50 protein-coding genes (1 of these 50 cut by a window edge) are annotated in these 57671 nt (G+C 42.8%); 43 read left to right on the top strand and 7 right to left on the bottom strand.

Translation table 11 applies throughout. The annotated features are described in order from the left end of the window. The 8 genes from buk to ACZ42W_RS09880 form a co-directional block, all read left to right on the top strand. On the top strand, positions 1–521 hold the 3' end of the coding sequence (gene buk / locus ACZ42W_RS09845) for a butyrate kinase (RefSeq protein ID WP_464170379.1). The gene continues 544 nt to the left of window position 1, outside the view; the window shows 521 of its 1065 coding nt (coding positions 545–1065); its start codon lies beyond the left edge, outside the window; it ends in the stop codon at positions 519–521. A 40-nt stretch (positions 522–561) separates the two neighbouring features. After that, the gene (locus ACZ42W_RS09850) at positions 562–1479 is read left to right on the top strand and encodes a bifunctional enoyl-CoA hydratase/phosphate acetyltransferase (protein ID WP_464170381.1); all 918 of its coding nucleotides are present in this window, start codon (positions 562–564) and stop codon (positions 1477–1479) included. Between the two features lie 88 nt (positions 1480–1567). Beyond that, entirely contained in the window at positions 1568–1792 is a 225-nt protein-coding gene (locus tag ACZ42W_RS09855) for a 4Fe-4S binding protein (protein WP_464170383.1), read from the top strand. Positions 1793–1797: 5 nt separating this feature from the next. After that, on the top strand, positions 1798–2868 hold the full coding sequence (gene vorB, locus ACZ42W_RS09860; protein WP_464170385.1) for a 3-methyl-2-oxobutanoate dehydrogenase subunit VorB: 1071 nt from the start codon (positions 1798–1800) through the stop codon (positions 2866–2868). A gap of 1 nt (position 2869) precedes the next feature. Continuing rightward, positions 2870–3712: a thiamine pyrophosphate-dependent enzyme gene (locus ACZ42W_RS09865; RefSeq protein WP_464170387.1), complete on the top strand. Its 843-nt coding sequence runs from the start codon at positions 2870–2872 to the stop codon at positions 3710–3712. Then, a complete protein-coding gene (locus tag ACZ42W_RS09870; protein ID WP_464170388.1) occupies positions 3705–4271 on the top strand; it encodes a 2-oxoacid:acceptor oxidoreductase family protein in 567 nt (188 codons plus the stop codon). The genes ACZ42W_RS09865 and ACZ42W_RS09870 overlap by 8 nt, the downstream gene beginning before the upstream one ends. 273 nt (positions 4272–4544) lie before the next feature. Beyond that, the gene (locus tag ACZ42W_RS09875; RefSeq protein ID WP_464170390.1) at positions 4545–5198 is read left to right on the top strand and encodes a heterodisulfide reductase-related iron-sulfur binding cluster; all 654 of its coding nucleotides are present in this window, start codon (positions 4545–4547) and stop codon (positions 5196–5198) included. A gap of 30 nt (positions 5199–5228) precedes the next feature. After that, positions 5229–5792: a DUF1697 domain-containing protein gene (locus ACZ42W_RS09880; RefSeq protein ID WP_464170392.1), complete on the top strand. Its 564-nt coding sequence runs from the start codon at positions 5229–5231 to the stop codon at positions 5790–5792. Positions 5793–5853: 61 nt separating this feature from the next. On the opposite strand, the gene ACZ42W_RS09885 is transcribed toward ACZ42W_RS09880, so the two are convergent. Further along, positions 5854–6159: a zinc-ribbon domain containing protein gene (locus ACZ42W_RS09885; RefSeq protein ID WP_464170394.1), complete on the bottom strand. Its 306-nt coding sequence runs from the start codon at positions 6157–6159 to the stop codon at positions 5854–5856. A gap of 420 nt (positions 6160–6579) precedes the next feature. Between ACZ42W_RS09885 and ACZ42W_RS09890 the strand changes: the two genes are divergently transcribed. From ACZ42W_RS09890 to ACZ42W_RS09905, 4 genes are all read left to right on the top strand, one after another. After that, positions 6580–7227, top strand: a complete 648-nt coding sequence (locus tag ACZ42W_RS09890) for an HAD family hydrolase (protein WP_464170395.1) — start codon at positions 6580–6582, stop codon at positions 7225–7227. Positions 7228–7254: 27 nt separating this feature from the next. Further along, a complete protein-coding gene (locus ACZ42W_RS09895) occupies positions 7255–7686 on the top strand; it encodes a GNAT family N-acetyltransferase (protein WP_464170940.1) in 432 nt (143 codons plus the stop codon). Positions 7687–7779: 93 nt separating this feature from the next. Continuing rightward, positions 7780–8334, top strand: a complete 555-nt coding sequence (thpR, locus tag ACZ42W_RS09900; RefSeq protein ID WP_464170396.1) for an RNA 2',3'-cyclic phosphodiesterase — start codon at positions 7780–7782, stop codon at positions 8332–8334. A 73-nt stretch (positions 8335–8407) separates the two neighbouring features. Further along, positions 8408–8914 (top strand): N-acetyltransferase family protein, encoded by a 507-nt coding sequence (locus ACZ42W_RS09905; protein ID WP_464170397.1) that lies wholly within the window; start codon positions 8408–8410, stop codon positions 8912–8914. A gap of 23 nt (positions 8915–8937) precedes the next feature. Here ACZ42W_RS09905 and ACZ42W_RS09910 read toward each other — a convergent pair whose 3' ends face one another. Both ACZ42W_RS09910 and ACZ42W_RS09915 read right to left on the bottom strand, forming a co-directional pair. Next, positions 8938–9471 (bottom strand): LysM peptidoglycan-binding domain-containing protein, encoded by a 534-nt coding sequence (locus ACZ42W_RS09910; protein WP_464170399.1) that lies wholly within the window; start codon positions 9469–9471, stop codon positions 8938–8940. 79 nt (positions 9472–9550) lie between these two features. Further along, entirely contained in the window at positions 9551–10003 is a 453-nt protein-coding gene (locus ACZ42W_RS09915; protein WP_464170400.1) for a demethoxyubiquinone hydroxylase family protein, read from the bottom strand. A 169-nt stretch (positions 10004–10172) separates the two neighbouring features. Here ACZ42W_RS09915 and ACZ42W_RS09920 point away from each other — a divergent pair, with 169 nt between their 5' ends. From ACZ42W_RS09920 to ACZ42W_RS09940, 5 genes are all read left to right on the top strand, one after another. Next, positions 10173–10769, top strand: coding sequence for a DNA-3-methyladenine glycosylase family protein (locus tag ACZ42W_RS09920; protein ID WP_464170402.1), 597 nt, complete (start codon positions 10173–10175; stop codon positions 10767–10769). A 22-nt stretch (positions 10770–10791) separates the two neighbouring features. Continuing rightward, a complete protein-coding gene (locus ACZ42W_RS09925) occupies positions 10792–11226 on the top strand; it encodes a hypothetical protein (RefSeq protein ID WP_464170404.1) in 435 nt (144 codons plus the stop codon). Between the two features lie 129 nt (positions 11227–11355). Then, positions 11356–11556 carry a hypothetical protein gene (locus ACZ42W_RS09930; RefSeq protein WP_464170406.1) on the top strand — a complete coding sequence of 67 codons (201 nt, stop codon included), beginning with the start codon at positions 11356–11358 and terminating at the stop codon, positions 11554–11556. 452 nt (positions 11557–12008) lie between these two features. Next, the gene (locus tag ACZ42W_RS09935) at positions 12009–13391 is read left to right on the top strand and encodes an aspartate kinase (RefSeq protein ID WP_464170407.1); all 1383 of its coding nucleotides are present in this window, start codon (positions 12009–12011) and stop codon (positions 13389–13391) included. 209 nt (positions 13392–13600) lie between these two features. Next, complete coding sequence (locus ACZ42W_RS09940) at positions 13601–14407, top strand: PhzF family phenazine biosynthesis protein (protein WP_464170409.1); 807 nt, start codon at positions 13601–13603, stop codon at positions 14405–14407. 110 nt (positions 14408–14517) lie between these two features. Here ACZ42W_RS09940 and ACZ42W_RS09945 read toward each other — a convergent pair whose 3' ends face one another. Beyond that, positions 14518–16140 (bottom strand): ABC-F family ATP-binding cassette domain-containing protein, encoded by a 1623-nt coding sequence (locus tag ACZ42W_RS09945; RefSeq protein WP_464170942.1) that lies wholly within the window; start codon positions 16138–16140, stop codon positions 14518–14520. 209 nt (positions 16141–16349) lie between these two features. On the opposite strand from ACZ42W_RS09945, the gene ACZ42W_RS09950 reads away from it, so the two are divergent. Then, positions 16350–16781 carry a DMT family transporter gene (locus tag ACZ42W_RS09950; protein WP_464170410.1) on the top strand — a complete coding sequence of 144 codons (432 nt, stop codon included), beginning with the start codon at positions 16350–16352 and terminating at the stop codon, positions 16779–16781. Between the two features lie 20 nt (positions 16782–16801). Here the strand turns inward: ACZ42W_RS09950 and ACZ42W_RS09955 are convergent, their stop codons facing one another. Beyond that, entirely contained in the window at positions 16802–17974 is a 1173-nt protein-coding gene (locus ACZ42W_RS09955; RefSeq protein WP_464170412.1) for a THUMP domain-containing class I SAM-dependent RNA methyltransferase, read from the bottom strand. A 147-nt stretch (positions 17975–18121) separates the two neighbouring features. After that, positions 18122–19039: a DMT family transporter gene (locus ACZ42W_RS09960; protein WP_464170413.1), complete on the bottom strand. Its 918-nt coding sequence runs from the start codon at positions 19037–19039 to the stop codon at positions 18122–18124. A gap of 486 nt (positions 19040–19525) precedes the next feature. On the opposite strand from ACZ42W_RS09960, the gene xdhA reads away from it, so the two are divergent. The 18 genes from xdhA to ACZ42W_RS10050 all read left to right on the top strand — a co-directional run bounded on the left by xdhA (position 19526) and on the right by ACZ42W_RS10050 (position 45725). Beyond that, a complete protein-coding gene (gene xdhA / locus ACZ42W_RS09965) occupies positions 19526–21817 on the top strand; it encodes a xanthine dehydrogenase molybdenum-binding subunit XdhA (RefSeq protein ID WP_464170414.1) in 2292 nt (763 codons plus the stop codon). A gap of 15 nt (positions 21818–21832) precedes the next feature. Beyond that, complete coding sequence (gene xdhB, locus ACZ42W_RS09970) at positions 21833–22726, top strand: xanthine dehydrogenase subunit XdhB (protein WP_464170415.1); 894 nt, start codon at positions 21833–21835, stop codon at positions 22724–22726. Next, positions 22710–23204 carry a xanthine dehydrogenase subunit XdhC gene (gene xdhC, locus ACZ42W_RS09975; RefSeq protein ID WP_464170417.1) on the top strand — a complete coding sequence of 165 codons (495 nt, stop codon included), beginning with the start codon at positions 22710–22712 and terminating at the stop codon, positions 23202–23204. The genes xdhB and xdhC overlap by 17 nt, the downstream gene beginning before the upstream one ends. A 58-nt stretch (positions 23205–23262) precedes the next feature. Then, a complete protein-coding gene (gene ygfK, locus ACZ42W_RS09980; RefSeq protein ID WP_464170419.1) occupies positions 23263–26343 on the top strand; it encodes a putative selenate reductase subunit YgfK in 3081 nt (1026 codons plus the stop codon). 108 nt (positions 26344–26451) lie between these two features. Continuing rightward, complete coding sequence (locus ACZ42W_RS09985) at positions 26452–28224, top strand: sigma-54 interaction domain-containing protein (protein WP_464170420.1); 1773 nt, start codon at positions 26452–26454, stop codon at positions 28222–28224. A gap of 487 nt (positions 28225–28711) precedes the next feature. Then, the gene (locus tag ACZ42W_RS09990; protein ID WP_464170422.1) at positions 28712–30058 is read left to right on the top strand and encodes a nucleobase:cation symporter-2 family protein; all 1347 of its coding nucleotides are present in this window, start codon (positions 28712–28714) and stop codon (positions 30056–30058) included. A 90-nt stretch (positions 30059–30148) separates the two neighbouring features. Continuing rightward, positions 30149–31360 carry an NAD-dependent dihydropyrimidine dehydrogenase subunit PreA gene (gene preA, locus ACZ42W_RS09995; protein ID WP_464170423.1) on the top strand — a complete coding sequence of 404 codons (1212 nt, stop codon included), beginning with the start codon at positions 30149–30151 and terminating at the stop codon, positions 31358–31360. 43 nt (positions 31361–31403) lie between these two features. Continuing rightward, positions 31404–32732 (top strand): putative aminohydrolase SsnA, encoded by a 1329-nt coding sequence (ssnA, locus tag ACZ42W_RS10000; protein ID WP_464170424.1) that lies wholly within the window; start codon positions 31404–31406, stop codon positions 32730–32732. Positions 32733–32822: 90 nt separating this feature from the next. Continuing rightward, positions 32823–34085: a threonine synthase gene (gene thrC / locus ACZ42W_RS10005; RefSeq protein WP_464170425.1), complete on the top strand. Its 1263-nt coding sequence runs from the start codon at positions 32823–32825 to the stop codon at positions 34083–34085. Positions 34086–34225: 140 nt separating this feature from the next. After that, a complete protein-coding gene (locus ACZ42W_RS10010) occupies positions 34226–35599 on the top strand; it encodes a PLP-dependent cysteine synthase family protein (protein ID WP_464170426.1) in 1374 nt (457 codons plus the stop codon). Positions 35600–35765: 166 nt separating this feature from the next. After that, positions 35766–36965: a YgeY family selenium metabolism-linked hydrolase gene (locus ACZ42W_RS10015; RefSeq protein ID WP_464170944.1), complete on the top strand. Its 1200-nt coding sequence runs from the start codon at positions 35766–35768 to the stop codon at positions 36963–36965. 15 nt (positions 36966–36980) lie between these two features. Next, positions 36981–37985: an ornithine carbamoyltransferase gene (locus ACZ42W_RS10020; protein ID WP_464170427.1), complete on the top strand. Its 1005-nt coding sequence runs from the start codon at positions 36981–36983 to the stop codon at positions 37983–37985. A 2-nt stretch (positions 37986–37987) separates the two neighbouring features. Next, a complete protein-coding gene (gene arcC, locus ACZ42W_RS10025) occupies positions 37988–38941 on the top strand; it encodes a carbamate kinase (RefSeq protein ID WP_464170428.1) in 954 nt (317 codons plus the stop codon). A 48-nt stretch (positions 38942–38989) separates the two neighbouring features. Next, positions 38990–40372, top strand: coding sequence for a dihydropyrimidinase (hydA, locus tag ACZ42W_RS10030; protein WP_464170429.1), 1383 nt, complete (start codon positions 38990–38992; stop codon positions 40370–40372). 28 nt (positions 40373–40400) lie between these two features. Next, positions 40401–43019 carry a selenium-dependent xanthine dehydrogenase gene (xdh, locus tag ACZ42W_RS10035; RefSeq protein ID WP_464170430.1) on the top strand — a complete coding sequence of 873 codons (2619 nt, stop codon included), beginning with the start codon at positions 40401–40403 and terminating at the stop codon, positions 43017–43019. 176 nt (positions 43020–43195) lie between these two features. Next, positions 43196–44527 carry a 5'-deoxyadenosine deaminase gene (locus tag ACZ42W_RS10040; protein ID WP_464170431.1) on the top strand — a complete coding sequence of 444 codons (1332 nt, stop codon included), beginning with the start codon at positions 43196–43198 and terminating at the stop codon, positions 44525–44527. A gap of 130 nt (positions 44528–44657) precedes the next feature. Beyond that, a complete protein-coding gene (locus ACZ42W_RS10045) occupies positions 44658–45299 on the top strand; it encodes a lysostaphin resistance A-like protein (protein WP_464170433.1) in 642 nt (213 codons plus the stop codon). 132 nt (positions 45300–45431) lie between these two features. Further along, on the top strand, positions 45432–45725 hold the full coding sequence (locus ACZ42W_RS10050; protein WP_464170434.1) for a hypothetical protein: 294 nt from the start codon (positions 45432–45434) through the stop codon (positions 45723–45725). 88 nt (positions 45726–45813) lie between these two features. Here ACZ42W_RS10050 and ACZ42W_RS10055 read toward each other — a convergent pair whose 3' ends face one another. Continuing rightward, positions 45814–45996 carry a DUF1540 domain-containing protein gene (locus tag ACZ42W_RS10055; RefSeq protein ID WP_464170435.1) on the bottom strand — a complete coding sequence of 61 codons (183 nt, stop codon included), beginning with the start codon at positions 45994–45996 and terminating at the stop codon, positions 45814–45816. 224 nt (positions 45997–46220) lie between these two features. Between ACZ42W_RS10055 and ACZ42W_RS10060 the strand changes: the two genes are divergently transcribed. From ACZ42W_RS10060 to ACZ42W_RS10090, 7 genes are all read left to right on the top strand, one after another. Beyond that, on the top strand, positions 46221–48674 hold the full coding sequence (locus ACZ42W_RS10060) for a type IA DNA topoisomerase (RefSeq protein ID WP_464170437.1): 2454 nt from the start codon (positions 46221–46223) through the stop codon (positions 48672–48674). A 186-nt stretch (positions 48675–48860) separates the two neighbouring features. Further along, positions 48861–50216, top strand: coding sequence for an amino acid permease (locus ACZ42W_RS10065; RefSeq protein ID WP_464170438.1), 1356 nt, complete (start codon positions 48861–48863; stop codon positions 50214–50216). Positions 50217–50387: 171 nt separating this feature from the next. Beyond that, positions 50388–51092, top strand: coding sequence for a hypothetical protein (locus tag ACZ42W_RS10070; RefSeq protein ID WP_464170440.1), 705 nt, complete (start codon positions 50388–50390; stop codon positions 51090–51092). A gap of 138 nt (positions 51093–51230) precedes the next feature. Beyond that, on the top strand, positions 51231–51794 hold the full coding sequence (locus tag ACZ42W_RS10075) for a TetR/AcrR family transcriptional regulator (protein ID WP_464170442.1): 564 nt from the start codon (positions 51231–51233) through the stop codon (positions 51792–51794). A gap of 1 nt (position 51795) precedes the next feature. Then, positions 51796–52875 (top strand): efflux RND transporter periplasmic adaptor subunit, encoded by a 1080-nt coding sequence (locus ACZ42W_RS10080; protein WP_464170443.1) that lies wholly within the window; start codon positions 51796–51798, stop codon positions 52873–52875. Further along, positions 52872–55943 carry an efflux RND transporter permease subunit gene (locus ACZ42W_RS10085; RefSeq protein ID WP_464170444.1) on the top strand — a complete coding sequence of 1024 codons (3072 nt, stop codon included), beginning with the start codon at positions 52872–52874 and terminating at the stop codon, positions 55941–55943. The genes ACZ42W_RS10080 and ACZ42W_RS10085 overlap by 4 nt, the downstream gene beginning before the upstream one ends. Before the next feature lie 286 nt (positions 55944–56229). Next, positions 56230–57189 (top strand): phosphotransferase, encoded by a 960-nt coding sequence (locus ACZ42W_RS10090; protein WP_464170446.1) that lies wholly within the window; start codon positions 56230–56232, stop codon positions 57187–57189. Positions 57190–57671 lie beyond the last annotated feature (482 nt).

Raw genomic sequence — 57671 nt, forward strand, 5'->3', positions numbered from 1 at the left:
TGGGAACCGGGATATCAGTCTCTCCCCATAGGAAGGGACGTATGATTGACGTCAATAATGCGAATAACGAAGGACCCTTTGCTCCTGAACGGTGTGGAACGGTACCTGCTATCTCTCTGGTCAAGTTGTGTTTTTCGGGAAAATATACAGAGAAGGAGGTCATATCGCTCTTAAATCGTGAGGGGGGACTCTATGCCTATCTGGGTACCAAGGATGTCCGCGAAGTTGAGAAACGGATAAATGCTGGGGATGAGGAATCAAGATTAGTATTAGAAGCTCTTAGTTATCAAGTAGCAAAAGAAATAGGCGCGATGGCCACAGTACTTGCCGGTCAAGTCGATCGGATTGTACTAACGGGTGGTTTGGCTTATTCAAAATTTGTCACACAGGCGATAATTCAAAGAGTTCAATTTATTGCACCGATAGAAATTTTCCCGGGAGAAGTGGAGATGGAAGCACTTGCTTTAGGCGCTCTTCGAGTAATAAAAGGGGAAGAGCAGGCCCAAATCTATAGAGGTTAGATTTTACTAAATTTTTCACGAGTATAAAGGAGTGTTCCCTTTGCGCTATACCGGATTTGAAAATCTAATGGATCATGCGAGAAATTTGAATACGGTAAAGGTGGCTGTTGCTGCTGCTGCAGACAAAGACGTTCTCGAAGCGGTAAAACTTGCTCAAGAGGGTGGGTATATCGAACCCATATTAGTGGGCGATCGAGAAAAGGTCATTCTGTTAGCAGAAGAAATAGGTCTAGATTTAAATAAAAGTAAAATCATCCACGAAACCAATCTGGAACAAGCTGCAAATCTAGCGGTAGATCAAGTTGTTGATGGTGAGGCACAGTTTCTCATGAAGGGCCTAGTGAATACCGCAGATTTTCTGCGAGCAGTACTACGTCCAGAACGTGGGCTGAAGACTGGACGATTACTAAGCCATTTGGCAGCCTTCGAAATCCCAGGTTTTCCTCATTTATATTTCGTTACAGACGGTGGAATGAATATAGCCCCCAATATAGAACAAAAAAAGCAGATATTGACGAGTACGATTGATTATCTGAAATCCATTGGTATGGAGAAGATCAATATCGTAGCTTTAGCAGCGAATGAGATTCCTAGCTCGAAGATGCCAGCCTCAATGGATGCTAAGGCTTTGGCAGAGATGAGCAAAGCAGGGTGCTTTCCGGGAGCGATCCTCGAGGGTCCCCTTGCTTTGGATGGGGCCATGAGCTCAGCAGCCTTAAGGCACAAAGGAATAGAAAGTAAGATCAACGGAGATACGGATGTTTTTTTGGTCCCAACAATCGAAGTTGGAAATGTCCTTGCGAAATCCCTCGTTTATTTTGCAGGAGGAATGATGGCCGGTATCATCCTCGGTGCCCAAGTTCCTATTGTTTTAACCTCTCGAAATGACTCCCCTCGTAGTAAGGTGATGTCCATTATTATGGCAGCCTTGAGTCAGCAGGCAGTTCGTTCTATCTAAAAATTAGAATGATATTAAGTGAATATATTCAGTTTACTTGGTACAATGGCTAAAGAATAGGTATTTACCCCTTTAAGGAGGAATCGCAATGGCTGGACATTTACAAATTAACGTTGATCGTTGTAAGGGGTGCTCTCTCTGTGTTAGTGTATGCCCCCCAAAAATTCTGTCCATTGGACAAGTTGTTAACGCAAAAGGGCATTATGCTGTTCAAATGATAGAAGCTGATCGCTGTATAGGATGTGCTTTTTGCGCATTAGTCTGCCCTGATCTGGCCTTGGAAGTCTATCGAATCGATAATAAAGGAGAGTGAGTCCAGTGAGATTATTGATGAAGGGGAACGAAGCAATTGCCGAAGCAGCTCTCCGTTCAGATTGTCGATTGTTTTTTGGCTATCCTATTACCCCATCGACTGAGGTTCCAGAGTACATGGCTAAGAAAATGCGAGCTATAGGCGGGACTTATCTTCAAGCTGAAAGTGAAGTTGCTGCAATCAACATGGTTTATGGTGCTGCTGCGGCAGGGGAGCGAGTAATGACTGCGACATCGAGCCAAGGCTTCTCTCTTATGCAAGAAGGGGTTTCGTATTTGTTCGCCGGCGAACTACCGACTGTCATCGTCGATGTCATGAGACATGGTCCAGGCTTAGGGGGTTTAGGACCTACACAAGCTGATTATTTCCAATTAACAAAAGGGGGAGGACATGGAGATTATCACTCGATTGTGCTCGCTCCTGCCACAGTTCAAGAAATGGTGGACTTAACTCAAGATGCCTTTGATCTGGCTGATCAGTGGCGTAATCCTGTTATTATCGCTTTAGATGGAATTCTAGGCCAAATGATGGAGCCGGTAGAGTTTGTAGATCGTGAGAAAAGAGAACTCCCATCGAAAGATTGGGCTGCAAACGGTCTTCAAAGCCGTACGACAAAAACCAAGAATAATCTTGTGAGTTATACGCTTTCGAACGAAGTCGGCGAAGTGCATAGCTTACATTGGAATGCGAAAATTGATGCAATGCATAAAAGCGAACAACGTTATGTGGAGTACCTCATGCAAGATGCAGAGTATGCCTTTGTAGCGTTTGGAACCTGTTCAAGAATTACTGAGACAGCCATTGATATCCTCCGCGAAGAGGGATTCAAAGTTGGCTTGATCCGACCTATTACCTTATGGCCCTTCCCGGAGAAAGGGCTCCTCAATCGAGTCAATCAAATGAAGGGCTGGATGAGTATAGAACTCAGTGCGGGCCAAATGGTGGAAGATGTGCGTCTTGCAGTTAATGGAAAGGCACCTGTTGCTTTCTTTGGTCGTCATGGAGGAATGACTCCTGAACCGGAGGAAGTGGTCGCCGCTTGGAAAGACCGGTTCGTTGAAGGAGGGGTGAAGTAGTATGAAACTCGTTTTTAAAAAGACAGAAGGTTTAACGGATCGTCCCTTCCATTACTGCCCAGGCTGTACACACGGTATCATTCATCGTTTGATTGGGGAAGTGCTTGAGGAACTCGATCTGATTGACCAAACCATTGGAATTGCACCCGTTGGATGTGCGGGTTTCTGTGAAAATTACTTTGCCTGTGATATGATCGGAGCCGCCCATGGACGTGCAGTCGCCGTTGCCACAGGGGCGAAGCGAGCTCGCCCTGATCGTGTTGTGTTTACTTATCAGGGAGATGGTGATGGTGCTGCCATCGGCTTAGCTGAAACGATCTCTGCTGCAGCTCGCGGGGAGAAAATTACTTCAATCTTTGTTAACAATGCCATCTATGGTATGACTGGAGGTCAAATGGCCCCCACCACCCTCGTTGGTCAACGTACCTCTACCTCTCCATATGGACGAGATTCAGGACAAATGGGTTTTCCTCTGGATATGCCTAAGCTTTTAAATCAAGTCGACGGTGCAGCCTATGTGGCTTCGGTCTCTGTGGATACGCCTCAAGAGATTATGAAAGCAAAAAAAGCTATAAAAAAGGCTTTCCAGATTCAGCTTGATGGGCTAGGGTATTCTTTCGTTAGTATTCTTTCGACTTGTCCGACCAACTGGGGCGTAACACCAGTCGAAGCGTTAAGTTGGCTGCAGGAAAAAATGAAGCCTTATTTTACCTTAGGAGAACTGAAGGTGCCTCAAGCTGATATCACGGTAGACAGGGATTCGGCTCAGACCCTGGTGGAAAAGAATTCAGTCAGAATTCCGAATGCCTTGAATGGAAAAGAGGAGGAAGGCGGAGATGAGTAAAACGATGACCCGATTGATCCTTGCAGGATACGGAGGTCAAGGCGTGCTCTTCATGGGCAAGGTCCTTGCTCAAGCAGGAATGATTGCTGAAAGACAGGTCTCGTGGATTCCATCCTATGGACCGGAAATGCGCGGCGGAACAGCAAACTGCTCAGTGGTTATCTCCGATAAAAAAATCGGTTCGCCTACTGTAGGGAAGCCAGATATTGCCGTCGTTATGAATACAGCTTCCTTTGAACGATTTGTAGATGCAGTTGTTCCGGGCGGAACACTCTATGTGAACTCATCCATTGTCGTGGAAAATTCACAAATTTTAACCAGAGAAGATATTCAGATGATCTATGTTCCAGTGAATGAAATGGCACATGATCTAGGTAATGATCAAGTGGCGAATATTATTATGCTCGGTGCAATGCAAGCGATTACTCCAGTGGTTTCTGATGATGCGTTTAAGCAAGCTATGCGAGAATTAGCCGGCAAGAAGCCGGGATTAGCAGACCTAAACTCACAAGCACTTAAAGCAGGGGAAGATTTTGCACAGAGGTTAAATCTTGGGTGAGCTCGGACTCTATATTCCTGCCGAAGAGGATTTGCTCTAGGTCATCGCTGCCAAAGATAGCCAAGTTGGAGTGATATATGTTAATTTATTAGTATGCGGTGCTAAATTGCATACTTTTTTGTTTGATTGAGTTTAGTAATGTTCATCTGATGGCTAACCTCCATAACAAAAATGTCCGAAATAATAACTCGTAAAAACTTTAGGACTAATATAGATTAAAACGCCATAATGGTTTACGATATCTCTTAGAATATCTTTGTGGAGGATATATCAATGAAAAAAGTCTATGCACCGGGTTGTGCGCTAATGATTTATAAACCAGAGCTCGCTAAAAAAGTTTTAGAGTTCTTAAATAAGGATTATATTGATGTTACTGAACACCTGACGTGTTGCAGACATGATCCTAACCTTGACATTGGTACGCAAGTTATTAATACGTGTGCAGGCTGTGACCGGAGATACAGAGAACTTTATGAGGGGATTTCTACTGTATCACTTTGGGAGATATTAGCTGAAAGCCAAACCTTTCCGTTTCCTGACTATAACGGGATGGAAATGTCTATCCATGATGCCTGTCCCACACGAACCGAAGATAGGGTTCATTCTTCAATTAGAAAACTCCTTAAGAAGATGAATATTAACATCACTGAACCGAAAAATACTCGTACCAAAGCAATTTGCTGTGGGGATAGTTTTTACGGCAGTTTGCCTATGGAGCAGATCAAGGAGCAGATGATAAAACGCTCAAGCGAAATGCCTTGCGATAATGTAGTGGTTTACTGTGTCTCCTGCATCAAAGCAATGTACATAGGCAGTAAAAAGCCACGATATATTATAGATCTATTGTTTGGAGAACCTACAGGAATAGGTACATTTGAGCCTGAAGCCTGGCACAATGAATTACAAAAATTCATAGATGCACACTAACTGAGAAAAAACGAAGTAGAGGTTATCATAATGGCTATTTATATCGCACTATTACGGGGAATTAACGTAGGTGGTAAGAATATTATTAAGATGGCCGATTTGAAACTCGCGTTTGAAGCGATGGGCCTTACTCAGGTGCAAACGTATATTCAAAGTGGTAATGTCCTGTTTCATTCAAATGAAGAGGAAGAACCGCTACGCAAGCATATCGAGCATGAACTTGAGATAACTTTCAATTTTAAAGTCACAGTTATTTTGCGAACATCTGCAGAGCTGGAGCGGATGATCATGAATTGTCCATTTTCAGAGAAAGCAATATCGGAAGCGAATCTATCTTTGAAAAGTGAGAGCCTTTACGTCTCTTTATTGCTTCATGCTCCTTTGCAGAAAGGGATCGATCGCTTCAGCACTTACCAAAGCGAAAGTGATGAGTATAGAATTGAAGGCCGAGAGGTCTATCTTTTATTCCATGATAGCATTCGAAATTCCAAGCTTGCGAATAATCTTCAGAAGCTGGATGTACCGGCGACCGTCCGTAACTGGAAAACGATAAACAAGCTAGCTGTGTTGGCAAAAGCCATGAGGGTTGAATAATAATGGGAAAATAAAAAAGCCTACCCAGGAGTTAAATCCTGGATAGGCCTCTGTCAAACGATTACCAATTGTTACGTGTGCGTGGTTGGAAACAATCACGGCAATATACGGGTTTGTCGCCAGAGGGTTGGAAAGGTACTGTGGTTTCTTTACCACAACTAGCACAGACTGCAGGGAACATTTCACGTTGTGGACGTGAAGAGTATCCGCCATTACCTCTGGTTTGTTGCTTTCTAGCAGCACGGCAGGATGGGCAACGACCGGGTTCGTTGGTGAATCCCTTTTCAGCGTAGAATTCTTGTTCGGAAGCGGAGAAAGTAAACTCGGCTCCACAGTCCTTACAGGCTAAAACTTTGTCTTCATACATAATATAAAAACCTCCAAAATTGTATTACCCGCTATCTGGGAAGTCTTCATTCTTCCTACAGCTTTAGGCAATAGAGAAGGTTTTTCGTAAATCCACAAAAACTAACGAGCTTCGCTTAGTATAACTTTAACTCAAGGATAAGTCAATTGTTTTAATTCGCAACCCAGTTTAATTTGCAATCAAACTCCCCGACAATGAATGACCTTGTATTGCTGGAGTTTCTACCCTATTATAGTAAAATAATGTCATAGATTAAAAGAACAGGAGGGATTGCCTATAATAGCTACAACAGTAAACAGTGGACTTAGACATATAGACTGCTCAGCATATCAAATACATACCGTTCTTCTGAAATAGCAGAATATAATATAATAGGCAAAGGGATTGTTCTTACAAAATAAGCAAACGAAAGGGATTGGCATGAAATTCAAAGGAGTTATTTTTGATTTAGATGGAACTTTGGTTAATTCACTTGAAGATATTGCAGAGTCTATGAACAAGGTTCTCTTCAGATATGGCTTTGAAACTCATGATCTTCAAGCTTATAAGTACTTTATTGGAAATGGGATTAGAAACCTCGTGCGTGAAGCGTTACCGCAATCCTCAAGGGAAGATGAGTTGATTTCAAAGTGCTTTGCTTCAATGATGGAGGAATATAGGGATCATTGCACGGACAAGACAAAACCCTATCCAGGTATCGGCGAACTTCTTGATGAATTGACTAAACATAACATCAGACTATCTGTGTTCTCTAATAAAGTCGATGAACTGACGAAGCAAGTGGTGTCAACCTTACTTCCCAACTGGAACTTTGAAGTTGTAATTGGCGCAAGTCCTGATATCCCAAGAAAACCAAATCCCGAGGGTGCTTTCTTAATCAGTGAAAAGTTAAGAATTCCTCCATCGGATTTGATATATCTTGGTGATACTGGTATAGACATGCATACGGCAACAAGTGCGGGGATGTACGCTGTTGGGGTTCTTTGGGGGTATCGGACAGAAGAAGAGTTGATTTCAAATGGGGCGAAGAGCTTAATATTCCATCCTTTGGACTTAATAAAATTGTGAGGAGAGAATGGGAAGGAATACAGATTGATGAAGGTAAAACAAGTAACAGAAGATAAAGACTTAATGGATGCTTTTCAAATCAGAAAAGTTGTTTTTGTTGAGGAACAGGGAGTCCCTTTGAAAGACGAATTTGACGAGTATGATCCAGAGGCAGTACATATTCTTGTTTTTCACGACGACCAGCCTTCTGCAACGGGTAGATTGCGAATTCACAGTGATTACGCTAAATTAGAGAGAATATGTGTTTTAGCAAACTCTCGTCAATATGGTCTAGGCAAAGCTGTTGTTCAATCACTGGAGAAGATTGCGAAAGAAAAAGGCCTAAAAAAAGCAAAACTTCATGCCCAAACCCAGGCTGCTGATTTCTATAAAAAACTAGGATACACTCCAGATTCAAATGAATTTATGGAGGATGGCATTCCACATATCTTAATGGTTAAGAATTTATCCGAAGGCTAAGGGTCATTGAGAATTCTGCTTCTTTAGAGAGATAAGTGACATAAATATTTACCTAACTGAAAAAAGACTGAGCTTTGAGGAAGTTGGGAAAAAATGCGATTATTTGTAGGAATTGATTTACCTTATGAATTGAAGGAGACTCTCCTTCAATTTCAGTCGGAATTAAGGTCCCTCGGAGTCAAGGGATCATGGAAATCACAAGAAAATTTTCATCTAACCTTAGAATTTTTAGGTGAATTAGAACGAGAAAAGATCATTACACTTACTGAAGCACTATCCAAAGTAGCTAGGCATAATAAACCTTTCAAGTTAGGCCTAGGAGGGATTGGGGTATTTCCGACGATGACACGACCTCATACTTTGTGGACAGCGCCAACGGGGAGCTTATCAGAGCTTAGTCGATTAAGGGATGAGATACATCTTGAACTCGTAAAAAATGGATTTGTCCTGGAGAACAGACAATTTAAGCCCCATATTACGCTTGCCTCTCGCCCAATACTTGACGATGTTGATTTATCCATTGTTCATACCAAGATGCTCGGTGAGTTCGATGTTACTAAGGTTGCTTTATTCGAGAGTAAGGCTATTCGTGGAAGAAGAATTTACACTGTTTTACAGGATGCAAGCCTAGGAAAATCCAATCTTTGAGAAAGCCTCTTTTACTCAATCTTAATATCTTAAATTTACTAGCTAGAATAGCTGAAATAAAAGAGGAGAAAGTATGAAAACATTAATCGAGACTAAATTGGACAACTTTAAATTGCGATTTGCGACAGAAGAAGATGTATCATTAATTTTATCGTTCATCCGCGAATTAGCTGACTTTGAGGAAATGCTACACGAAGTTGTGGCTACAGAAGAAATACTAAAAGAATCTTTGTTTGAAAGAAAAGTGGCTGAGGTAATCATTGGAGAATTGGACAATAAACCGGTAGGCTTTGCATTGTTCTTTCATAACTTTTCGACCTTCATAGGACGACCGGGTCTATACTTGGAAGACTTATATGTTAAGCCTGAAGTGAGAGGAAAAGGCCTTGGTAAGATTTTACTTGCATTTCTTGCGAAATTGACCATCGAAAGAAAGTGTGGCAGATTGGAATGGTGGTGTCTAGACTGGAACGAATCCTCGATTAACTTTTACAAACATCAAGGAGCAGTCCCGATGGAGGATTGGACTGTATATAGAGTACAGGATAAGGGGTTAGATAAATTAGCAGGTGAATTTTAAGCTCGAGGGGGTAGGAGGTTCGTTTAGCTTCTTGGAATATTAATAACTTGCCCTGTGAAGATGACATTGGGATTGCTTATATCAGGATTAATTCTTAATATACTATCCACTGTTACGTTAAATCGAGTGGCAATGATGAACAAGGAATCTCCAGGCCTCACAATATAACGTGTAACTTCAGGACGGGGCCCACATTCAGCACCCAGGGCTACCCAAGTTTCTACATCGACGACACCTGTAACTTCAAGTTCTTTTACACTCCGCTGGAACGCTAAAAGAGCTGCTTGAGTTCGAGGTCCAAAAATACCATCAATCGGGCCGGGATTAAAACCAGCAAACCGAAGCAGTGTCTGGAATCGTGTAACGGCAGAACCACGGTCTCCTTGACGTAAAAGTGGACAGTTAACATTGTCGGTTGGGATTTCTATTGTTTGTCCAGGGAAAATAATATTCGGATCTGTGATTTGGGGATTAACAGAGATTATGGCATCCACGGTAGTATTAAATCTTTGGGCGATGGTAAACAGAGTATCACCTGATTGAACAACATAGGTCATAGCATGAACCCCCAAACCAATTTTCTATATCCTATGGGTTCTTTAATGATTTTGATAGTGATCCATCAAGTTTTGAGACTTAGGATTTATTTGGATGATTGTTCATGTAATTAGTGAGCCATAATGTATGGAATTCCTCATCAAGAAGGTTTTCCATAAGATTATCATAAAGGATCCAATACTTCTTTTCTTTACTCTCTGTTATAAAATTACGATACGTTTCAATAGCCTTATTTTCTAAGGCAATGCCCAGTTTGCATGTATTGTATTGACCTGTTGATTCAACCGATTCTCCAAGCAGATTTCCCACTAAATCGAATAATGTGCCTACGACAGTAGGAACTGTTTCATTCGCTTGTTCAATCTTTTTAGCGAAAAAATCAGCGTGCGTTTGTTCGATTTTAACCATTTTTTCAAAGACTTTACCGTAGTATTCATCCTGGGCTGAGGAGACCTGTGCCTTGTAGTAAGCGACCTGAAAGGTTTCTAACGTATAGAATTCCTTAAGCCGAAAGATTAATGTGTCGTCCATTTTCATACCTCACATAATGGATTAACTCTTTTACATAGGCTTCATCAGATAATCAATTAATATCCATTTCGAATAAAAAAACTAAGGCTTAAAAATTAATCTGAAAAACTTCAGCGAAAAACTAAAACGAAAACACAAACTAATAAAACAACTTGGATGGAGTGTAAGTATGCTAATTTTCGAATACGGGCAAAAGGAAATAGAGTACTTAAAGCGCAAAGATAAAAAACTCGGTGAGGCTATTGAGAAAATCGGCATGATCGAGCGTGAAATTACCCCCGATCCGTTCACGGCATTGATCTCAAGCGTTGTTAGTCAACAGATATCCAAAAAGGCTGCGCAGACGGTATGGAGCAGATTGAATACGCTTCTCGGACAGATTACTCCGGAGAGTATTGACCAGGTTAACCTATCTGAAATTCAGGGTTGCGGAATGTCTGAGAGAAAAGCAGGATACATCAAGGGTATCGCGGACGCTGCTAATTCTGGTGCGATAGACTTTAATACGCTTCATACACTGACGGACGAGGAGGTCATAAAAAAGCTTTCAGCATTGAATGGCGTAGGCGTTTGGACTGCTGAGATGTTGCTTATCTTCTCACTTAATCGCCCAGATGTAGTAAGTTACAAAGATTTAGCCATCTGTAGAGGAATGATGAATTTATACGGGCTCAAAGAACTCCCAAAGGAAAAGTTTGAGCGGTATAAAAAGAGGTATTCACCCTATGGGTCAGTGGCCTCCTTGTACCTATGGGCGCTTTCATAAAAGCTTAAAAGGATGGGACATCATGTTACGAAGACCAATTATTGAAAAGAAATATATTCGAGACAGCAGAGAAATTACGTATTATGGACATGAGGAAGAAAGCCCGGTAATAATGGAATCGCTGGATCGGCCTTTTCTGGATAAAAATGGTGATCGCATGACGAATCGAGGACATCAATATCAGCTATTGGATGATGCTGGGCCCGAAGAGCCACAGAGTGAGGAAGTTGAAGTTGTTGGATGGATTGACAGAACTGCAGATTGTCCGTTTGATTTCATCCTTCTTGATTCAGGCACAGGTAAATACTACCTTGCGAATCTGAAGGGTCGTACAGATGGGTGGCCACTTTTTGCGATTCAAAAGGATCAGCCGACGTGTGCTCGTTCTGGGATGGGCTCGCAATGGAATTGCCGTTTATGTGCAAAGTACTTTGGTGAAGTATGTAAGGGAAGGTAGTTGGTATCATCTTGTGTATGCCGTACGTCTTGTCTGAAGAATGCAATAGTCTTAGATACTCGAGGGTGAATTCAAAGATGGTTCCTCGAAAGGAACCACCTTATAAAGAAAATGGAATTCCTTTGAAACTTGCTTATCCTTTGGAACGCCGAGAGGGTAAATTCTCCATCAAAGGTGCGGCTTGTTGCGCTGGGTATTGTGGCTGCTGGCCATACGGTAGCGCCTGACGACCATAAGGAAATTGAGCTTGAGGGTGCGCATGAAGCCAATAAGGCTGCGGTTGAGGATAACAGCAAGAGTATACAGGTGGGAAAACACAACATTTGTTAAAGAGATGCATTAGATTTCACTCCTTTACATATTTTGAATAAACTCACTAGATAGTAAATAGTCCTAAAGTGCTTAATAATAGCAACTTTAGTATTTACATAAGATACCTCTACTTGTAATATATTCCATGCAGTCTCTGGTGAAAGTTGCCCACTAAGATATTTATTGAATAAGGATTGGAGTTGGAACAGAACCTAAGTTAGTGGGTATTATACTTCTCTATCTGATCCTAACGATAGGTGCCTCTTGCCTGGGTTCAATTCAGGGAGCGAAAAAATAAGTGGTTCATTGAGGAATGAGATAGAAGAAGATAGACAATGAAATACCGGCCGTATTTTTCGGTCGGTAATTTCTTTGTCTTTTGAAGAATTAAGTCTTGTTGGTGGATAATAGGTGTATTATAATAGACTGTGTTATTTAACAGGGCTTATTAAGGCGGATGAGGTGTTTTAATGCTAACGGTAGAAAAAATCGGAGGTACATCAATGTCCCAATTCGAGGATGTCCTCCATAACATTATTGGTGCTCCAAGTTCTCCAAAATTCCGCTATGGAAGAGTTTTTGTCGTATCGGCTTATGCTGGTGTAACCAATAAACTTCTGGAGGATAAGAAAACGAAAGCTCCTGGTATATATCGTCACTTTATTAATGGAGAAGATTGTGAAGCTTCCCTAGAGGGCTTATTAAGTGATTTACTGGAAGTTAATGAAACGTTTGTTGAAATGGGCTTAGATTATAAGGTGGCTCGAGAATTTCTTAAGGAACGGATCAACCAGACAAAGTCCTATTTACACAGTATGCACGAAATTATCTCTTCAGGGTATGTAGATCGGGAAAATATTTTTTCTGCAGCAAGAGAATTATTGGCCTCGTTAGGAGAGGCGCATTCTGCTTTTAATTCAGTTAATATACTTCAAAACAGAGGCATTCCAGCAAGACTAGTCGATTTAACTGGTTTTCGTGACTCGAGACAACTTACCATCGATGAACGCATTGAGAAATCCTTCAAGGATGTAGATCCCTCTAAGACTATTGTTATTGTAACGGGATATACAAAAGGAAAAGAGGGAATCATGCGTGAATTCGAAAGAGGCTATTCTGAAATAACATTCTCACGTATTGCAACCCATCTTCAAGCCGATGAAGCCATTATTCATAAAGAGTTTCACTTGTCCTCAGCTGACCCCAAAATCGTTGGGGTAGAAAGAGCAGTGCCTGTAGGACGTACGAATTACGATGTAGCAGATCAATTAGCTGACATTGGAATGGAAGCCATTCACCCGAACGCTTCTAAACCCTTAGAAATGGCGGGAATTAATCTTAGGCTTAAGAACACGTTCGAACCTGATCATCCAGGGACATTGATTTCAAAAGATTATATCGGACCGGAAGCTAAAATCGAAATCATTGCAGGTTCAGACAAAATAGTTGTCGTTGAAATTCATGATTCCTTAATGGTCGGGGAGATTGGATATGACCTTCATATAATGAAGATGTTTATGAAGCACTCCATAAGCTATATCATGAAGGCTACGAATGCTAATAGTATTTCACTCGTGATTTGGGAAAGCGACCTGTCAGAAACGTTAGTGTCTGAATTACAAGAAGAGTATCAGACGGTCACTATTTTACCTGCGGCTATAGTCTGTGTGATTGGGTCAAACATTGCAATGCCTAATATTTTAGCACGTGCGACGAATACCTTGGCCAAAAATCATATCAATGTCAATTGTATATCGCAGTCGCTTCGTCAGGTCAACATGCAATTTGTCATAGATCGTGATAATTATACGAGTGCTATTTTTCATCTTAATGAAGACTTATGTCTTTCTTAACTGTTCGCAGTGTTTAGGGTGCACCTTGTAACTAAAGGGGCACTCTTTATTTTTTAAGGGTACATATAGCAAGTACTTCCAGTGGTTCATGGATATTATTTCTCTGGTGAATTTTAGTAGCAATATACAGAGGAGTATGGAACTGTTTATGGAATATATCATGATGAGCGAAGAGTCTTATTAGCGCTTAACCATCAGATAGAAGGAGGATGAGCTTTATAATGGGAGTTCCTATCTATCAAATTGATTCATTTACACACCAGATTTTCAAGGGTAATCCTGCTGGTGTATGTGTTTTACAGGGACCCGCGGAAGACGGGTGGATGCAGAAAGTAGCCTCAGAGATGAATCTATCTGAAACCGCATTTCTATATCGGGAAAAGGAGGGTTTCAATTTACGTTGGTTCACCCCAACCACTGAAGTCGATTTATGTGGTCATGCCACTTTAGCAAGTGCACATGTTCTATGGACAGAAAAAATCCTAACTCCTGAAGAAACGATTAAGTTTTTCACCAAAAGTGATACGCTTACTGCGAAGTATTTAGATGGCTGGATTGAGTTAAACTTTCCATCAAAAAGTGAGAACTCGTCTAAACCTCCAGAAGGGTTGCTCCAGGCTCTAGGAATCACCGATGTAGTCTATGTTGGAAAGACGAGTTCGGACTACCTCCTTGAAGTGTCTGATCCAGCAATTGTTCGGAATATGATACCTCAATTTAGTCAGCTTAGTAGGCTAGGGAGTGAAGGCGTTATTGTTACTAGCCATTCTGATTCTGATGAGTATGACTTTATATCACGTTACTTTGATCCAGCAGAAGGTATTGATGAGGATCCGGTAACCGGATCAGCTCACTGCTGTTTAGGGCCATATTGGAGCAAGCGATTGGGAAAAAATGAATTTACTGCGTATCAGGCTTCCAAACGTGGAGGGTCTTTAAAAGTTCGAGTTGATGGAGATAGGGTCCTACTCCAAGGGCAAGCTTATACAGTGTTAAGAGGAGAATTGAATGCTTGATTTTAGCCCAAATGATTTTTCAATAAACATAAGGGGCCAAAAAGTTCTGCTTTTACCGAAAAAAATCCCCTTCATCACTTGCGATGAAGGGGAGAAATTTTGACTAAGTTTTAAGCCTCTTCGCTATACATTGTTTCCAATAGAGCTTTGACATGTTCGTTCTCGAGATATTCGTCATAGGACAATTGACGGTCAATGATTCCTTTTGGAGTGATCTCAATAATCCGATTAGCAATTGTTTGGACGAATTGATGGTCTTGAGAAACGAAGAGAACAGTGCCATCAAAATGTGTTAGTCCGTTATTGAGAGCGGTGATGGATTCAAGATCTAAATGGTTGGTTGGCTCATCAAGCAATAAGACATTCGCTCCACTTAGCATCATACGAGAGAGCATGCAACGCACCTTTTCTCCTCCGGAGAGGACATTGGCAGGCTTCAAGGATTCTTCTCCAGAAAAAAGCATTCTGCCGAGGAAGCCGCGGACAAACGATTCATCTGGATCTTTAGAAAATTGTCGGAGCCAATCGACAAGGGGAAGATCTGTCTCAAAATAACTTGAATTATCCTTTGGTAGATACGTCTGTGAAGTCGTAACTCCCCAGCTGAATTCACCACTATCCGCCTCAAGTTCTCCCATGAGGATTTTAAAGAGGGTAGTTTTGGCTAGTCCATTTGGACCAACAAGGGCAATCTTATCCCCCCTATTAACGATAAAGGAGAGGTTATCGATAACTTTTTCCCCATCAATCACCTTCGTTAAGTTTTCAACGGTTAATAAGTTATTTCCGGCTTCACGGTCGGAATTGAAAGCGATGTAGGGGTATTTTCGGGACGAGGGCTTAATATCATCCAGCGTTAATTTATCAAGTTGTTTTTTACGGGAAGTGGCCTGTTTTGCTTTTGAAGCATTTGAACTAAAACGTTGAATAAAGCTTTGCAATTCAGCAATCTTATCTTCTTTTTTCTTATTCGCTTCTCTCATGAGCTTTAGGGCGAGCTGGCTGGATTCATACCAGAAGTCGTAGTTTCCTACATAAAGTTGGATCTTTCCAAAGTCGATATCAGCGATATGAGTACAGACTTTATTCAAGAAGTGGCGGTCATGGGATACGACGATGACGGTACTCTCAAAGTTGTAAAGAAAATTCTCGAGCCAGTTGATGGATTGAAGATCGAGATGGTTTGTTGGCTCGTCTAAGAGAAGGATATTAGGGTTACCAAACAGCGCTTGAGCTAAGAGCACGCGAACCTTCTCAGTTCCCTCAAGCTCCTTCATTTTTTTCTCATGGTATTCCTTGGGGATACCAAGGCCCATTAAGAGTTCAGCAGCTTCAGCTTCTGCCTGCCAACCATTCATTTCCGCAAAGTCACCCTCAAGTTCAGCGGCTTTGATTCCATCCTTTTCTGAGAAGTCAGGTTTAGCATATAAAGCATCCTTTTCTTCCATGATCTGATAGAGTTTGGCATGCCCCATGATGACTGTCTTTAAGACGTCAACCTCATCAAATTCAAAGTGATCCTGCTTGAGTACGGCAATCCGCTCGCCTGGAGTAATAACAACTTCCCCTTTTGAAGGGTCGATCTCTCCAGAGAGGATTTTCAAAAAGGTTGATTTTCCAGCGCCATTGGCACCGATGAGTCCATAACAGTTGCCCGGTGTGAATTTTACATTGACATCCTCGAATAATGCCCTCTTGCCAAATCTCAGAGTTATTCCATTTGTACTGATCATTCGTATAATCGTTCCTTTATATTTTATTTTTGCATCAACAATTTTACAAAGACATATTATAACATCTTTTGACAAGAAGATATATCCTAAAATCATGAGAAGCTTCGTATTTATCTTAGTACTTATAATATAATTAAATCAATAAACAACAGGAAACTACTACAACGCGTTGTTCCCTGTTGTTTAAGTATCGATGAGGAGGTCCCTCTATGTCAGGTATCGTCTTTTCAATTCTTGCTGGGATATTCGTAAGTCTTCAAGGGGTATTTAATACTCGAGTCAGCGAGAAAATAGGTCAATGGGAAACAACGTCGCTTGTTCACCTTTCAGGTTTTGTGTTTTCTATTCTAATCGTACTTCTCTTTGGGAAAGGGAACCTTGGGAAAATCGGTCAAGTCAATCCCTATTATTTATTTGGCGGTGTGTTTGGAGTAATTATTGTTTTTAGTGTAATACAAGGGATATCTTTATTGGGGACGACTTTTGCGGTAGCAATTCTCCTTGTTACTCAATTACTCGTTTCCGCTTCAATAGACTACTTTGGACTCTTTGGCACTCAAGCTGTTCGTTTTGACTTCACTAAAGTTCTAGGATTGATGGTCATGATTTTAGGAATCGTTATTTTTAAATGGAAAGGGTAGAGTAACCTGGATATTTGTGGTTAGTCGTGAGATAGGGTAGGGTTCTCTGGGCTTATTGGTCGTCTAGGAGGTTTAGGGCCGAAGAATTGATAATAATGGCATTCTAATCGTCCATTATAAAGCTTCCGGCTTTTATCCCAGCGTCGTCCGATGAGAAGCTCGGGTTGTTTATCCGTAGTTATGACATGGAGAGACCAGGTATCTAATCCCTTGAACGTTTCTCCTAGGTCTCGATAGAGCTGCTTCACTTCGTCTTCCTCACCTAACCGTTCTCCATAGGGAGGGTTAGTAATTATATGTCCGTACTGAAAACGTGAGCGTACTTCAGCGGCAGGAAGACGTTGGAAGAAGACCTTATCCGTTAGACCGGCCTCATCAAGGTGGGTACGAGCAAGTTGTAGAGCTTTCGGATCGATATCAGACCCGTAAATATGGAGGTCAATATCAGGCTTCAAAAGATCTTTCGCTTCTTCGCGTGCTTGCTGCCAATATTTTTCCTTGATATTGGGCCATTTTTCGGCGATGAAGTCTCGTTTCAGCCCTGGTGCGCGATTTTGGGCAATCATAGCGGCTTCGATGGGGATCGTTCCAGTTCCACAGAAGGGATCTATGAGAGCTCTGTCAGCCTTCCAGTAACTAAGATTAATCATTGCAGCGGCTAAGGTCTCTTTCAAGGGAGCTTGGCCAGCTAATTTTCGATATCCTCTCTTATGTAAACCAGGTCCTGAGGTGTCTATCGTAAGTGTGACTATGTCTTTAAGTAGAGCGACTTCAATCTTATATTTGGGGCCAGTTTCCTTGAACCAACTGATTCCATAGACATCTTTAAGCCGTTCGACAATCGCCTTCTTGACGATCGCTTGGCAATCTGAAACACTAAAAAGTTTAGATTTAATGGATTTTCCTTCAACGGGGAATTCTGCATCTGCGGGAAGCCATTGCTCCCAAGGAAGTGCTTTGGTCTGCTGGAAGAGCTCTTCGAACGTTGTAGCTTTAAATTCACCCATTTTTAACAGGACTCGCTCGGCGGAGCGTAACCAGAGATTAGTTCTACAAATTCCAAGTTCATTTGCAGGAAAAGTTATCTTACCGTTCTCAACTCGAGTTTCAGTATACCCGAGGTTTGCTAATTCTCGAGCGACAATGGATTCAATTCCAAAGGCAGAGGTAGCAATGAGTTCCAATTTAGCCAAGCTGGTATCACCCTTTATTTCAAATTCTTCCTTTAATAATAAGGACTGAAACGTAGAAAGGCAAGTTAGTTTAAACTAGAATCGAAATCTACTTGAATAACCCGAGTCTTAATAATATGAATACAAGGCAAATAGTAAAATGTTTTTTTAGTCGATATAAGTGGGTTGGCTCGTAGATTCTCGTAATGGAGAAGGTTTCTCAGAGTTAAAGACGGTTACTAATCCACCTAAGATGACTAGAATCCCTCCGAGGCTCTGTAGGAGAGTTAGCCTTTCTTGGAAAAAAAGCGCCGCAAATGCAATGGTCATGATTGGCTCCAAGGAGCTAATAACAGACGCTGAGGTTGGCCCAATCAACTTAACACCATAAAAGAAGGTAAGCATCGCAAGGATTGAACAAAATACGGCTATTCCTAGAATTCCGAGCCAGGTTGTAGAGGACAAATGCCAGGTAAAGCCGCTAGTTATTCCTATCAAACCATAGGTCACAGCTGCTGACGATGCAATAACAGCGGAACTTAATAGCGGACTGATTTCCTTAAGTACAAAATTTGCGGCTACAATATATAAGGAATAGGTGACTGAGGCACCTAATGCAAGGAGGATTCCCATCAGATTAACTCCCTTGAGGTTAAGTCCTAATACGAGAATTAGTCCTGCACCACATATAAATAAGCCAGTAATTTTGTACTTGGAAAAGGCTTCTTGCTTAGAAATAACGCTTAGAAGGGCTACAATCATCGGATACGTATATAAGAGAAGTGCAGCTAGGGAAGTAGGAATAAATTTTACGGATAAAAGGTAAAGACCGGACATACTCGCATATCCTATCGCTCCCATAATGATAAGAGTTATCCATAATTTTGCTTTAAGTTTCGGTATTCCCTCAAGACGATACGAAATAATCCAAAAAACGAGTGCCGCAAGAGCAAAACGAACGAAAAGAGACGTACTTAGGTTTGCTCCACCTGAGAATACATACTTTCCAAAGATAGGGTAAGTACTAAATCCAATCGTGGAGATTATCGTTAGAAGAATTCCACGATTCCTTAGTGTGTGATTCATTTTCTCTCTCCAATATAAAATAAAAAATTAGAAGAACCTGGTATCGTATTACTGAATTATAACACAGGGCTGTGTTTTACGGATGGTGTAGAAAGAATTTTCACCCGAATGAGGATTTTCACTTCGACAGAAAAGGCTTTAAACGTAATTACTCCCTAGCTTAATGAATAGTTCAAGGCAGCACGCCTTGGGCTTTTCTTATGTCCAAAATCTTCGAGCATTTCTCAAAATGATTAAGTAGCTTCTAAAGTGAGAAATACCTTTCATGGCATTTTAGGATGCATTTAAGTAACACCTTTTATCAATATGAGAAACTTCACGAAGAATGAAGTTCCTGTGTGTGACGAAGAAGTGAGGAATCGGCTCTTAATTACCCCTATTTCTAATTGGTACAACACTTGCATAAAAGTTATCTATAGGAATGGACCATTCATACAGGTTTGTACCTAAAAATACCTCGGATTCCATGAAAAATGGAGGGAGAACATGGGATATTCAGTCGTGGGGAAGAGTGTTCAAAGAGTGGATGCCTTGGCCAAGGTGACGGGAAAGGCAAAATATACAGATGATTTCTTGGTCAAGGGAATGCTAATAGGCAAAATTTTAAGAAGTCCGTATGCTCATGCAATGATTAAACGCATCGATGTGAGTCAGGCCAAGGCGTTACCTGGTGTTGAAGCAGTCATAACTTACCAAGATGTGCCCCAGAATAAATTTGCCACAGCGGGGCATCTTTATTCTCTTGACCCGAATCATCGGGATGAAGAAGATCGATTGATTTTAACGAATAAAGCTCGCTTTGTCGGTGATGCGGTGGCTGCTGTAGTGGCCACGGATGAGCTCATAGCCGAAGAGGCTCTAAAGTGCATTAAGGTTGAATATGAAGAGTTAGAAGTACTGCTCACACCCGAAGCAGCTATGGGTGAAGGTGCTCCACGAATACATGAGGACAGTGAACGAAATATCCTTTCTTCGCGAGGGTATGAAATGGGGGATATCGATGCCTCTTTTAGAGAAGCGGATAAGATTTTTGATGGAGAATATGAAACGACGAGTGTTCAGCACTGCCATTTGGAAAATCAGACGTCCTACTCTTATATAGATGGAGAAGGGCGGATTGTACTCGTGACCTCTACTCAAATCCCCCATATCGTTCGGCGAATTGTTGCCCAAGCTCTTGGTATTTCGTGGGGCAAGATACGAGTCATTAAGCCTTATATTGGTGGCGGCTTCGGGAATAAGCAAGATGTCTGTATCGAACCGTTGAATGCGTTGATGACTCTTGCAGTAGGTGGAAGACCTGTTAAGCTTGAACTGTCTCGCGAAGAATGTATGATTGATACCCGAACGCGTCATGCAATTCGATATAAGGTCAGGACTGGAATGTCCAAAGATGGGGAAATCAAAGGAATTCAGATTTCAGCAATATCCAATACGGGGGCCTATGCTTCACATGGTCATTCGATCGCCAGCAGTGGAGGGGGAAAATTCCGCTATCTCTATACTTCGAAGGCAATAAAGTACGAACCAAGAACAGTCTACACGAACTTACCTGTTGCCGGAGCGATGCGAGGTTATGGAGCACCGCAAATCTTTTTTGCATTCGAATCCCATTTAGATGATATTGCACGTGAACTTCATTTCGATCCAATAGAACTTCGGATGAAAAACCTCGTGGAGGTTGGGTTCGTAGATCCGTTAAGTGGTAACAAAGTACTCAGTTGTGGGATAAGAGAGTGTATAGAGAAAGGAAAGAGTTTAATACGTTGGGCGGAAAAGAAGGAAAAGTACAAAAACCAAACGGGTGATAAACGTCGCGGGATCGGGATGGCTGCCTTTAGTTATCAATCAGGGACCCATCCAGTAAATGTGGAAGTAGCAGGAGCACGGATTGTCCTTAATCAGGATGGCTCAGTTCAACTACAAATCGGGGCAACAGAAATCGGCCAGGGCAGTGATACGGTCTTTGCCCAGATGGTCGCAGAAGTTTTGGGACTTCCTGTGAATGAGGTTCATGTGATTTCGATCCAGGATACAGATATAACCCCCTTTGATGCAGGCGCTTTCGCTTCACGGCAAACTTACGTCACAGGAATGGCTGTGAAGAAGGCTGCCCTTGAAGTAAAGGAAAAACTCCTTGCTTTTGTATGGAGGATGACAGATATTCCCTCGGAGATGCTTGAGCTCAACGCTCAAAATATTGTATATAAGCACTCCGGTGAGGTTGTGATGCCTCTCTCTGAAGCCGCGTTGCAGACCTATTATGATCCATTCTTCGCGAAGCCAGTGACAAGTGATGTCTCGAATAACGCTCGAATTAACACAATGTCTTATGGGGTTACCTTTGTGGAAGTGGAGGTTGACCTAAAGACAGGGCAGATTGAGGTAGTAGAAATCTATAATGTCCATGACTCAGGAAAGATTATCAATCCACTGCTCGCTGAAGGGCAAGTACATGGTGGGGTCAGCATGGGAATCGGCTATGCTTTGTCTGAGCAAATGCTCTTCGAGGAGAAAACGGGAAAGCCACTGAACAATAATCTGCTGGACTATAAATTGCCAACTATCTTAGATACACCTGATATAGGCGTCGCTTTTGTAGAGATGGGTGATCCAACAGGGCCCTTTGGAGCAAAGTCACTGGGTGAACCACCGGTGATTACCCCTGCTCCTGCCATTCGAAATGCCGTTCTTGATGCGACAGGTATACGGTTCAATCGCTTACCCCTCAACCCACAGCGGGTCTATGAGAGACTAAAGGGCGAAGGTTTACTCTAGCAAGGGGGTGATTTTTTGTTTAACATCCAGGAGTATTATGAGGTGGAAACGGTTAAGGAGGCCTTGATGTATCTGGAAAGGCATCCGGAATTCACACTAATCGCCGGAGGAACGGATGTCTTAATCAAAATGCACAGCGGTCAGATTGAAAAGGCTAAACTTTTAAGCCTTCGAAATATAGATTCGCTTAAAGCGGTTAAAAAGCTACCAGATGGGACTCTTGAAATAGGCCCTTTGGTTACCTTTAGCCAGATTTCTAAGGATTCTATCATTGAGAAAAACATACCCTTATTGAAGGAAGCGGCAAACGCAATGGGAGGTCCCCAAATCCGCAACATTGCCACTCTCGGGGGGAATCTATGCAATGGGGCAACCTCGGCCGATAGTGCTCCCTCTCTACTCGTACTTAAGGCAAGTCTTAAGTTAGAAAGTCTAAGCGGAGAACGAATCATTCCCATTGAGGAGTTTTATCTGGGACCTGGGAAAGTAAATTTGCAACCTGGAGAAATCCTGACACAAATCTTGATCTCTCCGAAGAGCTATAAAGGTTTTGGGGGGCATATGATTAAGTTCGCGATGCGTAAAGCGATGGATATAGCGACGATTGGTGTGGCAGTCGTGTGTAAAACAACTCAAGACAAAGTATTCGATACCGTTCGTATAGCCTTAGGAGTTGCTGGACCGACACCACTTCGCTGCTATGAAGCTGAGAATTATGCAAAAGGCAAAAGGCTTTCCACTGAGACCCTAGTGGAAATTGGCAGACTTGCTGTTCAGTCGATGAAAGCGCGAACTTCCTGGAGAGCTTCGCGAGAGTATCGGGAGCATTTAGTAGGAGAGCTCACGCAAAGGGCCTTGAACGTTGCTATCTCAAGAGCAAGGGGTGAGATTAATGCAGAAAAGAATTAGCGTCAAGGTAAATGAGAAATCTTTGAGTTTTTATGTTGATATCAGGAAGTCTCTCTTGGAAGTTTTGCGGTACGAGCTCGGCTATACAGGAACGAAGAAGGGGTGTGGGGTTGGAGAATGCGGTGCCTGCACAGTTCTTGTCGATGGTGTTCCAATTGACTCTTGCATCTTTCTTGCAATCTGGGCAGATGGAAAATCAATTACTACTATTGAAGGGGTTGCTTCGAACGGTGAGCTCTCAAACGTACAGCAAGCTTTTGTGGATGAAGGTGCAATCCAATGTGGATTTTGTACACCGGGACTCGTACTGACTACAACTGCCTTAGTTGAAAGCAAGCAAGACTATACCTCGGAAGAAGTGAAACGAGAATTGTCAGGTCACCTCTGTCGCTGTACGGGGTATCAGAACATTCTTCATGCAGCCGAAAAGGCGTTGGGTATAGAACACCCATGTAAGTGTGGAGATACTGACAAGTAAATATTAAGGCTGAATCCTTAAGAGCCGCCCATATAATGAAAAGACAGGAGCGGATGAGATGAGCGATGCCATGAGCCCCATATCTTTCCAGAAGCTGTTAGAAGAAGTGTTCACAGAGTTTAAGGGGAGAAAAACAATTTCCGGAATCCCCGAGAATAATTTTTATCTTCATAGCACGAATCAACACTTTAAGTTATTCGGTGAAACAATCGATACCCCCTTGGGTCCTGCAGCTGGACCTCATACCCAACTTGCCCAAAATATTGTTGTAGCTTATTTATGTGGGGGGCGCTTTTTCGAACTTAAGACCGTGCAAATTCTCGATGCTTTAGAATTCCCCAAACCGTGTATACGAGCAGAAGATGAAGGCTATAACACCGAATGGTCTACGGAATTAACGATAGAGGATGCATTAAACGAATATGTAAAAGCATGGTTCGTCCTCTACCTCCTTCAGAAGGAGCTTTTTAATCTGGATGACCGACGCTTCCAGTTTAATATGAGTGTTGGCTATGATCTAAAGGGGATTCAATCCTTGAAAGTTGATCATTTTATTGAATCTCTCAAGGATGCTTCGGGTTTAGAGTTCTTTAAACAATGCCAGGATATTCTGCGGGAACGAATCGGTGAATTCCAGAAGGTGGATAAGGAGTATATCGAAAGAATCTCGCCGAATATCTGTAATTCAATTACCCTTTCGACGATGCATGGATGCCCGCCAGCTGAGATTGAAGCTATCTGTAAATACTTGATCCGTGAAAAAAAGCTGCATACCTTTGTTAAGATGAATCCAACTTTACACGGATACCCCTATGTGAGAGAAAACTTCAACCAAATGGGTTATGCATACATACAACTGAAAGAAGAGTCCTTCACTCATGACTTAAACTATGCAGACGGGATAGCAATGCTAAAACGTCTTAAAGAGTTTTCCAAGGAACACCACCAGGAATTCGGAGTCAAACTCTCCAATACTTTGCCGGTCAAGATTACTCAGGAAGAACTTCCCGGTGAAGAGATGTACATGTCTGGTCGTGCACTTTATCCCTTGACGATTAACTTAGCCTATAAACTGGCCGCAGAGTTTGGCGGGGATTTAAGGATTTCTTATTCTGGTGGAGCAGACTCCTTTAACATAAATCGGATCTTCGCTACGGGTATTGGTCCGATTACTGTCGCAACCACACTTCTAAAACCAGGTGGGTACTCAAGAATAAAACAGATGGCAGAGGTTCTTGAACCACAACTGGAAAATAACGAATTCAATAAGATTGACTTGGAAGGGCTCAAAGCACTCGCTGATAGTGCCTTTAAAGATACAAATCATCTGAAGGGAAAACGGCCCGTTGATAGCCGTAAAATTCCTAAGAAATTACCTGTCCTAGATTGTTTTATAGCTCCCTGTACTGTGGGGTGTCCCATCAATCAGGACGTTCCAGAATACATTCGCTTGGTCGGTGAAGGACGTTATCAGGAGGCCTTCCAGGTCATTGTGGCTAAGAACCCTTTACCCTTTATTACAGGGACAATTTGCAATCATAACTGTATGACGAAATGCACCCGCTTGGATTATGATGAATCTGTATTGATTCGCGATATGAAATTAGTCGGAGCCCAAAAAGGCTATAAAGGATATCTTGAGCAGATTGCGAAGACCGATTCCTCGCATTTAGGGCGTTTAAGTCAAAGGAACAAGGCAAAAGTCGCAATCATTGGGGCAGGGCCATCGGGGCTTTCGGCTGGATACTTTCTCGCAAAAGCTGGGCTCGACGTAATAATTATGGATAAACGGGAAAGTGCGGGCGGGACGGTCGCATATGTCATTCCAGAGTTTCGTATACCACGTGATCGTATTCAAAAGGATATTCAACTGATACAAAGAATGGGTGTAAAATTCGAGTTCGGTATAGATCCAAAGATTTCCGTAGCTGAACTAAAAGCTAAGGGGTATACCTATATCTATCTTGCCATAGGAGCAGGAAAGACATCCTCCTTGGAGCTTCAAGGAGACACACGAAACGTTATGAGTGCCATTCCTTTTCTTGAGAAGTTTAATCAAGCTATGGATCAACTGAACCTTGGTAAAAATGTAGCCGTTATCGGAGGTGGAAATACTTCGATGGATGCTGCAAGAGCAGCGCTTCGTGTCAAAGGTGTTGAAAACGTCTACATTCTCTATCGAAGAACAAAAGCCCAGCTTCCGGCGGATCGTGAAGAGCTAGAGTTGGCTGTTCAGGAAGGGGTACATTTCAAAGAACTTCTCGTTCCAGCTTCTTTAGATAACGGAGTCCTAAAGTGCCAAAGGATGGAACTTGGAGAACCTGACTCATCTGGGAGGAAAAGCCCAATGGCTAAAGTTGGGGAATTCGAGGTGATTTCTATTGATACCGTTATATCAGCGATTGGAGAACAGGTGGATTATGAGCTTCTACGTAAGAATGGAATTTTCGTTGACGAGAAAGGGGCACTTTCAATCCATTCAGAAACTCTAGAAACGAATCTTGAAAATGTATTCATTGGTGGAGATGCACTTTTTGGCCCCTCAACGGTCGTTTTAGGAATTGCCCATGGGATAAAAGTGGCTAGAGCCATCGCAGCAAAAGAACATCTTAGCTGGGTGGAAGATTGGGAAAAGAATATAGACTTTGATGAGGAGAAACGGAGAATTCAGATTACAGATAAGAAAGGAATTCTAAAACACGCTTCCACAGATGAAAATGAAGCCCATCGATGCCTTGAATGTAATACTGTCTGTAACATCTGTATCGAAGTTTGTCCGAATCGGGCTAACGTCTCGATAGAAGTGATCGAGCAAGGGTTACAAAACTGCAACCAAATTCTTCATTTGGATGGATTGTGTAATGAATGTGGTAACTGTGCTGTCCTTTGTCCCTATGAAGGCGCCCCATATAAAGATAAGCTAACCTTGTTCTGGAGCGAGAAGGGATTTCATGAGAGTGAGAATTCTGGCTTCCTCTGGCTTAAAGATGAGGCTGAACCAAAATTTAGAGTCCGTCACAAAGGGGATATTCTTGATATAAGGCTCGATAAAGAGGGGCAACAGGCCTTAGAAAAAGAGCTATTCTCAATATTATGGACGGTATATTATGAACAGCAGCATTTGTTCAACAATAAATAGAGTTTAGGTGTGGAGGCAGATATTCTAATCTGCCTCCCTTTCACATAAAAAAATAAGAAAGCTAATTGTTATATTATAGTAATAATACCGTTTCATGGGGGTGTTGGGATGGTCGAGTTAATGGCTGTACAGGATTATGCTCAACAAATTGCAGAAGCCATTTCAACCGTGGTTAAGATTGATATTGAGATAGCAGATTACAATCTCGTTCGGGTAGCCGGTACAGGAAGGTACCGGAAGGGTTCGGGAAAATCGATGGATAGGCAAGGTTTTGTCTATCGCGAAGTGTTACGGACGGGGCATCAGTTTATTATCGAAAATCCAGGTCACCATTCCCTCTGTGCTCCGTGTGTTGCAAGAGGAAATTGCACGGAAAAGTATGAAGTCGTTTCTCCCATTAATGTGGATGGGAAGGCAGTCGGAGCGATTGGTTTGATTTGTTTTACTGAAGAACAGGTGGAACGACTTCAAGAGAATCAAAATTCTTTTCTCATTTTTTTAACAAAGATGGCAGAAACGATGGCTCTAAAACTTAAGGAGCAAGAGCTTTTGGACGGATTAGTTTCAGCAAATCACTATTTGAATTCCATCATCGATTGTCTTGAAGAGGGACTTCTAACTGTGGATTTAGATGGAACAATATTGCACGTGAATCGAGCCGCTCAGCGAATGTTCGCCGGAATATCAGTAATCCCTCAAACACCCTTAAAGAACATTTTTCAACCTCGAATCATTCAGGATATCTTAACTGCTGGCAAGAGGGGAGAAGTCGTAACAGATCGTGAAGTGCACGTTGAAGCTAAACAAAATCGGTTGCAGCTAGTGCTTCGTGCAGCACCGATAATGACCGAAGACGATAGGGTTACGATTGCCATCACACTTCGCCCCCTGGAAGAAATGAGTCGTATTGTGAATCGACTCTCGATTCAGGATGCAGGTTATACGATAAATGACCTACTAGGGGACAGTCAGATAATGTCTCAGATACGGGAACGTGCAAAAATTGTAGCAGTCAGTAAATCGACTGTTCTTATTCGTGGTGAGAGCGGAACAGGAAAAGAAATGTTAGCACGGGCTATTCATAATCTAAGTCCTCGCCTTAATGGTCCTTTCGTTGCCATCAATTGTACTGCTATCCCAGAGGCCTTGCTTGAGAGTGAACTTTTCGGGTATGAAGACGGCGCCTTCACTGGGGCACGTAGGGGAGGTAAAATTGGAAAATTTGAATTAGCAAACAAAGGAACGCTTTTTCTGGATGAGATCGGAGACATGCCGCTTTTCCTACAGGCAAAAATCCTTCGTGTTCTGCAAGATCGACTTATTGAGCGGGTAGGAAGTATTCATCCGATTCCAGTCGACGTACGGGTAATTGCCGCAACCCATCGAAACCTCGAACAAATGATGTCACAGGGAGAATTCAGAGAGGATCTATATTACAGGATTAATGTTATCCCGATGACGATAGAAGCACTTTGCCGAAGAAAAGAAGATTTAGAGATTCTATCTCAACATTTTATTAAAGAATATAACTCTCAACTCGGTAAAGAGGTAGAGGGTATCACTGAAGGATTTCGGAGACGTCTTCATGATTATGCATGGCCTGGAAATGTCAGGGAATTGCAGAACGTGATTGAATATGCCATGAATCTAGCTACTGGTTCTTTATTGGAAGAAGAGCAATTACCGATACGGCTTCGCCAAAATAATTCAGAGCCTCTTGATATAATCTTCGATCTTGAGGTTATAGAAAGGGAAACTATTCGTCGCTGTCTGCAAAAGTATGGCGCTAGTGTTCTTGGCAAAGAAAGTGCGGCTAAGGCATTAGGGATTGGCCTAGCAACACTATATCGCAAGCTAGGGCGTTATGGCTTGGCACAATAACTACGGATATTCTTAATATGATAAATCAGCTTCTCAAAATGATAAGAAGTTCAATTTTACAGTTTAGATAATTTTATAAAAACCAAGTGAATGAAGAAGATTTCTTAAATGGACTGTACTGCGTACAGTTTTTTTCTTTCAGTTACCGATTGGTGATTGTGACTCGATTTTATCCAAGGGTTAATCACCTAAAACTCCACCTGAGGCAAGTTCCTTTATCGTTTTGATAACTTCAATGAACAAAGCAAACTTAAAGTATCGAAGTAAGTGGAGACTGAGAGAAGATTACGAACTGGTATGAGAATTGCAATTAGTTTTGCTGTACTTAAACTCCTAGAATCAATAAATGCGCTAGGCTATGACCCCATGAAGTCAGATCTTTACAGTGTTACTTCAGAGGGCAAGAGACTATTAAGGAGGTGAGAATGAGGAAAATCGTTTAACTCCATTTATAGTTTCGAAAAGATACTAACTAGGAGGGGATTGAATGGCAAATACCAAGCATCCGGTAGATGAGATGCTCCCTGGTGGGAAACTATTTCTCTATGGATTGCAACACGTTTTGGCTATGTATGCTGGAGCTGTAGCGGTTCCGTTAATTATTGCGGCTGCAGCAGGACTCACAAAAGAACAGACGGCTTTTTTAATCAATGCGGATTTGTTTACTTGTGGCCTCGCCACTCTACTTCAAACTCTTGGTTTTTGGAAATTAGGGATACGACTCCCTGTAATTCAAGGAGTCACATTTGCAGCAGTGACTCCAATGGTGATGATTGCTAAAGCGGATGGAATGACTGGAATTTTTGGAGCTGTGATTGTTGCAGGTCTCGTAACTTTTTTAATAGCCCCTTTCTTTAGTAAGCTACTACGCTTTTTCCCACCCGTAGTTACAGGAAGTGTTATTACTGTGATAGGGGTTTCCCTTCTTCCGGTTGGCGTAAACTGGGCCGCAGGTGGAGTGGGAAACAAGCAGTATGGATCATTGACCTATTTAGCGGTTGCTGGAATTGTTCTTTTAGCGATACTGTTAATCAACAAATATTTCAAAGGATTTATGGCGAACATCGCGGTTTTGCTAGGGCTTCTTGTCGGAATGATTATCGCGGTTCCCCTCGGTTTAGTCAGCTTTAGTGGTGTGAGCTCAGCTCCCTGGATCGGGATCGATACTCCCTTCTTTTTCGGAATGCCTACCTTTGATATAGGAGCTATTATTGCATTGATTCTGGTTATGCTGGTCGTTATGGTAGAATCTACCGGTGACTTTTTGGCCATTGGGGAAATGGTAGAGAAAGAGATTGGGGAAGAGGACCTGACCCGGGGACTAAGGGCAGATGGTCTAGCCACAATGCTTGGTGGAATGCTCAATGCCTTCCCTTATACAGCCTTTGCTCAGAATGTTGGTCTAGTAGGCTTAACCGGTGTTAAGAGCCGTTTCGTGGTAGCTACTTCAGGCTTTATACTTGTAGCCCTGGGCTTATTCCCTAAGTTAGCTACGATTATTGCTTCCTTACCCCCAGCGGTGCTCGGGGGTGCCGGAATTGCAATGTTTGGTATTGTCGCAGCAAGTGGGATTAAGACACTATCTAAAGTTGATTTCGTCAAGAATCAACACAATTTGTTCATCGTTGCTATCAGTATCGGAATAGGCCTTATTCCTCTAGTCGCACCAGACTTCTTTAAAAACTTTCCAAGTTGGAGCCAAACGATTCTACATAGTGGGATTACACTCGGTTCTCTTACCGCAATAATATTAAATGCCTTCTTTAACGGCGGAGGCTCGAATGAGGATGTAAAAAAGGACTTGACGTCTAATTCAGGGATTGATTTGGGTTAAGAAATCCCGGTGGGAGAGCTTAGCTTTCCCACCCTTACTCCATTTAGGATAGTGTAGGGAAACGTATTGACAGCGAAGAGGTGACATAGAATGGCAGTAGACTTATCCGTAGATTTTTGCGGTCTTCGGTTCGAAAATCCATTTGTATTAGCCCCTTCGCCTTGTACTGATAACTTAGAGCAATTAGTAGGTGCTTTTGAAGCAGGGTGGGCAGGTGCAGTCTTTAAGACGATATCCTTTGAATCTAGCATTGTGAGTCGTGTTTATCCTCTTGTCAACAAAGTAGAAGATGGATTGGGTTATTTTATCGCCTTACAAAATATAGATTTAGTATCAGAGCTTTCTTTGGAAATCCTTGAAACACGCATTCAACATTTGAAAGAACGCTTCCCCCATAAAATTGTTATTGCTAGCATTATGGGGCGCAAGAAGGAAGAGTGGCAATTATTAGCTGGCAGTTTAGCTAAGGCCGGCGTAGACATGATCCAATGCAGTATTTCCTGCCCGCATGGGTCGGAAGGCTATTTAGGACCTTACGTGCAAGAACCTTCAGCAATGGAGCAGATTGCCTATTGGGTTAAAGAAAGTGTTGGAGATAAACCTGTTGTCATGAAGCTGTCACCACAAATTACGGATATTGCGTTAGCTGCTCAATCTGTAAAAAACGGAGGGGCGGACGGAGTCTGTGCTGTTAACACCCTAAAAAGCATTGTTGGAGTTAACCTAGATAACCTAATTCCAATCCCTAATGTTGGAGGATTGTCCACGGTAGGTGGATTATCTGGTCCAGCCTTGAAACCGGTGGCCTTACGTTGTACAGCTGAAATTGCACGGAAAGTCGATGTCGATATTGCTGGAAGCGGCGGGATTATGACTTGGCAAGATGCAGCTGAATTTCTTCTATTGGGTGCAAAGACCTTACAAATCTGTACCGCCGTACTTCATTACGGGACGAACATTATTCGCGATTATATTGAAGGTCTCACCCAATGGCTCGAAGAGAAGAAGTTCCAAAATCTATCAAGTATTATTGGGAAATCGTTACCTTACTTGGTGGATCTTACTTATCTGCCCAGGGGAATACAAGTAGTTTCCAAAGTTGATCAGAGCCGATGTCGCCGGTGTGGACAATGTTATGCTGCTTGTCAAGCAGGAGGACATCATGCGATCAAGTGGTTTGAGGGAGAAGTTCCGAAAATTGATATCAGTCATTGTAGGGGCTGCGGAATTTGTAAGGCCTTTTGCTCACAGAGTGCAATCGTCTTAGTAAAACCCGTAAGCGAATTATCAGGCATAACATAAATCGCCCAATGATTTATTTTGCTCGATTAAGGGGGAGGGCCTAATGCTTCTCATAGGAAATGGAACAGTCCTAACGTTAGGTATGAATAATCATGTCATCCCTGAGGGTGCGGTATTAATCCGAGATAAAACTATCCAAGAGGTAGGCTTAACGGACGATTTAAAAAAGCGTTTTCCTCAGGTACGATTTATCGATGCCCGTGGCAAGCTGATTATGCCGGGTATGATTAATTCTCACATGCATCTCTATAGCACGTTTGCACGGGGAATGGATTCAAAAAGCAAGCCGCCGAAAAGTTTTCGAGATATTCTTGAGGGACTTTGGTGGAAGCTTGATAAGTTATTAACAATGGAAGATGTTTACTATAGTGCACTCATCCCGTTGATTGAGTGTATTAAAACAGGAACGACTACGATTATCGACCATCACGCAAGCCCTATGGCGGTTAAAGGGAGCCTGAATACAATGGCAAAGGCTTCAAAAGAAGTTGGGGTACGAGCAGCGCTCTGTTATGAAGTTTCAGATCGAGACGGTGTAAGGGTTTCCAAGGAAGGTATTGAAGAAAATGCTGAATTTATTGCCACGTGCAAGGCAAAGTCTGATCCCATGGTTGCAGCACTTTTCGGACTTCATGCTTCACTCACACTTTCAGATCGTACGCTTGAACTATGCAAGGAGGCCGTGGCCCCCTATGACACAGGCTATCACGTCCACGTTGCTGAGGGAGTGGAAGATTTAAAGGATAGTTTGGCTAAATCGGGTCTAAGGGTGGTTGAACGTTTAGATAAATTTGGGATATTAGGGCCAAAAACTATTGCAGCTCACTGTGTTCATATCAATGACAAAGAGATCGAAATCCTAAAGGAAACAAAGACTCACGTTATACACAATCCTGAATCGAACATGGGGAATGCAGTGGGAGCTGCCCCAATTCTAAAACTCATGAGTCAGGGTGTTCAGGTTGGCTTGGGAACGGACGGATATACCTGTGATTTGTTTGAAAGTGCAAAGGTTGCCAATGTCCTCCTGAAGCATTCTGCTGCTGACCCTAGTGTGGCGTGGGGAGAAGTTCCCCAGATGCTCTATGCTAATAATCCACGCATCGCTGAAGGTTTATTTGGCGGGACGTTTGGTACTCTGGAAGCTGGGGCATGGGCTGATTTAATTGTTGTAGATTATATACCTTTTACACCACTGAATGAGGTCAATTGGAGCGGGCATCTTCTTTTTGGGGTTTCTGGACGTGCGGTTGAGACCACGATTGTAAACGGACAGGTACGGATGCTCCAGCGTGAACTGGTGGGAATTGACGAAGAAGCGGTTTGTGCTCGATCAAGAGAGTTGGCTCATAAGCTTTGGAAGAGGCTGTAGACGCCCAGAGCTTCTACGCAGAATAATCAGGGATGAAAAAGATGGGGTCTTCATGGTTAATCTTAGTGGAAAGTTGAAGGTGGTTATATCTTGGAGAATGTACTAGGCTTGCGATGTATCCATTGTGGGAAAGAGTTACCGGCTATACCAGGAATTTATACCTGCCCTAGCTGTGGAAGTAAAGAGGGAATACTCGATGTGGAGTATGACTATAAGGCAATTAACCGGATGTCCTCAAGGGTACAGGTGGAGAACTCGAGAGATTCGTCCATGTTTCGATATCTGCCTTTTCTTCCGATAAGACCGGATACTCCACGACCTCACCTGCGAGTTGGTGGGAGTCCGCTTTATAAGCCTCGCGAATTAGGGAAGAGCCTTGGGATGAATAATCTTTATGTTAAGGATGATGGACAAAATCCCACAGCTTCGTTAAAAGACAGGGCTTCAATCCTTGCGGTAATCAAAGCCTTTGAGGAAAACGCGACAACTATAGCCTGCTCCTCCACAGGGAACGCTGCTTCTTCTTTGGCCGGAAGTGCAGCGGCAATGGGACTGAGAACCTATATTTTTGTCCCTGGGAGAGCACCACAGGGTAAAATTGCTCAACTTCTTATCTTCGGAGCCAATGTAATTAGTGTGCAAGGATCCTACGAAGACACCTTTCGGTTATCTGCAGAAGCGATAGAACGCTGGGGGTGGTATAACCGGAACGCCGCCATCAATCCTTACCTCGTAGAAGGGAAGAAAACCGTTGCCTTAGAAATTGCAGAGCAACTTCGCTGGGAAGTTCCTGATTGGGTAGTGCTATCCGTAGGAGATGGTTGCACAATCGCAGGAGTATGGAAGGGATTTAAAGACTTCTATCATGCGGGGTGGATTGATCGCTTGCCTAAGTTGTTAGGAGTTCAGTCCATGGGATGCAGTCCCTTAGTCGACGCCTATCTAGAGGATCGTCCTTGGCGTCCAACGGGGGAGAATACGATTGCAGATAGCATAGCTGTAGGAGTACCTCGCAATCCAGAAAAGGCTTTGCGGGCAGTACATGAGTCGGGCGGGACCATGGTAGCAGTAAGTGATGAAGAGATTCTTGAGGCCATGCGAGAACTGGGGAGAACGAGTGGGATTTTTGGTGAGCCTGCTGGAGTAACTGGAATTGCAGGGTTAAAGCGGCTTGTTGAAAAAGGGAAGATTCAATCCGCTGAGAAGGTGGTCGCGATTGTCACTGGCAACGGACTTAAGGATGTAAAGAATGCGATAGCTGCGGCTGGAGAAGCAGTTAAAGTTGAGCCATCCCTTTCAACCCTGATTTCCGAGTTTGGGAAGATAGGGGTGAATCCTTCGAGTAGCTTCTAAATGATGAGAAAGCCTGTGTGAAAAGCTACGCTTTGGAGTATCTAGTCTATTTAGATATTCTAGATTATTAGGCCTTTTGCAGGGTTTTTAGATCAGTGTTTTGTCTGAACAAGTGTTGTTCTTGAGAGGAGAGAAAATGTATGACTAAAATTCCTTTTGGTCCTACCTATCACGAAATGCTTCATCCTGAAACAATAGCTCCTGAAATCCGAGCAAAAGCGTTAAAAGCAAAAGAAACGAATGAATTAGACTCGATCAACCTGTTTAACATCACATGGAAAGATGAAAAGGGTGAAGTGCGTAAGATCGTACTCCCTAAGGAATTGACAGGAACAGAAGCTAATATCGTTGTGATGCTAGGGAAGTATTTCCCATCAGGATCTCATAAGGTTGGACCAGCTTACGCCACACTGATTGAGGGCTGTGTTGACGGGGAAATTCTTCCGGGTGAGCATACGATACTTGGTCCTTCAACTGGGAATTTCGGAATTGGAGTTTCGTATATCTGTAATCTCATGGGTTACGAAGCGGTGGTGATTATGCCAGATAACATGAGTAAGGAGCGTTATGACAGGATTCGCAAGTATGGGGCTAAGCTGGATTTGACACCGGGGACAGAGTCAGATGTGATCCTAACATTGCAGAGAACATATGAGTTAAAGAAGAATCCTAAAAATCGCCCACTGGCTCAATTCGAGCTCATGCCTAATTATCGTTTTCACCGATATGTTACTGGAAATTCTGCCATCGAGGCAGTAAAGGGAATTGGAAACAGCCGAGTTGCCTGCTTCACCTCAGCGCCCGGGTCAGCTGGGACGATTGCAGCAGGAGATCAAATCAAAAAGGTTTTTCCAGAAGCAAAGATTGTTGCATTAGAGCCTTACGAATGTTCAACCCTAGCGGATGGGGGACGTGGGCAGCATCGAATCGAGGGGATTGGAGATAAAATGTGCACCCTTATTCATAACATAAATACGACCGATTTTGTTGCACTCATTCCAGATGACGACGCAGTTCGGGGTCTGAAGATTACCCAAGATGGAGCTGAAGTATTGGCGGAGTTAGGAGTCGCGAAAACCCAAGCCCATGAATTAAAGGATTTATTTGGTGTCTCGGGGATTTGTAATATACTTGGGGCGATTAAAATGGCCCACTATCTGAAGCTCGGCCCGGATGATAATGTAGTCACGATTGCAACGGATGGCTTTGATCGATATCCCTCAGTGATAGAAGAACTGGAAAATCGCTATCTGGAAACGGAAAACTACGTTCTAAAGCGTTGGGCACGCGATATCTTCCTTAAGATGAACACTGAGAATATTTACGATTTTCGAAGTGCAAAAGCAAAGGAACAACTCTATCAGCAGAAAGAAAAGGATTGGCTTCCCTTCGGATACAGCAAGGAATATCTTTCACTCATGCGCACGGAGGAGTTCTGGGAATCCGAGTATGAAAAAGTTGAGCGGTATAACAAGGAAATCATCAGATTAAGATCGGGAGAACCTCCACGCTAAGGTCGAAAGGCTAACAAATAAGTGTGATTGTCTTTAAGACAATCGGCCTATCGTCCCGGAGAAGATACGCTATTGAGTTACTCTTAGTATTACTTAAATGAAAGGAGGATTTGGTTTGGAAATATTTGCAAGCGTTTTGGAGCTGGCAAAAAGGTACGAGCCAGAGATGAGTCGATTTTTACGCGATCTTATCTCTATTCCTAGTGAGAGCTGTAATGAGGAGAAAATGGTCTTGCGGATTAAAGAAGAGATGGAAAAAGTAGGCTTTGATAAGGTTGTTATTGATCCAATGGGAAATATTTTAGGCACTATAGGGCAGGGCAAACATATCATTGCAATGGACGCGCATATAGATACCGTAGGAGTCGGGGACCCTGCCTTGTGGCAATATGACCCCTATCAAGGGTTTGAAGACGAGGAAATTATTATTGGACGGGGCGGAAGTGATCAAGAAGGCGGTATGGCTTCAATGGTCTATGCCGGGAAAATAATAAAGGACTTAGGGTTAGAAGAGGACTATACCTTGATTGTTATTGGCTCGGTACAGGAAGAAGACTGTGATGGACTGTGCTGGCAATACATAATTAACGAGGATAAGCTGAAGCCCGAGTTCGTGGTGATTACGGAGCCAACGGATGGAAAGATTTATCGGGGGCATCGTGGGCGTATGGAGATAAAGGTTATAACAAAGGGAGTAAGTTGCCACGGATCGGCCCCCGAACGTGGGGATAATGCGATTTATAAGATGGCTCCCATCCTTCTAGACCTCCGAGCATTACATGAGAACCTGACGTATCATCCGTTTCTTGGAAAAGGAAGTTTAACGGTTTCAGAGATTTTCCATACCTCACCATCCCGTTGCGCTGTAGCTGATAGCTGCTGGATTTCCATTGACCGACGTCTAACGGCTGGGGAAACTTCAGAATACGCACTGCAACAAATTAAAAATCTCCCATCAGTAAAAGCCGCAAGCGCGGAAGTCACGATGTACACATACGAACGACCATCCTACACTCATCTGATTTATCCGACCGATGCGTATTTCCCCACTTGGCTAATCGAAGAGGGGCACCCCGTATGTGATACTCTTGAAGATGCCTATAAAGGACTGTTCAATGAAGATCCAATTGTAGATAAATGGACGTTCTCGACCAACGGAGTATCTATCATGGGTCGTTACGGAATTCCCTGCATCGGCTTCGGTCCTGGCCATGAAGATCAAGCTCACGCTCCAAATGAGAGAACCTGGAAAAGGGAGCTTGTTCATGCCGCAGCGATGTATGCTGTCATTCCGAGCATCTATGTGAAGAAGTATGCGGATAACATGCCAGATGCGACGGAGAATTTACTGCGAGTCGATTTTTAAAGGAGGAACAGTTACATGCAATCCATTTTTCGTGGTCGCCACTTTATCAACCTAGAGGACTTCACCAAGGAAGAAGTCGACACCATGCTCGAGGTTTCATTAGATCTGAAGAAGAAGTTTGCCATGGGAGTTCCGACGCCCTATCTAAAATATCAAACTATGTTTTTAATGTTCTTCGAACAATCCACCCGTACCCGCAATTCTATGGAAGCTGGAATCGCTCAGTTAGGTGGGCATGCTAATTTCCTTGATGCAAGCAATATGCAAGTCGCTCATGGGGAAACACCGAAGGATACAGCGGTTATCCTATCCCGTTTTGGTCATGCTATTGCAGCTCGGTATTGTAACTGGGGCATTGGTAACAAGTACCTCAATGAAATGGCTAAATGGTCTACTGCACCAATTATGAATTTACAATGTGATCTATACCATCCCTTCCAAGCACTTGCAGACCTTATGACGATGAAGGAGAAAATTGGAGATTTGAAACGTGTAAAGGTCTCCATCATTTGGGCTTATGCCGAAAGCCACAAAAAGCCGATTTCAGTCCCTGTATCACAGATCTTGCTTTTCCCACGTTATGGAATGGATGTCGTGTTAGCTCATCCAAAAGGTTGGGAACTCCCTGACTGGGTCATTGAGCAGGCTAAGGACAATGCTGCTCGATATGGTGGTACTGTAACCGTAACCCATAACGAAGAAGAGGCCTATGAGGGAGCACAGATTGTTATCCCGAAAAACTGGGGTAGCTGGGTTAACGACCAAACAGGCGCTACTACCGTCGGAGCGAGTGTCGTCGTAGACGATAAGCTTACGGCCCAAAAGTCTTGGAAGTGTACGGAAGCCAAAATGGCCCTTGCGGATAAGAATGTAATGTATATGCATGCTTTACCAGCTGATCGAAATAATGAGGTTGAAGATTCTGTGATTGATGGCCCTCACTCTATTGTCTATGATGAGGCAGAGAATCGGCTTCATACAGCTAAAGCAGTAATGACACTTTTGATGGGTGGAAGGTAATCATGAGTAAGCTAGCTGTGGTAGCGATTGGCGGAAATTCTCTTATTCGAGATGAAGATCATCAAAGCGTAGAGGATCAATATTTGGCAATTTGTGAAACAGCTAAACATATAGCTGAAATGATCGAACTTGGATTCGAAGTTATTGTTACTCATGGGAATGGCCCTCAAATTGGCTTTATCCTTAGAAGAGCAGAGATTGCTACAGATGTCGCTCAAATGCACCGCGTACCCTTGGTAAGCTGCGGGGCGGATACTCAAGGGGCAATTGGGTATCAGATACAGCAAGCTTTGGACAATGAATATAAGAAACGGGGGATAGCTAAGAAAGCAGTGACTGTCGTCACTCAAGTGGTCGTCGAAACGGAGGACCCAGCTTTTGCTAACCCAACAAAGCCAATTGGTTCCTTTTATACAAAAGATCAGGCAGAGGCACTTCAAAGAGTGAACCGAGACTGGGTGATGGTGAGCGATGCAGGTCGAGGTTATCGTCGGGTTGTACCTTCCCCTCTTCCAAAGGAGATTGTCGAAAAGGAAATCATTCTTAATCTCGTTCGAGAAGGGTACTCTGTCATCGGTGTTGGTGGAGGAGGAATTCCTGTCCTTCGCGACCCCGATGGATTCTTAAAGGGCATCGATGCTGTTATTGACAAGGATTTTGCCTCCAGCTTATTAGCCTCAGAGATCAATGCTGATATGTTAATCATTTCCACAGGTGTAGCAAAGGTTTACCTCAATTATGGTAAGCCAGAGGAAAAAGCTTTGGATCATCTCGCCTTGTCTGAGCTGAAACAGTACGTGAAGGAAAACCATTTTGCTCCAGGAAGTATGTTGCCAAAAATCGAGGCCGTCATTAACTTCTTGGAAAAGGGTGGTAAAGAGGCGATTATTACTAACCCTGAGTCTTTGAAAGAGGCAGTACTAGGAACGACGGGTACACATATCTATCCCTTGTAAATAGCCTTGAGATATTCTCCAAAAAATTATTGACTAGGAGAGAACCTTATGGGAATTCTTCTAAAGGGTGGCACAATCATTACAGCCACTGACACTTATTCAGCAGACCTACGCATTGATGACGACAAAATTGTGTCTATTGGCAAGGATATTCACAAGGTTGAAGATGAAGTCTTTAATGTGGAGGGCTGCTTATTGTTTCCTGGAGGGATTGATCCACATACTCACTTTGACTTACCTGTCGGAAATACGATAACTGCGGATGATTTCTCTACAGGTACAAAGGCGGCAATTCTCGGTGGAACAACGACGATTATAGATTATGCAACGCAATTCAAAGGGGAAACCCTAACGGAAGCATTGGGAAATTGGCATAGAAAAGCAGAGAGTCGCTGCTATTCAGATTATGCCTTTCATATGGCGATTACCGATTGGAATGAAGAAGTCGCAAAGGAGATGCTTCAACTGGTTCAAGCCGGGGTCTCTTCCTTTAAATTCTATATGGCTTATAAAGGGACCTTACAAGTTAATGATGAGATTTTACTCGAAGCTTTTCGTCATAGTAAGAAGGCACATGCGATAATTTGCCTTCATTGTGAAAATGGGGACATTATTAATCATTTAATTATAGAATCAAGGTTATCCGGAAAGAAATCACCTTATTATCATGCTTTGACACGGCCAGCACTTGCTGAGAGGGAGGCAACCTCACGCGCATTGGCCCTTGCTGAAGTGTCCGATGCTCCCGTTTACATCGTTCATCTAACCTGTGAAGACGCTTTGCAGGAGGTTGTAAAGGGAAGAGCGCGGGGAGTAAAAGCATACGCAGAGACCTGTCCTCAATACTTACTGCTCGATGATTCACTTTATAGCGAGAATATAGGCTTTTGTGCGGCTCAATATGTGATTTCCCCGCCCCTCCGAAAGCAGGAGGATCAAGAGGCCATGTGGATGGGTTTGCGATCTGGACTCATCAACACGATCGCGACTGATCATTGTTCTTTTAATTATAGGGATCAAAAAGAGTTTGGAAAAGACGATTTTAGTAAAATCCCTAATGGGATGCCAGGCGTTGAGAATCGTATGGGTCTGCTTTATACCTATGGGGTTGCCGTTGGCAAAATAAATTTGAACCAGTTCGTCGATTTAACCTCCACGAAAGCTTCAAAAATCTTTGGGCTCTACCCACAGAAGGGAACGATTGCGGTGGGGAGTGATGCAGATATTGTAGTTTGGAATTCGGAAGCAAGATCCATTATAACTGCAAAAAATCAGGTTCAGAATGTCGATTACTCCCCCTTCGAAGGTTTTGAGCAGATCGGAAAAGTGGATCATGTTTTTTTACGAGGGCGTCACGTTGTTGAGAATGGAAAATTAAAGAACATTGAACCCATTGGAAGCTATATTACCCGTAAGCCATACTTCCCATAACCATATCGTGTGTGAAGGGGTGGTGAATATGTTCCTTCTGGAAGTTAACAGCCAAATGTATTCGACGAGTCAGGATATGAACTTATTGGATTTTTTACGTGATGTTGCCCACATAACCTCGCTCAAGAATGGGTGTGGCGAGGGAGCCTGTGGGGCTTGCATGATTTTAGTCGACGGTAAAGCAATGCGCGCATGCTTATTCACGGTCGCCAAAGTGAGTGGTAAGATTCTAATGACCGTAGAAGGATTGTCGGCACGAGAAAAAGAGGCGTATTCCAAGGCGTTTGCTGAAGCGGGTGCTGTTCAGTGTGGGTTCTGTATCCCGGGGATGATTATCAGTGCTAAAGCGCTAATTGATAAAAAGCCAAATCCGACAGTAAAGGATATTAAAGAAGCGATTCGTGGAAATATCTGTAGGTGTACAGGTTATGTAAAAATTGAACAGGGAATCCTCTTGGCGGCCAAGGCTCTAAGGGGAGAGATTGAACCAGAGTCAGCAGTTAAGAAGGGCTCTGGAGGTTCTGGTGTAGGAGCAAGTGTGGTAAGGATTGATGCAGTAGAAAAAACATTGGGTCAAGCTCAATTTGTAGATGATCTCTATACGGAGAATATGCTCTATGGGGCTGTAGTTAGGACAAAGTATCCACGAGCACGGGTTCGATCGATTGATAAGACCGAAGCCATAAACCATCCAGGGGTTGAAGCAGTGATGACTGCAGAGGACATCCCAGGGGAGCGCTATTGGGGACATATTTTCCATGATTGGCCCACTTTAGTTGCGGTTGGCGAAGAGACTCGCTATATCGGAGATGCGATCGCACTTGTTGCTGCGCGATCGAAAAAGGAAGCACGAGCGGCGGCCGAACTCATCAAAGTGGATTATGAAAAATTAGAACCACTTGTTAGCCCAGGCTCAGCTCTTTTAGATGAAGCTCCAAAGATCCATCCAAAGGGAAACTTGCTCAGTACGACTCAGATTCAACGCGGCAACGCAGCCGAGGCCTTATCCCGATCAGCTTATATTGTGACTCAACGCTACATAACCCCGCCGACAGAACACGCCTTCATGGAGCCAGAAAGTGCATTAGCAATCCCACAGACTGATGGCGGAATTTTGGTTCATGTATCAAGTCAGAGTGTCTATGATGATATGCATGGGATTGCAGCAATCCTTAAGCTGCCTCAAGAAAAGGTTCGAGTGGTGAGTAAAAATGTAGGAGGTGGCTTCGGGGGGAAGGAAGATCTCACGGTCCAACACCACGCTTCACTACTCGCTATGAAAACAAATAAACCTGTTAAACTTACCTTCACACGTCAAGAAAGCCTACTCGTTCACCCTAAACGTCATGCTATGGAACTCGAAGTGACCACGGGCTGTGATAGTAAAGGCAATCTAACTGGGATGATGGCTAAGATTGTTGCAGACACGGGGGCGTATGCTTCTCTAGGTTCAGCTGTTTTACAGCGGGCCTGTACTCATGTAGGTGGACCGTATGTTGTTCCCAATGTCGATATCACTGGGCTTTGTGTGTATACCAATAACCCACCTGCAGGAGCGTACCGGGGTTTTGGAGTACCACAAGCAGGGTTTGCCTGCGAGACCAATATGGACCTCTTAGCAGAGAAGGTCGGAATTTCCCCTTGGGAGATCCGTTATCGGAACGCTTTAGAGCCGGGTTTGGTGAATGCAACAGGTCAGATTGCTGATGAGGGTACAGCAATTAAGGAGACCTTGCTTGCTGTTCGTGAAGTATATGAATCTCATCCGTATACTGGCATCGCCTGTGCTATGAAAAATACAGGGATTGGGGTTGGACTTCCCGATATTTCGCGGGTCAGGATTAAGGTGGAAGCAAGGAATCTTGATCATGTAAAATCTGTAGATGATAAGACAAAGAATAGAAACATATACAAAGCTGTTGTGTATACGAGTGCTCAATGTATCGGGCAGGGACTATCAACCATTATTATTCAAATAGTGAATGAAGCTACAGGGCTTCCCCCAGAAATGATAGAAGTGGCGCCTCCTGATACGTTTCTAACTCCTAATGCCGGAACAACAACGGCCTCACGCCAAACGATGTTTACAGGAGAAGCCACTCGTCAAGCTGCCCTAAAACTGCGAAAAGCCTTGCAGCACAAAACTTTGGAAGAACTTGAAGGTTCGGAATATTATGAAGAATACTTCGGAAGAACCGACCCCATCGATTCCGATAAAGAACATCCTATGAACCACGTTGCATATTCCTTTGCTACCCATGTCGTGCTTCTCGATAAAGAGGGGAAGGTTCAGAAGGTAGTAGCCGCGCATGATGTCGGGCGTGCGATTAACCCCAAAGCTTTAGAAGGTCAGATTGAGGGCGGAGTGGTTATGGGCCTTGGATTTGCCTTGAAAGAAGATTTTCCGTTGGAGAGTGGTGTGCCCACAGCAAGATATAGGACTCTAGGTCTTCTTCGCTCGACGGATGTACCAGAAATCGAGGTTATTGTTATTGAAAAGAACCCCTCCTTGCTTGGCTACGGTGCAAAAGGGGTAGGAGAGATTTCCTCGATACCGATTACGGCTGCGGTGGCATCCGCCTATTATCGGTATGATGGTAAGGTAAGGGTGCAGTTACCGCTTAGAGAAACTCCTTACCGAAAGTGAGCAACGGAAAAGATTCTGGAATACGGACAAATTGAACATAATAAAATGTAATAATAATAAAAACAAATGCTAACGGAAATAATTTAGAAGCAACCGGTATTTGTTCCTATGTGCAAACTTTCTGTTCATGGGTAACAATAGGGTTGCTTTGTCTTTTGAAGAGGGGGAAATAGAGTATGTTTATTCTTTTTAAAAACGCAAGGATTGTCACCATGAATGCGCAACGGGACGTGTTATATGGCGATTTACTGGTAGAGGATTCGCGAATCAGTGCAATTAGAGGAGTAATCGATTACCCGGCAGACAAGGTGATTGACCTGAGTGGAGATGTTATCATCCCTGGATTGATACAAACTCATATTCATCTTTGTCAAACGTTGTTTCGGGGACAGGCCGATGACCTTGAACTTCTGGATTGGCTTAGACTTAGAATCTGGCCCTTAGAGGGTGGACATGATCCGGAATCAATTTTTGATTCCGCTCTCTTGGGAATTGGAGAGCTATTTCTAGGGGGGACCACGACGATAGTTGACATGGAAACTGTGCATCATACGCAGCATGCCTTTCAGGCTATTCTAACCAGTGGGATTCGTGCAATCTCCGGAAAAGTGATGATGGATGATCCGAATGATGATATACCAGCGTCCCTTAGAGAATCTACGAGGGATTCACTCCAGGAAAGCCAGGATCTCTATGACAAGTATAGCGGGAAAGGGAACGGTCTATTAGAAGTTGCCTACACGCCTCGTTTTGTCATATCCTGTACTGACACTTTACTAAAAGAAGTATCAAAGTGCGCTCGTGACAATAAAGCCTTCGTACATACACACGCTTCAGAAAATCGAGGAGAAATCCAAGTCGTGGAGCAGACTCGCGGGATGCGAAATATTGTTTATCTCGATAAAGTAGGGCTTACGGGACCAAAGCTGATTTTAGCGCATTGCATTTGGCTTGATGAGTTAGAAAAAGAGCTTCTTATTCAAAGTAAAACAAGAATCGTGCATTGCCCATCTTCCAATCTCAAGCTTGCTTCGGGGATAGCTCCAATTCCTGAATTACTTTCCCGTGGTGCGGAAGTTTCACTAGGGGCGGATGGAGCACCCTGTAATAACAATCTGGATGCTTTCCAGGAAATGCGTCATGCAGCTCTGATACATAAACCGCTTCATGGGCCCAAGAGTATGCCTTCACAGAAGGTTTTCGAACTTGCAACCCTTGGTGGAGCAAGAGCCCTAGGTAAAGAAGAAGAGATAGGGAGTCTTGAGGTGGGTAAAAAAGCAGATCTAGCGGTGATTACTTTGAGTGGGCTCCATACTTGGCCAAACGAAAATAGTGACATCTATGCTCAACTGGTTTATCAAGCCCAGTCAACAGATATTCGGCACACGATGGTGAATGGAAAAATCGTAATGCAGGATCGAAAGTTACTTACAATCGATGAGCAAAACCTAAAACGTACGTCAACAAAGAGCCTACAAAGAGTGCTCAAACGGGTTGGAATTATCTAAAGAAGTAGTCTTAGTCGAAGGAAGGAACAAAAAATTCGTTCTGTTCATCTTGTATTGTACCCTCAACCGATATACGATTAGGGTCTGAAGTATGTTCCCGTATTGACCAAGATGCATGGAGGCGGACCGCATGGTTGATCACGAAGAAAAATACGATGACAAGTATTCAAATCTGACGACTAAGGAGCTAATTCCCTCCTTTTGGCTCTCGCAAATTCTATTATTCGTTCCAGGTGCTCTATTGCTATGGCTCATATTTCTACGACAGGGCTATACTCTATCTGCATTTTTCTCGCTGGATGATCCTTTAGGAATTTGGATGGGGGGAACTCTTGTCGCTATTCTTGGGGTTGGACTGCAATGGGGAGCGTGGAAGGTTTTCTCACTCAATGCTTTCGATGATGGGGGAATAAATCGTCTCCTTCTAACGTTACCCATGCGAACCTTGATACCCATGTTTTTATTCGGGGCTTTTTCTGAAGAACTTCTTGTCCGAGGAGTAATGCAGACAGTAACTGTATCACTTATCGGTTCAATAAGCGGAGTTTTATTGACGAGTTTCATTTTCACTGGGATGCATATTAGGTATTTGAAAAAACCGATTCTGATGAGTGGAGTTTTCTTGATTAGCCTTGTCCTAGGCTCACTTTATGTTTTAACAGGAACACTATGGGCATCCGTCTGGGCACATTTTATATTTAATACCGGTTCAACATTATTAGCCAAGCAATTCTACCTTCCTCTCATTCAGGCAGGGTTTCAGGATCAATAGAATATAATTACCACAAAACACTATGTGGCTAAGATGGATTTGAAATTATTTCCTCTATAAGTTTTCTAGGTGAATTCGCTATAATAAAAAGAAAGAGTAAATTCATCTAGAAAAAATGTTAGGGGAGAATATATGTTTAGCTGGTTTATGCTACCCGGTATGTTCCTAGCCATCGGCGTGTCCGGAGTCGTTTGGTGGGGTTTAAAGGAATTCTCCCAGATTGAAGCCTCCAAAGCAGATGGGATTGCAGTTGTAAGTGGACTATCCATTGCTTTTCTCATGTCAATAATTAGCCGTGGACTTTTAAAAGATCCGATTCAAGTCGGAATTGCCATTTTCATGCTTCCGTTGAGTTATGGTTTAGTTCAATTTGAGCAAAAACGAAAAGATTCACGCCCTGATAATAATCAAACCTCACATTTATAGGCAGGTAAAAAGAAAGAGTAAGAAGGCTATCTTCTTACTCTTTCGCGTTGAAAAGTAGGGTTTTTGGAAATTCAGGTGGAATACATAGTTAAGTCAAGCTACCATTGGGAAGAAAGGTTGCACAATCGGTCATTTCAGTGGTCTTAGCATTGGGAGATTGGACTTCAATCTCTTGAGCGAAGCAGTGGTCGTGACCCCAATAATGACATGAATTAACAACACATTTTATTCCTTGAATATGGGAATCGATTTTGTCCACGCGTCCAGGCATAGTAGTGCCCTCCTTATTCTTTCTTTTTTTGAAATAGGTTTAATTGAATGGGTTCCTGAATCTAATCTATAATGTTCCTCATATTAAGCAGTTTTATGAGTTGAATTTTTGTAAAGTTATTCAGATGTACAATTTATAGAAGTAGGATATAATTATTCTCAATCATTAAATTATCAGAAGTTAAGAGTAGAGTACATTGAAAGAGCTCAAGTGAGGGTGAAAATGTGGGTAAGACGTTAATCATTGCCGAGAAACCTTCTCAAGCTAGAGAATATGCAAAGACTTTGGGAGTAAGGGGCAAAGGCGAAGGATATTTTGAAAATGAGGAATATATCATTTCTTGGTGTATAGGGCACCTTTTTGAATTAGACCGACCTGAAACCTACATGGACCTAAACAAAGTAGGGAAGAGGTGGGGAGTTCATCGGTTACCGATATTACCTCAAATGGGAGAATTCAGGCACACTTTGAAAGCAAACACAAGTAAGCAATATCACGTCGTTGCACGTCTCCTCAAAGCTAAGGAAGTTGACCAGGTAATTTGTGGAACTGACGCAGACCGCGAGGGACAACTGCTTTTTCAAGAAGTATGGGATGAAGTTGAATGTAAGAAGCCGCTTTTTCGTCTTTGGATTTCGTCTTTGACTCAAGAAGCGATTCTGGAGGGAATGGCGAAGTTACGCCCGTTTCATGAGGTAGAAGGGTTAGCACAGGCAGGCTACGGACGTTCGTATGCGGATTGGGATTTTGGAATGAATCTAACTGAGGGATTTACAGCACTTTTCGGAAGTTTCGATCCAGTAAGGAAAAAGCCGAATGTCATTTCAATGGGTCGAGTTCAGACTCCTACTTTGGCTTTGGTTGTGGAGAGAGAATGGGCAATCCGGAACTTCATTCCGGTTCAGTATGTAGAACTTGAAGCCGAGTTCGAAGCTGCACAGGGGATCTATAAAGGAAAATGGTTCGATCCTGCATCCAAAGGGATAAAAGGAGCGGAGGAAGCAAGAGCGCAGCATAATGTTGGCCAAGAGATAGAGACTGTGTTAGATGGAAAAATTGAAAGGAGCAAAACGGGAGAGAGGGAGATAGAGAAAAGTAAAAGCGAGAGCGAAGAAAAAAACTCGTTGGATCTAAAACGTGCCGAGGAAATCCTTGCAAAAGTTAAAGGCCAAGCGGGGATTGTTCAATCGCTTACGGAAAAAGAGGTATCAGAACCTCATCCACTCCTTTTTGATTTAACGTCTCTAACCGTGACTGCTTCCAAGCGTTTCAGCTATGGGGCTGAAAAAGTCCTCACCATTGCACAGTCCCTGTATGAAAAAAAGGCGATTACATATCCAAGAACAGATTGTAACTTTTTACCCCCGGATATTTTACCTAAGCTCCCCGCTCACCTTGCCGCACTAAAGCAAGGGCCTCATGCGCAATGGGCTCAAGAGGCCTTAGAAAGACCTCTTCCGAATGGAAAACGAGTTATAAACGAAATCACTGCTCACCATGCGATCATACCAACAACAGAGAAAATTTCTCCAGATAAGCTAACCCCTGATGAACAGAAAATTTGGGAGCTTATCGTTCTTCGTTTTCTCTGTGTTTGGTTTCCTCCTGCACGTTATAAGGAGACCGAAGTGATCACCGTAGTCACTGAGGAGTCCTTTCAAACCAAGGGAAAAATTCTACTTGATCTCGGGTGGAAAAAAGTTGAGAAAACGTCGAAGATAAAGGGTGAAACAAAGGAAACTAAAAATACGGAGAACCTGCCACTGCTGAAAAAGAATGAATCGGTAAAGACTCTTTCCTGTAAGGCGTTGCAGAAAGAAACCAAACCTCCGAAACGGTACACGCAGGGTGAACTTCTTAAAGCCATGGAAAGTGCCGGCAGAGAGATTGAAGATGAGATTCTTCGTCAACAGCTCAAAGGGAAAGGCTTGGGGACTGTAGCAACTCGTGCAGCCACTCTCGAAAATCTTCTTGATCGAGGATATCTCATTCAGGAGCAGAAAACCCTGAGTCCCACAGAAAAGGGAATTGGCCTGATTCAGTTAATCAAGGAGCGCTTGCCACAGTCGTGCTTACTTATCAGCGCAGAAATGACGGGTCAGATGGAATACGAACTCGCTCAGGTTGAGCGGGGAGAACTGCAACTTAATCAGTACATGGCTAAAGTGGAAAAGGCGATTCGGGATATCATCGAGGAGTTACGTGGATTCGAGAAATCCTTTGGGAAGCTACCGATTTCTTTGGCTCCGATGAAAAAAGGAATCTCTACTCACGTATCTAAGGATTCGAGGATGGCGAAGCAAACTGCGAAGACCACGAGGACCACGAAGACTGAGGGTGCTCACAAGCAAAAGGCAGATGAGAAGGTCGAGGAGACTAAGAACAGTAGTTCTCCGGAAACTCTAGGAACCTGTCCAGCCTGTGGTGGAGGCATTATCGAAGGAAAAAAGGGGTACGGTTGCCTAAATTGGCGGCAAGGGTGCAAATTTGTTCTTTGGAAAAGCCCGATTTGTGGAAAAGTCCTCACTAAATCCCAGGTCAAAGGTCTCCTCAAGAAGGGGAGGACAGCCCTGATCAAAGGGTTCCTCTCTAAGAGTGGGAAAAGTTTTTCCGCCTACCTGGTGTGGGAGAATTCCGTTGAAGGAAAAGTTAAATTCGAATTCGAGTCAAGAGGTTAATAACCGATGTGGCGATAGTAGAATTTTTATCCTACAAGCTTCTAAAAATAAGTGTAAGATGACAACCACTATTATTTTTGCTAATATATACTGACTATAGTATAAGTGTATAAAAGTTAGATCAGTTTCCGAATATAGAGACGTAGTAGTAGATGAAGTAATAAAAGTAGCAGTAGGGGTGCAGGAATGAGTAGTGACAAAAACGTAATCAGCCAAGAAGAGCTAAAAAGGGGGCTCAGTGAGCGTCATATTCAAATGATTGCTCTTGGTGGAGCAATTGGAGTTGGACTTTTCTATGGTTCGGCGACAACGATAAAAATGGGTGGGCCAGCTGTCTCCTTGGCATATATTCTCGGTGGTTTTATTATCTACATCATCATGAGAGCTTTGGGGGAAATGGCGGTTGCTGAACCCATGTCAGGTTCTTTTAGTGCTTATGCCTATCGCTACATTGGTCCCTTTGCAGGTTTTTTGACAGGGTGGACCTATTGGTTCCTTTGGCTTTTCGCAGGGATGGCTGAGATTACGGTTATCGGGAGTTATATTAATTATTGGTTTCCAGGTGTCCCACATTGGGTTTCGGCTTTAGTTGCCTTATTACTGATGGTGAGTGTAAACCTCATAAATGTAAAAGCCTTTGGAGAGTTCGAATTTTGGTTTGCTTTGATTAAAGTGGTCGCCATTTTGGGCATGATAGGCGCGGGTATCCTACTTATTCTAGGGATTGGTAGCGAGCATGCTATTGGGTTATCAAATCTCTGGGCTCACGGTGGATTTATGCCTAATGGAATATCAGGTGTGGTTTTGTCCTTAGTCCTTGTGATGTTCTCATTTGGTGGGGCAGAACTGATTGGAGTGACTGCGGGAGAAGCAGAAAACCCTCAAAGTTCTATTCCGAAAGCGATTAATAATGTCATAGGGAGAATCCTTATTTTCTATGTGGCGGCTCTTCTCATAACGATGGCACTCTATCCTTGGAATGAGATTGGAACCCAGGGAAGCCCTTTCGTATTAATTTTTGATCGAATTGGGATACCTTCAGCGGCTTCAATCATTAACCTGGTCGTTATTACGGCTGCACTTTCTGCTTTTAACAGTGGACTTTTCAGCACAGGTCGAATGTTATATAACCTCTCCTTGCAAGGAAATGCCCCTAAGGTATTTTCTAAACTAAGTCAAAGTGGTGTTCCTCAAAATGGCATACTGTTTTCTTCTCTCCTGATTATGACAGCGGTGGCGCTTAACTATTTCTTGCCTGGAGAAGTATTCCTTATCACTTCGTCAATTACGACGATTGCCGTGATCATTGTCTGGACGCTCATATTAATATCTCAGCTGAAATTTCGTCAATCAAAAACTCCCGAAGAAGTCCGCAATCTAACCTTTAAGATGCCGAGTCACAAAGTCTTATCCACGATTGCGTTAATCTTTCTCGCTTTGCTTGTAGTACTCATGGGTTTCATTCCGGATATGCGAATTGCTTTATATGTTGGCCCCATATGGTTGATTATCATGTATGTCGGATACAAGTTATCACGTTGAGCGATCTAAGGAAGCTAAATAGAGCTTCCTTTTTGTATATATAGGAAACTCGAGGGAACATTTCACTGAATGAAAGTTTTTTAACAGACTAGGAAGAAACCGAGCCAATTCTGAATAAGATGAAACAGACTTACTTTTTGCCTAATGCAGAATAGAACGGAGGGTATGAGTATGGGAAGTCAATGGGATAGTATCCTTGTTGCTTTAGGTATAATCCTTTTGTTTTATTTCTCAAGGAGATACTACCTACTCGACAAACCTCAGAATAAACCTCCGTATAATCCACAATTGCCACACCCCATTAGAGCAAAAAATAAAAGTAAACAGCTTCAAGTTGTTAGAAAAAGGATCAATCATAAAGCCGCTCAGACAAAGACTTCACAGAATTCGAATCAAGTAGCCAGTCTAGTCATGCATCCCCATAGTATCGAGCGTGCTAAGAAGGAATTCTTGCAGTACGCACAACGATTTCGAGGTTCCTACGAATCTTTGTACTTAACCTGCTATGGAAAGCCCACGGGAGTATTACGTGAACAGGTCCTTCGAAATTGGGAAGAAGGAATACGTGCTACCGAGGCACAAAATTTTATCTTAGTCTGGAATACCATCGTACAAAAGCATTGTGGAAGAAACTACTATTTAAAAGGGACGCCAAGGTGGGCAAGGGATGCAAAGGTTGAGAATGAGATTCTTCAAGATTGGTTAAAGCAATTATTTATCTGGGGACTTTTGCGTGAACTTAGGGGTCAGACTCTATCACCCGAGCTTGGGGGGGAACCTAAGGGTGGTAATACAGGGCTTGAAAAAACGTGCTGGCTGTTAAATGGAGAGATTCTCGAAGAAGGACAAGAGCGTGTAAAATCATTAGGACAATGACAGGATAAGGTGCATTTTATGCATCTTTTTCTTATTATGTTGATCCGATGAAAATTAAATCTAATAGTACTTGACAGGTTCAATTTATTATTGGAAACTTAAGACACTAACATAGTTTCCTTTGAGAGGAGTGGCGATTTGAGGGAACGCATATTAAACAAATCCTATGAGTTGATTAATCGATATGGGCTACGGGGTTTCACCATGGATGATGTTTCAAGCGAGTTAGGAATGAGTAAGAAGACGATCTATAAGTATTTTGAATCGAAAAATCAACTCATTAGTGAGATTGTGGACCGAATTGTAGACGTTGAGAAACGCACGTTTAGCGAAGAAGTGGAAGAGCGCTTGACTTGGCTGGAAAAGCTGGAAGTTATGCTCACTATGTACACTCCCGAAGATATCCCAATGAAGTTGGTTGACGAGCTTTATCGTTACTATCCCGAAGAGAAGGTGAAAATTGAAGAACTTGCCGAATTCCGGCAGGGGATCCTTTTTCCTCTTATTGAACAGGGGCAGAAACTTGGTGAAATTCGCGTAGATCTAAATCCTGCAATTATCATACTAGTTATTCATAATATTTTCATGACGCCTGCTGATCCCAAAATACTTGATAACCAAGATATTACTGTAAAGCAGCTTCTCGAACAAATGAAGAAACTCTTCTTTCATGGAATTCTCGAAAGTCGGGAGGACAACTAATATGACGAAAAAGACGATTTTCCTCATCTTTAATCTTCTACTTATGGTCCTCATGAGCTCAGGATGTGCTAAACAAACCGTTGTTGAAACTCCGCTCGAAAAAGAAAAACTTGTTAAGGTTCAACCCGTAAAAGAAGACACGTTGTCGGTGCGGCTTAGCTATACTGGAATGACTTCCTCAGGGGAGATTAAGAAGTATAGCTTCAAAATCCCTGGCAAATTGTCAGTAGTAAGCATTGCAAAAGGGAGCCCTGTTCATACTGGACAAAAATTAGCCTCAGTCTCTACGACAGAACTTGAGTTAAGCGCACAAGCTTCACAGTTGACAGTTGAAAAAGCAGAGAAAGCCTATATAGAATCACTGGACTCTTATTCCAAGCTCGAAAAGCTCTTCCAGGCTGGCGCACTCGCCGAAGCGGATCTAAAAAAGGTAAAACTTGATCTCGATGTGAAAGAAGCCTCACTGAATCAAGCGAAAATCGAACTGCAATCCAAGCAAATTCAGTTAAATGATGCCGATCTATACTCTGATATGGATGGATACGTCGTAGAGGTGCTCTCTAAAGAAGGAGAAATAATTGCAGCTGGTTATCCTGTCATTGTGATTAGAACAGCTGAACAGAAGGTGAGCGTGGGTCTCTCACAAAATGACGTGAATAAGATAGAAGTTGGAACAGTTGCCTTAGTCAAGGTGGATGGTTTAGAGGCAAAAGGAGTGGTGACACGAGTCGATGTTATTCCTGACGCACAAAGCCGAACCTATAACACAGAAATCCTCCTGAACAACCCATTTTCCCCAAAAAGATTTTATCTAGGGGCAACTGCGCAGGTCGAATTTGAAATGGGTGTGGCTAAGGGGATATGGGTTCCTTTGGCTAGCGTTTTGAATGATGGTGAGGACTTCATTTTCGTGGTGAAAGATAATCGTGCCGTTAAGAAAAACATCAAACTTCTTGACGTCCAAGGTTTTAATGTGCGTGTCGATGGTTTGGCACCAGGGGATGAGCTCGTCACTATGGGGATGAAAGCTTTAAAAGAAGGGACAAAAGTAGAAATTCAGAGTGAGGGTGGGTCTAAATGAGTGAAAAAAAAGGAATAATCTTCACTCTCATTAGAAACTGGCGTTTCACTCTTTTCTTTACGTTAATAGCAATCATCCTTGGAATTTACAGCTACTATATGGTGCCAAAGCAGGAGAGTCCGGATGTGTCCGCGCCTTTTGCAATAATTAAAACCATCTACCCAGGAGCTTCCCCAGAGGATGTCGAGAAACTAGTTACCCGAGTCATTGAAGAAAAGGTTCTAGAGGTGCCCGGATATAAAGCATCTCAATCTTTCTCAAAAAATAGCATTTCAGTTGTCGTCTTGGAACTTAATAATGAAGTTGATGTGGATAAATCATGGAATGAGCTGCGACGCACACTTGAAGATGCTCAAGATGAGATACCTTCTGAGTGCTTGAAGATTGATGCCGATACGAAACTCTCAGAGACTGCAGGGATGATCATTAGTTTATCGGGAGAAGAATATTCGTATGAACAACTCACGGTCTTTGCTGATGAGTTCAAAAAGGAACTCTCAAAGATTCAAGGAATCTCTCGATTTACTGTGGATGGAGTGCAAAACAAAGTCGCCAAGGTAGAGGTGCATGTCGCTGAGCTGAATAAATATTCACTGTCCCTCGATGATCTTGTAAAGCTCTTACAGGCTCAGAATTTGCAAATTCCATCAGGTTCCTTAAGTGATGGGAGTGTAAAAATCAATGTAAGCACACCCGGGATCTTTACCTCCTTAACGGATATCGAAAATTCGGTAATTGATGTTTCTCGTACCTCTGGTGCTATTGTTCGGTTGAAAGATGTGGCAGAAGTAAAGTGGGATCTTGAAGAATCTAATTATCAATTAAAACAAAATGGCAAGAATGCCATCCTCTTGAGTGGATATTTTACAGAGAATAAAAATATCGTCCTCATTGGGAAAGAGGTTCGATCGCAACTGGATCAATTAAAAAGCCAAATGCCTCCTGAACTTACTGTAGAGGAAGTTGTCTATCAGCCAACCGATGTTGAGAATAGCGTGGCTGACTTTTTCAAAAACCTATTGGAGGGAATTGGGCTCGTACTTATTGTTGTATTTCTTGGTATGGGCTTAAAAAATGCGCTCGTTGCCTCTACCGCGGTTCCGCTTTCCATCGGGATTACATTTATTGTCATGTATCTTGCTGGAATTGAACTGCATGAAATCTCGATTGCGGCCCTCATTATTGCTCTAGGAATTCTCGTCGATGATGCAATCGTAATTATTGATGCAATTCAAGTTTTTATCGATCAAGGGTACGAAAAGATGGAGGCCTGTGTTCGAGGCATGAAGCAGGCGATACTTCCTGTGTTTTCAGCCACGCTCACAATCGTGGCAGCCTTTTCTCCCATGCTTTTCGTTCCTGGGCCTGCGGGTCAATTTCTTAAGTCTTTACCGGCTACAGTTATGATCTCGGTGGGAGCGTCTTTTATTGTCGCGATAACAGTAACCCCGGTGCTTGCTTATTTATTCTTTGATAAGCTAAAAGAAGGGGGAGAAAAGAGAACCTTAATTCGTCGGTTCTATGATGTATTTTTGCGATTTGGAATGAAATATAAGAAACAGACGGTTCTCATCTCAATCCTTTTAGTTGCCCTATCTGTCTATGCGGGATCACGTCTCCAGATTGAGTTTTTCCCGAAAGCAGATAAGAGCATGTTTTACATTAACCTTTATTCTGAGAGTGCTGCAGATATCTCGGCCACAGCGAAATTAGCTAAACAAGCGGAGCAGATTATTAGCGAGCAAAAGGAAATCTTGAGTTATACAACTTCTGTGGGCGGGGGGGTGCCCAAATTCTATATCACCTTGCCCAAGGCGACACCTTCCCAGGATTTTGCTCAGATCATGCTTCGGGTGGATCTGAAGAAAGGGAGTTTCAAGAATAATGAGCAATTGGCTGTCTTTCTTCAGGAACAATTCGATCATCAGCTAATCGGAGGGGAAGCCAATGTACTTCTTCTGGAAAAGGCCATGCCAGGGGCTCCACTCGAAATAAGAGTGAGCGGTGGGGATCCCACAGATGTCTACAGAACGGTTGAAGTTATCCGACAGGAGTTAGAGGGGATACCGGGAACCTTAAAAGTCGAGGATGACAATGATGCCAATGAATATGAGTTTATTGTCGATGTCGATTCAGATAAAGCCACTGGAATCGGGATAACCAAATATGATATCCAACGTCAAATCAATATCGCACTCAAAGGAGCCGAAGCTTCAGTCTTCAGAAAAGCGGGTAATGAATACTCGATTGTTGTTCAAAGCGATATTCAAACTAAAGAAGAACTCGAAAACTTGGCGATAAAGTCCTCCATTGCTGGAAACAAAGTGCTTCTTAAGCAAATCGCACAGATTCATCTTCAATCGAATGTTCCAACAATAAAGAAGTATGATGGAATACGTGCAGTCACGGTTTCGAGTAAAGTCAAACCGGGGTATAGTGCGGTAGCCATCGAACAGAGCTTAAAAGAGAAATTAGTCAACTCAGGCTCTGATTTCTCAACGGTTAAGCTCGATTATGAAGGCGAGGCAAAGGATATCAAAGACAACTTTGGCAGCCTCGGAACGACAGCTATTTTTGCTCTGTTCCTAATCTACATTATCCTCCTGCTGCAATTTAAATCCTTCTTGCAACCTGGGATTATCTTTATAACTATTCCTTTGTCAATAATCGGTGTTGTAGTAGGTTTGAGTCTCTTCCGACAGCCTTTATCCTTCACGGCCCTGGTTGGGGTAGTGAGTTTAATGGGCCTCGTAATTCGTAATGCCATTTTGCTTATTGAGTTTATTAACCACGCACGTCTCGAGGGCATGACGATTGAAGAAGCCTGCTACTATGCAGTGAATCGACGGTATCGCCCCATTATCCTGAGCGCAGTTACGACGGTGATCGGACTCGTTCCTTTAGCTATCTCGGGAAGTGATCTATTCATGCCCCTTTCTGTAGCGCTCATGAGTGGGCTCTTAGTGTCAACCCTTTTTACCCTCGTCGTCGTTCCTGTTGTCTACAGTATTTTAGTCCGTGATGGTAAAGGGTTACCCGTAAATGTGAACCCACCCTTTTCGACGTAAACTAAAACTGATGTTCATGCTATACTTCTTAATCTGTTCGTTAAAAGAATCAAGTTAATCCTGACTTTTAAATTATGGATGACTTAATATTTTCTCTAACATTTCTGAATAAATATTCCGTCTTATTGTTGATTTTATGAAGCAAGACTATAAAACCGTGTTCTGGCGCGATTTTATGGTCTTGTCTTTTTGCTTATAAGAATTGGCATAAAACTTGCAATTATTTGTGAAAAGCGGACATGGGGGGTAGTAAAAACTTATTTAAAAAGTTGGAGGGAATTAGAAAATGTACGAAAAAATTGAGATTGAGCCGTCAATATCTTTGGAACACATTGGAAAAATTTACGACATGGTTAGTTCGATCCCCTATTTTCAAGCGAAGAAATCACGGATTAGTCAAATTGATGTGCTACCAGGCGGCCTAACAAACAGTAACTACAAAGTGACTATTGATGAAGTTACCTATGCGCTGCGCTTAGCAGGTGAAGGCACGATAGAGTATCTGAATCGTCCCGCTGAAAAACACAATGCTCAAATTATGTCTGATATCTTGGTCAATGCCCCAATCATCTATTATGATGATAAGACAGGAAATCAAGTATGTAAGTATATCGACGATTCCCTTACCCTACACCCTGAGCATTTTAATGAGGACCATTATCTCCAACTTGCCGCAAAAGTGTTTAGTAAATACCATACCTGTGGGAAGGAGTTCCTCTCAGAATTTAACCCTCTTCGTGAGACGCGAATGTATCGAAACCTCTTAACTCAGAAAAATTATGGCTTTTATGAAGGATCCGAATTGATGAGTCAAAAACTGGATGAGATTGAAACACTCCTGGAGAAATATCCAGCCCAATTAGCCCCCTGCCATAATGATCCCTTATGTGAGAATTGGCTAGATGACCAAAAGAACTTTTACCTTATCGACTGGGAATATGGTGGCATGAATGATCCAATGTTTGATCTCGGCGCGTTATCCATCGAAGCGGATTTAAATGACGAGCAGGAACGATATCTACTTCGTGAGTATTTCGGTGGAGAGCTTACCGAAAGACAGTGGGGCTCGCTGATTATTAATAAATTCCTTTGTGATGCACTCTGGTCCTATTGGGCTGTTCTACAAATTGCCACAGGTAAATCCCATGAGGAATACTGGCCCTATGGGCAGAATCGATATAACCGAGCCTATAAACTAATCCATGAAGGAACCCTTGATCGAGCATTACAAGCTTATAACCAATAAGGGACTTGCTCGGATAAAAAATTGAACGTAATTAGCTTATGAGTGTATGATGCAAAGTAATTGAGGGATATCTGGACCAATGTAAAATAGAAAAGGCCAGGCGCAATGCCAGGCCAAATTACTCAGGAACGTTTTTTATGGTGTTCGAGCTCCTCAATCTCATGCAAAATACGGATTAGTAACATAATAATCACAAACAACTGTAAGGCTAAGATTGGCAAAATCCACAGCATATTGTTCACCACCTTCGTTAGTTACGTTACTCTCAAATTTAAAGGGCGAAGACTAGTACAGTATATTCAGCATGTCCGTGAATGTTCATCGGAGGAGTATGTCCATATGATGTGGAGTAATCGAGGTGCGAGGTTAGATTAAACTGTGATTAAATCCAAGCAAAGTACAAAGAGCAAATACTTAAAAATGAGATAAGCAAGAAAAGAGCCGAAAGGCTCTTTTGAGGTACCGAGGATGGATTGAAGCCA

This window comes from Desulfitobacterium elongatum (genome assembly GCF_055378975.1).

Bases quoted from the DNA above. Each gene is read 5' to 3' on its own strand.
- ACZ42W_RS10090 (WP_464170446.1), top strand. From the start codon at position 56,230: ATGTACGAAAAAATTGAGATTGAGCCGTCAATATCTTTGGAACACATT.
- ACZ42W_RS09920 (WP_464170402.1), top strand. From the start codon at position 10,173: ATGCTAATTTTCGAATACGGGCAAAAGGAAATAGAGTACTTAAAGCGC.
- ACZ42W_RS10085 (WP_464170444.1), top strand. From the start codon at position 52,872: ATGAGTGAAAAAAAAGGAATAATCTTCACTCTCATTAGAAACTGGCGT.
- ACZ42W_RS10045 (WP_464170433.1), top strand. From the start codon at position 44,658: ATGGTTGATCACGAAGAAAAATACGATGACAAGTATTCAAATCTGACG.
- ACZ42W_RS10015 (WP_464170944.1), top strand. From the start codon at position 35,766: ATGAGTCGATTTTTACGCGATCTTATCTCTATTCCTAGTGAGAGCTGT.
- ACZ42W_RS09880 (WP_464170392.1), top strand. From the start codon at position 5,229: ATGGCTATTTATATCGCACTATTACGGGGAATTAACGTAGGTGGTAAG.
- ACZ42W_RS09935 (WP_464170407.1), top strand. From the start codon at position 12,009: ATGCTAACGGTAGAAAAAATCGGAGGTACATCAATGTCCCAATTCGAG.
- ygfK (WP_464170419.1), top strand. From the start codon at position 23,263: ATGAGCGATGCCATGAGCCCCATATCTTTCCAGAAGCTGTTAGAAGAA.
- ACZ42W_RS10055 (WP_464170435.1), bottom strand. From the start codon at position 45,996: ATGCCTGGACGCGTGGACAAAATCGATTCCCATATTCAAGGAATAAAA.
- ACZ42W_RS09925 (WP_464170404.1), top strand. From the start codon at position 10,792: ATGTTACGAAGACCAATTATTGAAAAGAAATATATTCGAGACAGCAGA.
- ACZ42W_RS10050 (WP_464170434.1), top strand. From the start codon at position 45,432: ATGTTTAGCTGGTTTATGCTACCCGGTATGTTCCTAGCCATCGGCGTG.
- ACZ42W_RS09895 (WP_464170940.1), top strand. From the start codon at position 7,255: ATGAAGGTAAAACAAGTAACAGAAGATAAAGACTTAATGGATGCTTTT.
- ACZ42W_RS09865 (WP_464170387.1), top strand. From the start codon at position 2,870: ATGAAACTCGTTTTTAAAAAGACAGAAGGTTTAACGGATCGTCCCTTC.
- preA (WP_464170423.1), top strand. From the start codon at position 30,149: ATGGCAGTAGACTTATCCGTAGATTTTTGCGGTCTTCGGTTCGAAAAT.
- ssnA (WP_464170424.1), top strand. From the start codon at position 31,404: ATGCTTCTCATAGGAAATGGAACAGTCCTAACGTTAGGTATGAATAAT.
- ACZ42W_RS09855 (WP_464170383.1), top strand. From the start codon at position 1,568: ATGGCTGGACATTTACAAATTAACGTTGATCGTTGTAAGGGGTGCTCT.
- ACZ42W_RS10040 (WP_464170431.1), top strand. From the start codon at position 43,196: ATGTTTATTCTTTTTAAAAACGCAAGGATTGTCACCATGAATGCGCAA.
- xdhA (WP_464170414.1), top strand. From the start codon at position 19,526: ATGGGATATTCAGTCGTGGGGAAGAGTGTTCAAAGAGTGGATGCCTTG.
- hydA (WP_464170429.1), top strand. From the start codon at position 38,990: ATGGGAATTCTTCTAAAGGGTGGCACAATCATTACAGCCACTGACACT.
- ACZ42W_RS09950 (WP_464170410.1), top strand. From the start codon at position 16,350: ATGTCAGGTATCGTCTTTTCAATTCTTGCTGGGATATTCGTAAGTCTT.
- ACZ42W_RS10070 (WP_464170440.1), top strand. From the start codon at position 50,388: ATGGGAAGTCAATGGGATAGTATCCTTGTTGCTTTAGGTATAATCCTT.
- ACZ42W_RS09910 (WP_464170399.1), bottom strand. From the start codon at position 9,471: ATGACCTATGTTGTTCAATCAGGTGATACTCTGTTTACCATCGCCCAA.
- ACZ42W_RS09915 (WP_464170400.1), bottom strand. From the start codon at position 10,003: ATGGACGACACATTAATCTTTCGGCTTAAGGAATTCTATACGTTAGAA.
- thpR (WP_464170396.1), top strand. From the start codon at position 7,780: ATGCGATTATTTGTAGGAATTGATTTACCTTATGAATTGAAGGAGACT.
- ACZ42W_RS09875 (WP_464170390.1), top strand. From the start codon at position 4,545: ATGAAAAAAGTCTATGCACCGGGTTGTGCGCTAATGATTTATAAACCA.
- ACZ42W_RS09890 (WP_464170395.1), top strand. From the start codon at position 6,580: ATGAAATTCAAAGGAGTTATTTTTGATTTAGATGGAACTTTGGTTAAT.
- xdh (WP_464170430.1), top strand. From the start codon at position 40,401: ATGTTCCTTCTGGAAGTTAACAGCCAAATGTATTCGACGAGTCAGGAT.
- ACZ42W_RS10065 (WP_464170438.1), top strand. From the start codon at position 48,861: ATGAGTAGTGACAAAAACGTAATCAGCCAAGAAGAGCTAAAAAGGGGG.
- xdhC (WP_464170417.1), top strand. From the start codon at position 22,710: ATGCAGAAAAGAATTAGCGTCAAGGTAAATGAGAAATCTTTGAGTTTT.
- ACZ42W_RS10080 (WP_464170443.1), top strand. From the start codon at position 51,796: ATGACGAAAAAGACGATTTTCCTCATCTTTAATCTTCTACTTATGGTC.
- ACZ42W_RS09870 (WP_464170388.1), top strand. From the start codon at position 3,705: ATGAGTAAAACGATGACCCGATTGATCCTTGCAGGATACGGAGGTCAA.
- ACZ42W_RS09940 (WP_464170409.1), top strand. From the start codon at position 13,601: ATGAGCTTTATAATGGGAGTTCCTATCTATCAAATTGATTCATTTACA.
- ACZ42W_RS09885 (WP_464170394.1), bottom strand. From the start codon at position 6,159: ATGTATGAAGACAAAGTTTTAGCCTGTAAGGACTGTGGAGCCGAGTTT.
- ACZ42W_RS10020 (WP_464170427.1), top strand. From the start codon at position 36,981: ATGCAATCCATTTTTCGTGGTCGCCACTTTATCAACCTAGAGGACTTC.
- ACZ42W_RS09945 (WP_464170942.1), bottom strand. From the start codon at position 16,140: ATGATCAGTACAAATGGAATAACTCTGAGATTTGGCAAGAGGGCATTA.
- arcC (WP_464170428.1), top strand. From the start codon at position 37,988: ATGAGTAAGCTAGCTGTGGTAGCGATTGGCGGAAATTCTCTTATTCGA.
- ACZ42W_RS09960 (WP_464170413.1), bottom strand. From the start codon at position 19,039: ATGAATCACACACTAAGGAATCGTGGAATTCTTCTAACGATAATCTCC.
- ACZ42W_RS10010 (WP_464170426.1), top strand. From the start codon at position 34,226: ATGACTAAAATTCCTTTTGGTCCTACCTATCACGAAATGCTTCATCCT.
- ACZ42W_RS09985 (WP_464170420.1), top strand. From the start codon at position 26,452: ATGGTCGAGTTAATGGCTGTACAGGATTATGCTCAACAAATTGCAGAA.
- ACZ42W_RS09905 (WP_464170397.1), top strand. From the start codon at position 8,408: ATGAAAACATTAATCGAGACTAAATTGGACAACTTTAAATTGCGATTT.
- ACZ42W_RS09990 (WP_464170422.1), top strand. From the start codon at position 28,712: ATGGCAAATACCAAGCATCCGGTAGATGAGATGCTCCCTGGTGGGAAA.